General features: G+C 74.5%; 50 protein-coding genes and 2 pseudogenes (1 of these 52 only partly in view). 30 read left to right on the top strand and 22 right to left on the bottom strand.

Features of this window, described 5'->3' with window-relative positions:
- Together AB0O91_RS29670 and AB0O91_RS29665 are read right to left on the bottom strand one after the other, a co-directional pair.
- On the bottom strand, positions 1–77 hold the 5' end (the start) of the coding sequence (locus AB0O91_RS29670) for an aminoglycoside phosphotransferase family protein (RefSeq protein ID WP_363439362.1). Its footprint begins 814 nt before the window's first position; 77 of the gene's 891 nt are visible here — the first part of the coding sequence; it begins with the start codon at positions 75–77; its stop codon lies off the left edge, out of view.
- 120 nt (positions 78–197) lie between these two features.
- Positions 198–1052: a helix-turn-helix transcriptional regulator gene (locus tag AB0O91_RS29665; protein WP_363439359.1), complete on the bottom strand. Its 855-nt coding sequence runs from the start codon at positions 1050–1052 to the stop codon at positions 198–200.
- A 103-nt stretch (positions 1053–1155) separates the two neighbouring features.
- Here AB0O91_RS29665 and AB0O91_RS29660 point away from each other — a divergent pair, with 103 nt between their 5' ends.
- The gene (locus AB0O91_RS29660) at positions 1156–1896 is read left to right on the top strand and encodes an SDR family NAD(P)-dependent oxidoreductase (protein WP_363439357.1); all 741 of its coding nucleotides are present in this window, start codon (positions 1156–1158) and stop codon (positions 1894–1896) included.
- Here AB0O91_RS29660 and AB0O91_RS29655 read toward each other — a convergent pair.
- From AB0O91_RS29655 to AB0O91_RS29640, 4 genes and pseudogenes are all read right to left on the bottom strand, one after another.
- A complete protein-coding gene (locus AB0O91_RS29655) occupies positions 1884–2549 on the bottom strand; it encodes an HAD family hydrolase (RefSeq protein ID WP_363439354.1) in 666 nt (221 codons plus the stop codon). The two genes, AB0O91_RS29660 and AB0O91_RS29655, sit on opposite strands and share 13 nt — an antisense overlap.
- A 111-nt stretch (positions 2550–2660) precedes the next feature.
- Positions 2661–3389: pseudogene (locus AB0O91_RS29650) on the bottom strand (putative Ig domain-containing protein); the annotation flags it as partial.
- 201 nt (positions 3390–3590) lie between these two features.
- Positions 3591–4031, bottom strand: a pseudogene (locus tag AB0O91_RS29645) (trypsin-like peptidase domain-containing protein); the annotation flags it as partial.
- Positions 4032–4394: 363 nt separating this feature from the next.
- Positions 4395–5309, bottom strand: a complete 915-nt coding sequence (locus AB0O91_RS29640; RefSeq protein WP_363439351.1) for a hypothetical protein — start codon at positions 5307–5309, stop codon at positions 4395–4397.
- A 146-nt stretch (positions 5310–5455) separates the two neighbouring features.
- Here AB0O91_RS29640 and AB0O91_RS29635 point away from each other — a divergent pair, with 146 nt between their 5' ends.
- Entirely contained in the window at positions 5456–6577 is a 1122-nt protein-coding gene (locus tag AB0O91_RS29635; RefSeq protein ID WP_363439348.1) for an alpha/beta hydrolase-fold protein, read from the top strand.
- Positions 6578–6793: 216 nt separating this feature from the next.
- The gene (locus AB0O91_RS29630; protein ID WP_363439345.1) at positions 6794–9286 is read left to right on the top strand and encodes a glycosyltransferase family 39 protein; all 2493 of its coding nucleotides are present in this window, start codon (positions 6794–6796) and stop codon (positions 9284–9286) included.
- A 191-nt stretch (positions 9287–9477) separates the two neighbouring features.
- Here AB0O91_RS29630 and AB0O91_RS29625 read toward each other — a convergent pair whose 3' ends face one another.
- The 3 genes from AB0O91_RS29625 to moaA form a co-directional block, all read right to left on the bottom strand.
- The gene (locus AB0O91_RS29625) at positions 9478–11049 is read right to left on the bottom strand and encodes an alpha/beta hydrolase (RefSeq protein WP_363439342.1); all 1572 of its coding nucleotides are present in this window, start codon (positions 11047–11049) and stop codon (positions 9478–9480) included.
- A gap of 164 nt (positions 11050–11213) precedes the next feature.
- A complete protein-coding gene (locus AB0O91_RS29620) occupies positions 11214–11900 on the bottom strand; it encodes an HNH endonuclease family protein (protein ID WP_363439441.1) in 687 nt (228 codons plus the stop codon).
- Positions 11901–12172: 272 nt separating this feature from the next.
- Positions 12173–13168 (bottom strand): GTP 3',8-cyclase MoaA, encoded by a 996-nt coding sequence (gene moaA / locus AB0O91_RS29615; protein ID WP_363439340.1) that lies wholly within the window; start codon positions 13166–13168, stop codon positions 12173–12175.
- A 141-nt stretch (positions 13169–13309) separates the two neighbouring features.
- Here moaA and AB0O91_RS29610 point away from each other — a divergent pair, with 141 nt between their 5' ends.
- The 5 genes from AB0O91_RS29610 to AB0O91_RS29590 all read left to right on the top strand — a co-directional run bounded on the left by AB0O91_RS29610 (position 13310) and on the right by AB0O91_RS29590 (position 18589).
- Positions 13310–13957 carry a nucleotidyltransferase family protein gene (locus AB0O91_RS29610; RefSeq protein ID WP_363439337.1) on the top strand — a complete coding sequence of 216 codons (648 nt, stop codon included), beginning with the start codon at positions 13310–13312 and terminating at the stop codon, positions 13955–13957.
- 173 nt (positions 13958–14130) lie between these two features.
- Positions 14131–14991: a hypothetical protein gene (locus AB0O91_RS29605; RefSeq protein WP_363439334.1), complete on the top strand. Its 861-nt coding sequence runs from the start codon at positions 14131–14133 to the stop codon at positions 14989–14991.
- 389 nt (positions 14992–15380) lie between these two features.
- Positions 15381–16142, top strand: a complete 762-nt coding sequence (locus tag AB0O91_RS29600) for a hypothetical protein (protein WP_363439438.1) — start codon at positions 15381–15383, stop codon at positions 16140–16142.
- Between the two features lie 161 nt (positions 16143–16303).
- A complete protein-coding gene (locus AB0O91_RS29595) occupies positions 16304–17239 on the top strand; it encodes a (2Fe-2S)-binding protein (RefSeq protein WP_363439331.1) in 936 nt (311 codons plus the stop codon).
- 213 nt (positions 17240–17452) lie between these two features.
- The gene (locus AB0O91_RS29590) at positions 17453–18589 is read left to right on the top strand and encodes a DUF2637 domain-containing protein (RefSeq protein ID WP_363439328.1); all 1137 of its coding nucleotides are present in this window, start codon (positions 17453–17455) and stop codon (positions 18587–18589) included.
- A gap of 49 nt (positions 18590–18638) precedes the next feature.
- Here the strand turns inward: AB0O91_RS29590 and AB0O91_RS29585 are convergent, their stop codons facing one another.
- The gene (locus AB0O91_RS29585) at positions 18639–20933 is read right to left on the bottom strand and encodes a SpoIIE family protein phosphatase (protein WP_363439325.1); all 2295 of its coding nucleotides are present in this window, start codon (positions 20931–20933) and stop codon (positions 18639–18641) included.
- Positions 20934–21287: 354 nt separating this feature from the next.
- Positions 21288–21803 carry an ATP-binding protein gene (locus AB0O91_RS29580; protein ID WP_363439322.1) on the bottom strand — a complete coding sequence of 172 codons (516 nt, stop codon included), beginning with the start codon at positions 21801–21803 and terminating at the stop codon, positions 21288–21290.
- Positions 21804–22270: 467 nt separating this feature from the next.
- Between AB0O91_RS29580 and AB0O91_RS29575 the strand changes: the two genes are divergently transcribed.
- Positions 22271–23326, top strand: a complete 1056-nt coding sequence (locus tag AB0O91_RS29575) for an agmatine deiminase family protein (RefSeq protein ID WP_363439320.1) — start codon at positions 22271–22273, stop codon at positions 23324–23326.
- Between the two features lie 96 nt (positions 23327–23422).
- Positions 23423–24025: a TetR family transcriptional regulator C-terminal domain-containing protein gene (locus tag AB0O91_RS29570; RefSeq protein WP_363439317.1), complete on the top strand. Its 603-nt coding sequence runs from the start codon at positions 23423–23425 to the stop codon at positions 24023–24025.
- Positions 24026–24082: 57 nt separating this feature from the next.
- Here the strand turns inward: AB0O91_RS29570 and AB0O91_RS29565 are convergent, their stop codons facing one another.
- Positions 24083–25093, bottom strand: coding sequence for an Lrp/AsnC family transcriptional regulator (locus AB0O91_RS29565; protein ID WP_363439314.1), 1011 nt, complete (start codon positions 25091–25093; stop codon positions 24083–24085).
- A 91-nt stretch (positions 25094–25184) separates the two neighbouring features.
- Between AB0O91_RS29565 and AB0O91_RS29560 the strand changes: the two genes are divergently transcribed.
- Positions 25185–26219, top strand: a complete 1035-nt coding sequence (locus AB0O91_RS29560; protein ID WP_363439311.1) for an NADP-dependent oxidoreductase — start codon at positions 25185–25187, stop codon at positions 26217–26219.
- Between the two features lie 24 nt (positions 26220–26243).
- Here the strand turns inward: AB0O91_RS29560 and AB0O91_RS29555 are convergent, their stop codons facing one another.
- Positions 26244–27902 carry a hypothetical protein gene (locus tag AB0O91_RS29555; RefSeq protein ID WP_363439309.1) on the bottom strand — a complete coding sequence of 553 codons (1659 nt, stop codon included), beginning with the start codon at positions 27900–27902 and terminating at the stop codon, positions 26244–26246.
- Between the two features lie 326 nt (positions 27903–28228).
- Here AB0O91_RS29555 and AB0O91_RS29550 point away from each other — a divergent pair, with 326 nt between their 5' ends.
- From AB0O91_RS29550 to pth, 5 genes are all read left to right on the top strand, one after another.
- Entirely contained in the window at positions 28229–28747 is a 519-nt protein-coding gene (locus AB0O91_RS29550; RefSeq protein WP_363439307.1) for a hypothetical protein, read from the top strand.
- Between the two features lie 100 nt (positions 28748–28847).
- A complete protein-coding gene (locus AB0O91_RS29545) occupies positions 28848–29522 on the top strand; it encodes a DUF3105 domain-containing protein (RefSeq protein ID WP_363439304.1) in 675 nt (224 codons plus the stop codon).
- Positions 29519–30280 carry a DUF305 domain-containing protein gene (locus AB0O91_RS29540; protein WP_363439301.1) on the top strand — a complete coding sequence of 254 codons (762 nt, stop codon included), beginning with the start codon at positions 29519–29521 and terminating at the stop codon, positions 30278–30280. The genes AB0O91_RS29545 and AB0O91_RS29540 overlap by 4 nt, the downstream gene beginning before the upstream one ends.
- A 27-nt stretch (positions 30281–30307) precedes the next feature.
- A complete protein-coding gene (locus AB0O91_RS29535) occupies positions 30308–30460 on the top strand; it encodes a hypothetical protein (protein WP_363439298.1) in 153 nt (50 codons plus the stop codon).
- On the top strand, positions 30457–31041 hold the full coding sequence (gene pth / locus AB0O91_RS29530) for an aminoacyl-tRNA hydrolase (protein WP_363439296.1): 585 nt from the start codon (positions 30457–30459) through the stop codon (positions 31039–31041). The genes AB0O91_RS29535 and pth overlap by 4 nt, the downstream gene beginning before the upstream one ends.
- A 51-nt stretch (positions 31042–31092) precedes the next feature.
- Here the strand turns inward: pth and AB0O91_RS29525 are convergent, their stop codons facing one another.
- On the bottom strand, positions 31093–32655 hold the full coding sequence (locus AB0O91_RS29525) for an MFS transporter (protein ID WP_363439295.1): 1563 nt from the start codon (positions 32653–32655) through the stop codon (positions 31093–31095).
- Between the two features lie 144 nt (positions 32656–32799).
- Here AB0O91_RS29525 and AB0O91_RS29520 point away from each other — a divergent pair, with 144 nt between their 5' ends.
- Together AB0O91_RS29520 and AB0O91_RS29515 are read left to right on the top strand one after the other, a co-directional pair.
- Positions 32800–33411 carry a MarR family transcriptional regulator gene (locus AB0O91_RS29520; RefSeq protein ID WP_363439292.1) on the top strand — a complete coding sequence of 204 codons (612 nt, stop codon included), beginning with the start codon at positions 32800–32802 and terminating at the stop codon, positions 33409–33411.
- A gap of 42 nt (positions 33412–33453) precedes the next feature.
- A complete protein-coding gene (locus AB0O91_RS29515) occupies positions 33454–33963 on the top strand; it encodes a GNAT family N-acetyltransferase (protein WP_363439289.1) in 510 nt (169 codons plus the stop codon).
- 45 nt (positions 33964–34008) lie between these two features.
- On the opposite strand, the gene AB0O91_RS29510 is transcribed toward AB0O91_RS29515, so the two are convergent.
- The 4 genes from AB0O91_RS29510 to AB0O91_RS29495 form a co-directional block, all read right to left on the bottom strand.
- Positions 34009–34518: a methylated-DNA--[protein]-cysteine S-methyltransferase gene (locus tag AB0O91_RS29510; RefSeq protein ID WP_363439286.1), complete on the bottom strand. Its 510-nt coding sequence runs from the start codon at positions 34516–34518 to the stop codon at positions 34009–34011.
- Positions 34515–36191, bottom strand: coding sequence for an AlkA N-terminal domain-containing protein (locus tag AB0O91_RS29505; RefSeq protein WP_363439283.1), 1677 nt, complete (start codon positions 36189–36191; stop codon positions 34515–34517). The genes AB0O91_RS29510 and AB0O91_RS29505 overlap by 4 nt, the downstream gene beginning before the upstream one ends.
- Before the next feature lie 398 nt (positions 36192–36589).
- Complete coding sequence (gene rsgA / locus AB0O91_RS29500) at positions 36590–37741, bottom strand: ribosome small subunit-dependent GTPase A (RefSeq protein WP_363439280.1); 1152 nt, start codon at positions 37739–37741, stop codon at positions 36590–36592.
- A gap of 432 nt (positions 37742–38173) precedes the next feature.
- Entirely contained in the window at positions 38174–39220 is a 1047-nt protein-coding gene (locus AB0O91_RS29495) for a cytochrome c oxidase assembly protein (RefSeq protein ID WP_363439278.1), read from the bottom strand.
- A gap of 257 nt (positions 39221–39477) precedes the next feature.
- Between AB0O91_RS29495 and AB0O91_RS29490 the strand changes: the two genes are divergently transcribed.
- Positions 39478–41286, top strand: a complete 1809-nt coding sequence (locus AB0O91_RS29490; protein ID WP_363439275.1) for an FtsW/RodA/SpoVE family cell cycle protein — start codon at positions 39478–39480, stop codon at positions 41284–41286.
- 151 nt (positions 41287–41437) lie between these two features.
- On the opposite strand, the gene AB0O91_RS29485 is transcribed toward AB0O91_RS29490, so the two are convergent.
- The gene (locus tag AB0O91_RS29485) at positions 41438–42664 is read right to left on the bottom strand and encodes a YihY/virulence factor BrkB family protein (RefSeq protein WP_363439272.1); all 1227 of its coding nucleotides are present in this window, start codon (positions 42662–42664) and stop codon (positions 41438–41440) included.
- A gap of 361 nt (positions 42665–43025) precedes the next feature.
- Here AB0O91_RS29485 and AB0O91_RS29480 point away from each other — a divergent pair, with 361 nt between their 5' ends.
- The 11 genes from AB0O91_RS29480 (at position 43026) to AB0O91_RS29430 (ending at position 52965) form a co-directional block, all read left to right on the top strand.
- Positions 43026–43109, top strand: coding sequence for a putative leader peptide (locus AB0O91_RS29480; protein WP_318264789.1), 84 nt, complete (start codon positions 43026–43028; stop codon positions 43107–43109).
- A gap of 219 nt (positions 43110–43328) precedes the next feature.
- Positions 43329–45062: a nitrite/sulfite reductase gene (locus AB0O91_RS29475; RefSeq protein WP_363439270.1), complete on the top strand. Its 1734-nt coding sequence runs from the start codon at positions 43329–43331 to the stop codon at positions 45060–45062.
- Positions 45063–45110: 48 nt separating this feature from the next.
- The gene (locus AB0O91_RS29470) at positions 45111–45290 is read left to right on the top strand and encodes a hypothetical protein (protein ID WP_363439268.1); all 180 of its coding nucleotides are present in this window, start codon (positions 45111–45113) and stop codon (positions 45288–45290) included.
- Positions 45271–46044, top strand: a complete 774-nt coding sequence (locus AB0O91_RS29465; protein ID WP_363439266.1) for a phosphoadenylyl-sulfate reductase — start codon at positions 45271–45273, stop codon at positions 46042–46044. The genes AB0O91_RS29470 and AB0O91_RS29465 overlap by 20 nt, the downstream gene beginning before the upstream one ends.
- A gap of 76 nt (positions 46045–46120) precedes the next feature.
- Complete coding sequence (gene cysC, locus AB0O91_RS29460; RefSeq protein WP_363439435.1) at positions 46121–46702, top strand: adenylyl-sulfate kinase; 582 nt, start codon at positions 46121–46123, stop codon at positions 46700–46702.
- Positions 46699–47655, top strand: coding sequence for a sulfate adenylyltransferase subunit CysD (gene cysD, locus AB0O91_RS29455; protein WP_363439264.1), 957 nt, complete (start codon positions 46699–46701; stop codon positions 47653–47655). The genes cysC and cysD overlap by 4 nt, the downstream gene beginning before the upstream one ends.
- 2 nt (positions 47656–47657) lie before the next feature.
- Complete coding sequence (locus tag AB0O91_RS29450; RefSeq protein ID WP_363439261.1) at positions 47658–48965, top strand: GTP-binding protein; 1308 nt, start codon at positions 47658–47660, stop codon at positions 48963–48965.
- A gap of 242 nt (positions 48966–49207) precedes the next feature.
- Positions 49208–50365, top strand: coding sequence for an aliphatic sulfonate ABC transporter substrate-binding protein (locus AB0O91_RS29445; protein WP_363439258.1), 1158 nt, complete (start codon positions 49208–49210; stop codon positions 50363–50365).
- Positions 50366–50508: 143 nt separating this feature from the next.
- Positions 50509–51312, top strand: coding sequence for an ABC transporter ATP-binding protein (locus tag AB0O91_RS29440; protein WP_363439255.1), 804 nt, complete (start codon positions 50509–50511; stop codon positions 51310–51312).
- Positions 51299–52216, top strand: coding sequence for an ABC transporter permease (locus tag AB0O91_RS29435; protein WP_363439252.1), 918 nt, complete (start codon positions 51299–51301; stop codon positions 52214–52216). The genes AB0O91_RS29440 and AB0O91_RS29435 overlap by 14 nt, the downstream gene beginning before the upstream one ends.
- A gap of 11 nt (positions 52217–52227) precedes the next feature.
- Positions 52228–52965 (top strand): CbiX/SirB N-terminal domain-containing protein, encoded by a 738-nt coding sequence (locus tag AB0O91_RS29430; RefSeq protein WP_363439249.1) that lies wholly within the window; start codon positions 52228–52230, stop codon positions 52963–52965.
- Between the two features lie 148 nt (positions 52966–53113).
- Here the strand turns inward: AB0O91_RS29430 and AB0O91_RS29425 are convergent, their stop codons facing one another.
- The 3 genes from AB0O91_RS29425 to AB0O91_RS29415 all read right to left on the bottom strand — a co-directional run bounded on the left by AB0O91_RS29425 (position 53114) and on the right by AB0O91_RS29415 (position 56237).
- Positions 53114–53827, bottom strand: a complete 714-nt coding sequence (locus tag AB0O91_RS29425; protein ID WP_363439246.1) for a ricin-type beta-trefoil lectin domain protein — start codon at positions 53825–53827, stop codon at positions 53114–53116.
- A 315-nt stretch (positions 53828–54142) separates the two neighbouring features.
- Positions 54143–55858, bottom strand: coding sequence for a DEAD/DEAH box helicase (locus AB0O91_RS29420; protein ID WP_363439243.1), 1716 nt, complete (start codon positions 55856–55858; stop codon positions 54143–54145).
- 172 nt (positions 55859–56030) lie between these two features.
- The gene (locus tag AB0O91_RS29415; protein WP_207816199.1) at positions 56031–56237 is read right to left on the bottom strand and encodes a cold-shock protein; all 207 of its coding nucleotides are present in this window, start codon (positions 56235–56237) and stop codon (positions 56031–56033) included.
- Positions 56238–56631 lie beyond the last annotated feature (394 nt).

The following is a 56631-nucleotide window of genomic DNA, read 5'->3' as shown; positions in this document are numbered from 1 at the left end:
GGGAACTGCCCGGCGACCATCCGCCGCACCAGCGCCTCGTCGATGTCCAGTTCGTCCGCGTGCATTTTCGGGGGCATGGCGCCCGACCCTGCCAGCAGCCGCCCCGCCCCGGCAAACGGTTTAGCCCGCCCTGCGCGCCGGGCGCGCCCCACCCGCCCGGCACGTCCCGCTCACCCCGCCCGCCCGGCGCGCCCCGCTCACCCCCGCACCGCGAGGTCCTGGTTCCCCACCACCTTGAGCAGCTTCAGCGCCGAGTGCGAGGGCGTGCCGGGCGCGGCCGTGTAGAAGACCGTCCACTGGTCCCGGTACGGGTCGTGCAGCGCCTCGCAGTCCAGCTCCAGCGGGCCGACGACCGGGTGCACCAGCCGCTTGGTGGTCGAACGCCGCATCTCCACGTCCTGCCGCGCCCACAGCTCGCGGAACTCCGCGCTGACGGCGAGCAGCCGGTCGACCAGCCGGCGCACCCCGCTGTCGGCGGGGTAGCGGGCGGCGGCGGAGCGCAGGTCGGCGACCGACCCGCGGGCGAACAGGTCGTGGTCGGCCGCGTGGTGGAGGGCGCGGGCGGCCGGGTCGGTGAAGAACCGCCAGACGAAGTTGCGCTCGCCGGGCGGCAGGGCGGAGAAGTCGCCGAGCAGCGCGGCCGCCATGCCGTTCCAGGCGAGGATGTCCCGGGCGGCGCTGCACACCATGGCCGGGGTGTCGTCCAGCCGGTCGAGCAGGTGCAGGATGCCGGGCCGGACGCCGCGGGGCAGCGTGCTCGGCGGCAGCGGCGGTTCGCCGACCAGGTGGTGCAGGTGGGCGGTCTCGTCCTCGGAGAGCCGCAGGGCCCGGCTGATCGCGCCGATCATCTGCCGGGACGGGCGCGGCCCCCGGCCCTGTTCGAGCCGGATGTAGTACTCCACCGACATGCCGGCCAGCTGCGCCACCTCCTGGCGGCGCAGGCCCGGGGTACGGCGCCGCCCGCCGGCCGGCAGGCCGACGTCGGCGGGCTGGATCCGGGCGCGCCAGCGCCGCAGGAAGGCGGCCAGCTCCGCCCGGTCCACGTGTTCCACGCCCCCAGTCTCGCCCGGCCGCCGCAGCGTGACCATGGCATCGCCGGTACCACCCTCGACAGTGCCCTCCCGGGCCCGGCGCCGCCCGGCCAGAGTGGTCCGCATGAACAACGACAGCCACCGCATCGTCCTGATCACCGGCGCCAACAAGGGCATCGGCCTCGCCACCGCCCGTGAACTCGCCCGCGCCGGACAGACCGTGCTGATCGGCGCCCGCGACCCCGGCCGCGGCACCGAAGCCGCCGCCGGGCTCACCGCGCAGGGCCTGTCCGCCCGGTTCGTCCACCTGGACGTCACCGACCCGGCCACCGTCACCGCCGCGGCCGCCCTGGTCGCCGCCGAGTACGGCCGGCTGGACACCCTGGTCAACAACGCGGGCATCACCCGCGACCTCGACCGCACCCCGGAGACGCTGCCGCTGGACGACCTGCGTGCGACCTACGAGACCAACGTGTTCGGCGCCGTCACCGTCATCAACGCCCTGCTGCCGCTGCTGCGCAAGTCCCCGGCCGGGCTGATCGGCAACGTCTCCAGCGGCCTGGGCAGTTCCTCCGTGCTCGCCGACCCGGACACCCCGGCCGGCCGGTACGCGGCCCTGCTCGGCTACAACACCTCCAAGGCCGCGCTCAACGCCGTCACCCTGGTCTACGCCCGCACCCTGCGCGCCGACGGCATCAGGGTCGACTCCCTCGAACCCGGCCACTGCGCCACCGACCTCAACGACCACTCCGGCCCCGCCGACGTCGAGGAGGGCGGCCGCCGGATCGCCCGCCAGCTCGACGAGGCGCTGACCGTGCCGACCGGCCAGTTCTTCCACGCGGAGGGCGGCCGCTACCCCTGGTAGGCGGCGATGAGGCCGGGCAGCTCCCGCATGTCGTCGAAGACGACCGTGCCCGGCCCGGCCAGCCGCTCCGCCGCCGTCACCCCGCCCGCGTAACCGAGCGCCCGCATCCCGGCCGCCCGGGCCGCGGCCACGCCGGGCGCGCTGTCCTCCACGACCAGGCAGCGGGCCGGGTCGACGCCCATGGACCGCGCGGCGTGCAGGAACAGGTCGGGCGCGGGTTTGCCGCGTCCGACCTCGGTGGCGCTGAAGATCCGCCCCTCGAACCGCCCGTACAGTCCGGTCCGGCCCAGGGTGTGCCGCATCTTCGGGTGGCCGCCGCTGGAGGCCACGCAGGTCGGCAGCGCGAGCGCCGCCAGCGCGTCCAGCGCCTCCGGCACGCCGTCCACCGGCGTCAGCCCGGCGTCCACGGCCTCGGCGTGCAGCTCGCGGAACCGCTTGTCGAACAGCGTCGCGGTCTCCTCCCCCAGCCGCTCGGCGACCATCGCGTGGTTGGCCGCCTCCGACCGCCCGACGAACCGCTCGACCACCTCGGCCGCGGTGAGCGGCCAGCCGTACTCCGCGCCCAGTCGCACCAGGACGCGGACGGCGATGGTCTCGCTGTCCACCAGGACGCCGTCGCAGTCGAATATCACCAGGTCTATCGGGGTGGTCATCCGCCCAGCATAGGACCGTCCCCGGACCGCCCCCGGACCACCTCCGGACCGCTCCCGGGCGTGACAAGGGCCCGGCGGCCGAAGCCGCCGGGCCCGCTGGTCGACTCAGCGTCAGCTGGTCTGGATGGAGGTGTCGTCGATCACGAAGCTCGTCTGCAGCGAGGCGTCCTCGGTGCCGGTGAACTTCAGGGTGACCGTCTGACCCGCGTACGCCGACAGGTCGAAGGTCCGCTGCTGGTAGCCGGCCGCGGCGTCCACGTTGGAGTACGTCTTCAGCGTGGTGCCGTTCACCGCCACCGTCAGCTTGTCGTACGCCGTCGAACCCGACTCCGCGGTGTCGATGTGCAGCCAGAAGCTCAGCGTCGCCTTGCAACCCGCCGGGATGCTCACCGTCTGCGACAGCGTGTCCGTGTGGGCGCTGCCGTAGCCGTCCAGGTAGGCCTTCCAGCTACCGCCGTGCGCCGGCTGCGAGGAGCTGTTGTCGATCACCCCGGACGTCGCCGTCCACGGCGCCGCCGAACCCGTCTCGAAGCCCGGGTTGCCCAGCAGCTGCGCCGGGGTGCAGGAACCCCCGCCACCACCGGTGACCGTCCAGGTGAAGCTCGCCGTCCCCGACTTGCCCGCCGAGTCCTTCACCGTCACCGTCACGCTGGAACTGCCCGCCGCCGTCGGCGAACCCGTGATCACACCGGTGCTCGCGTTGATCGCCAACCCGGCCGGCAGCCCACTCGCCGAGTACGACAGCGGAGCCGTCCCACCCGAGGCGTTGACCTGGAGGTTCACCGCGCCGCCGACGGCGGTGGACTGGTTGCCGGGGTTGGCGACCGTGACGGCGGAGCCGGCCGGCTTGGTGAGCAGGCAGCCGGGCACGGAGAGGTCGACGGCCCGGGCGGAGTTGAGGCAGGTGGTGAACCAGTAGGTCTCCTCGCCGTAGCTCTGGCCCTTGAAGGCCTTGGTGGAGCCGTCGGCGGCGACCTCGCAGGGGTTGTTGAGGGTGCACATCTGGCCGTCGTCGTTACCGGTGTTGTTGATGCCGACGATCCGCCCGCTCGCGGAGTCGATGATCGGCGAACCGGAGGTGCCGTGGGTGGTGTTGCAGCCGGAGCTGTAGCGCAGCGAGTCGTGCCAGGTCCACTCGTCCTCGCGCAGGGTGGGCACGAACCCGTTGACGGAGCAGTTCCAGACCTGCTTCCAGTACGAGGACGGGATGTACATCGAGGAGCCGTCGACCGGGTGGGTGTCGCTGACGGTCAGCGCGGTGACGCCGTACTTGGAGCTGATCGACGCGAAGGTGTCGGTGAGGCGGTAGAGCGTGACGTCGGTGCCGGTCATCGTCGCGTAGATCACCTGGTCGGCCTGGACGGTGCCGAGGGAGTTGCCGGCGCCGTCCAGCAGGGTGCCGCTGCGGCTGGCGCTGACGTTCTGGATGACCTGGCCGTAGGGGGGCATGGTCGGCAGGCAGTGCCCGTTGGTGAGCATCATGGCCCGGTCCCCGGCCACCGAGGCGGGGAACCGGACCAGCGAGGCCGAGCAGTCGTCCAGCGCGATGGTCGCCGTCAGGTCGGCGGCCTGGACGGCGTGCGCGGGGGCACCGGCGAGGACCAGCCCGCTCGCGACGACGGCGCTCGTGCCGAGCATCGCGACAACTCTCTTGAACATGGCTCTCCTTGTGGGGGATCGCGGGTTGCCCGGCTGGTCGCCGAGGCCCGCGCCCGCACGAAAGTGCCATGGTCACCTCAAGGGGTCAACACTTCCTGCGCAACTCGCCACCCTCAGGCCCTTGTTGTGCCATGAAATGGCAATGACCCGTCCTGGTATGCCCGTTAAGGGTGCACTCGCCGAACGCTACGGCTGCGGTGCGGAGTTCGCGTCCTGCCGCTGGACCTTGGAATTGCCCCGGCCGTCTTGCGCACGGATCTTGATCTTCCAGATGGTCCAGCCGCCCTTGGACGTGAACTCGTGCTTGTCCTGGAACTTGACGAAGTCGCAGTCCTGGGTGAACTGCCGCGCCTCCGGGTCCCAGTCCGTCCCGGTCGTGTAGGAGATGTCGTACGAGCCCGCTGCGATCCCCTCGATGCTGGCCTGCTGTCCCTTGGCAACGAAGACCGAGGCCAGCGCGGTGCCGTCGCGGCCGATCGTGAAGACCGCGTCCTGGCCGGCGTTGTCGTCGATCTCCAGCGTGCCCCCGCCGCCCTGGGCGCCCTCACGGATCATGGTGCCGTTCTCCAGGGTCCGCGGCTGCGCGACCGGCTCGGGCAGCTCGGGGACGGTGAAGGCGCTCCGGTAGCCCGCCTCCGTCAGCTTGGCGACAGCGGCCGAGACGCCCGACAGCGCCTGGCCGGCACCGAGGCGCGCCTTGCCGGCGTCCAGACCGCAGACCTTGTTGCCCCTGAGGTCGGCACGGAGGGCCCCCGTCTCGTCGGACAGCGAGCCCAGGGCCTTCACCAGGTCGGCGTGCGCAGTCTCGCCCCCGGGTGTGCCGGGCCCCTTCAGGTGTCGCGAGGCGTGGTAGGAGTCCGCCTCGACGGCGGCGAGTGCGATGTTGAGATCGGCCGTGGTCCTGGCCCCGGCGGCCTTCCCGAGCCCGCCGCCGATCGTCTTGAGGGCCTGGTCGAGTTCGGTGCCGTAGGGCGTACCGGTGGCGCTCGGGGTCGCGCTCGGCGCGGCCGCACCACCTCCGCCCCCGGCCGAACACGCCGCGAGCAACAGCGTCGCACCGACGGCCAGTACGGCCCTGCCCCTGGATCCCGAGAACGTCACAACCCACCCCGATCACATCGCGCGCACGCTTCGTGTACGCCGCGCGACATGGTGCCGAGCACGAACCACCCGGGTCAACAGGTTTGGAACGATCACCTCCGGGCCCCGTCCGGGCCCGCCCACCCGGGTCAACTACGATCGGGCCCGTGCTCAGTCTCACCGGACTCCCCCTCCAGATCATCACCACGGTCATCGCGATCGCCGTCTTCGCCGCCACCATGTGGTTCTGGCCGAAGTTCGGCGGGAAGGGCTGGAAGTCCTGGCTGGGCCGGATCGGGGCCTTCCTGGCCACCCAGCTGTCGGTGCTGGCCGCCATGGGCCTGATCGCCAACAGCTACTTCGGCTTCTACAGCTCCTGGACCGACCTGCTCGGCACCAGCGGCGGGCTCGGCACCGTCGTCGACCACCAGCCCAACGCGTCCGGCGTGACCGTCACCGGCGAGCAGAAGTTCTACTCGTCCCAGGGCTCGGAGCCGGACCGCTCCGGGCAGATCCAGAAGGTCGACGTCAAAGGGGCCGGCACCGGTCTGAGCACCGAGGCGTACGTCTACCTGCCGCCGCAGTACTTCCAGCCGGGCTTCGCCAAGCAGCGCTTCCCGATGGCCGTCGTCCTCACCGGCTACCCGGGCACCCCGGAGAAGCTGATCTCGCTGATGCAGTACCCGGCCTCCACCCTGGACGCCATCGAGCAGAAGAAACTGCCGCCGACCATCCTGGTGATGACCCGCCCGACCCTGGTCGACAACCGGGACACCGAGTGCGTCGACGTGCCGAACGGCCCCCAGGTCGAGACCTTCTTCACCACCGACCTGCCCAAGGCGCTCGCCACCACCTACCGGATCGGCACCGACCCGGCCAACCGGGCCGTGATCGGCAACTCCACCGGCGGCTACTGCGCGCTCAAGTTCGCCCTGCGCAAGCCCGACTCCTACCCGGCGGCAGTCGCCCTCTCCGGCTACTACAGCGCGGCCCACGACGCGACCACCGGCGACCTGTTCGGCGGCGACGACAAGCTCAAGCAGGAGAACGACCTGCTCTGGCGGCTCAAGAACCAGCCCGCCGCCCCGGTCTCGCTGCTGCTGACCACCGCGTACGACGAGAACAACTACGGCGAGACCAAGGCCATGGTCGCCGCCTTCAAGGCCCCCACCAAGATGTCGACCATCACCCTGGACACCGCCGGCCACAACTTCCACACCTGGACCCGGGAGATCCCCCCGGCCCTGGAGTGGCTGGGCAAGCACATCACCATGCCGGCCGCCGCCTGAGCCCCTCCGGCGGTCCCTGCGGTCCCGACGGTCCCCGGCGCCGTCCGGGGGCGCGTCCCCGGGGCCGCCGTCCGACCGCGCGTCCGGGGCCGCCGGACGCCCGTCCGACCGGAACCGCCCGCCGGCCGTCGCCGTACGGGTGAATGCGGGCAGATCACACCCGTCTCACAGCCGTATCTCACGGTTCTCTCAGTCACGCCACGCACGGTATGGCGCATGACCACGAGCAGCTACTCCCCTCCGGCCGGCGAACCGTGGCCCGAGGCCGCGAACTACCCGCCGCCGGAGGCGCCGCAGCCGGGCGCCGACCGGCCGGACCCGGCACCGCTCTTCCCCGAGCAGCCCCTGCCGCCCGCCGGCCCGAAGGGCCCGGCCTCCTGGTCCGGACGACTGCGCACCCTGCCCGCCCGCACCTGGCGCGGCCGGGCCGACGACCCGCGCTGGGTGCGCCCGGCCCTGCTGGGGCTGCTGGCCGCCACCGTCGTGCTCTACCTGTGGGGCCTGGGCGCCTCCGGCTGGGCCAACGCCTTCTACTCCGCCGCCGTCCAGGCCGGCAGCCAGAGCTGGAAGGCCTTCTTCTTCGGCTCCTCCGACGCCGGCAACTTCATCACGGTCGACAAGCCCCCGGCCTCGCTCTGGCCGATGGCACTGTCGGTGCGGCTGTTCGGCCTCTCCTCCTGGTCGATCCTGGCCCCGCAGGCGCTGATGGGCGCCGCCACCGTCGGCGTGCTGTACGCGACGGTGCGCCGCCGCTTCTCGCCGCTCGGCGGCCTGCTGGCCGGCGCCGCGCTGGCGCTCACCCCGGTCGCCGCGCTGATGTTCCGCTTCAACAACCCGGACGCGCTGCTGGTGCTGCTGCTCACCCTGTCGGCGTACGGGATGGTGCGGGCGATCGAGACGGCGAGCACCCGGTGGCTGCTGTTCACCGGGGCGATGTTCGGCTTCGCCTTCCTCACCAAGACGCTGGCGGCGTTCCTGATCCTGCCCGCCTTCGCGGTGATCTACCTGGTCGTGGCGCCCACCGGCTTCTGGCGGCGGGTGCGGCAGATGCTGCTCGCGGGCGTGGCCCTGGCCGTCTCCGGCGGCTGGTGGGTGGCGGTCGTGGAGCTGCTGCCCGCCTCCGCCCGCCCGTACGTCGGCGGCTCGCAGGACAACGACTTCCTGTCGCTGACCTTCGGCTACAACGGCCTCGGCCGGGTCGACGGCAACGAGCGCGGCAGCGTGGGCGGCGGCGGCCGGATGCCGGCCGGGCTCGACCTGCCGGGCGGCGCCGGGCACAACCGGGGCTGGGGCCAGACCGGCATCACCCGGCTGTTCGGCAGCGACATCGGCGGGCAGATCGCCTGGCTGCTGCCGGCCGCGCTGATCCTGCTGGTGGTCGGCCTGTGGGCGACCCGCCGCTACGCCCGGCCGGACACCGCCCGGGCCGCCTTCCTGGTCTGGGGCGGCTGGCTGGTCTCCACCGCGCTGATCTTCAGCTTCATGTCCGGGATCTTCCACCAGTACTACACGGTGGCGCTGGCCCCGGCGGTCGCGGCACTGGTCGGCATGGGCGTGGACGGCCTGTGGCGGGCGCGGCACCGGCTGCCGTACGCGCTGCTGCTGGCGGGCGTGCTCGCGGTGACGGCCGGGTGGGCGTTCGTCCTGCTCGGGCGCAGCTCCGACTTCCTGCCGTGGCTGCGCTGGGTGGTGCTGGTCGGCGGGCTGGCGGCGGCGGCCGCGCTGGTCGCCGGACAGTTCGCGGGCCGGACCTCCGGGCGGGTCGGCGCGCGGATCGCCTCGGTGGCGGGCCTGGTGGGCCTGGCGGCGGCGTTCGGCGGTCCGGCCGCGTACGCGGTGGACACCGTGGGCACCGCGCACAACGGTTCGATCATCACCGCCGGGCCGTCCGTGAAGGGTGCGGGCTTCGGGCCGGGCGCCTTCGGCAAGGGCGGTAAGGGCGGCCGGGCCGGCGCGGGCAACGGCCGGGGCTTCGGCCAGGGCTTCCCGGGCGGTCAGGGCGGCTTCAACGGCCAGGGTGGTGCCAACGGTCAGGGCGGTCAGGGCTTCCCCGGTGGTCAGGGCGGCTCCAACGGCCAGGGCGGTCAGGGCACCCACGACCGGAACGGCTTCCCGGGCGGCTCCGGCCGGGGCTCCGGCGACACCGCCCCCGGCGGCCACCACGAGCGCGGATCGGCCGGCGCGGGCGGTTCCGGCGGCGCCACCGGGTTCCCCGGCTTCCCCGGCTTCCCCGGCGGCCAGGACCCGGAGGGCGCGGGCGGCTTCGGCGGCGGCGCGGGCGGCGGCATGGGCGGCGCCATGGGCGGCCTGCTCGGCGGCACCAAGGTGAGCTCCGAGGCGGCCGCGCTGCTCTCGGAGGACGCCGGCCAGTACACCTGGGCGGCGGCCACCACCGGTTCGCAGAACGCCGCGAGCTACCAACTCGCCACCGGCAAGCCGGTGATGGCCCTCGGCGGCTTCAACGGCACGGACCCCTCGCTCAGCCTGGCGGGCTTCCAGAAGTACGTCGAGCAGGGCAAGGTGCACTGGTTCATCGCCGGCGGCTCGCACCGCGGCTTCGGCGGCGGCGCGGGCGCCGAGGGCAGCGCGAACGGCGAGGGCGGAGAGCAGAACGAGGCGGCCCAGATCGAGGCCTGGGTGACCACCCACTTCACCGCCAAGACGGTCGGCGGGGCCACCTTCTACGACCTGACGGCCCCGACGTCCTGATCCCCACGGCCCGCTCGGGCCGGGCCGGGCCCCAGCGGCCCGGCCCACCAGGCCAGGACTCCCGGAACCCCGATCGCTGATCCGGGAGTCCCGCACCGGGAGGCCGGCTCCGGGAATCCCTGGCCCCGGAGCCCGAACTCCCCCGGGGGCGTGCCGCGTTCGCGCGGCACGCCCCCTTCGCGTGGCCGGGGTCAGTCCGAGCCGCAGTGCGCCCCGGCGGCCGGCAGCACGCCGTCCACCAGGAACGCCGCGGCGGCGTCGCGCACGCAGGCGCTGCGGTCCCAGGAGATGTGCCCGTCGCCGTCGCGGGTGAGCAGCACGCCGTGCTGGAACCCGGCCGCCATCCGCTGCGCCCACGGGTAGGGGGTGACCGGGTCCTCCGTCCCGCCGATCACCAGGATCGGGGCGCTGCCCGGCGCCGTCACGGTGTGCGGCCGCTCGGTGGAGCGGTAGGGCCAGGGGCGGCAGTCCGGGTCGAGCAGGGTGACCCGGGTGTCGTGCCGGCTGGTGAGCGGGGCCCGGGCGTCGAGGTCGGCGAGGGCGGCGCGCAGGTCGGCGTCGGTGGGGGCGAGCGGGGCGTCGGCGCAGTGGATGGCCGCGTAGGCGTCCGCGGAGGTGTCGTAGTGGCCGTCCTCGTCGCGGCCGGTGGTGCCGTCGGCGAGCTTGAGCAGTTCGTCGGCCTCGCCGCGGGCGAGGGCCGGGTCGAGGGCGGCGCGCAGCCGGGGCCAGTTGCGGCGGCCGTCGGAGAGCGCGTCGATGACGCCGGTCCAGCCGAGGGCGGCGGTGACGGTCCGGCCGTCGGGGGCGGTCAGCGGGTGGTCCTTGAGGCCGTCGAGGAAGTCGGCGAGCCGCCCGGGGGCGGCCGCCGGGTCGCTGCCCAGCGGGCAGGAGTCGCCGTCGGCGGCGCAGCCGGCGGCGTAGGCGCGGAAGGCGGCCTCGGTGGCGACGGCCTGTTCGCCGTTGAGGTGCATCAGGTCGGTGCTGCGTTCGACGGCGCCGTCGAGGACGAGCCGGCCGGTGCGGTCGGGGAACTCCTCGGCGTAGAGGGCGCCGAGGTAGGTGCCGTAGGACATGCCGTAGAAGTCGAGCCTGCGTTCGCCGAGGGCGCCGCGCAGCACGTCCATGTCGCGGGCGGTGTCGCGGGTGCCGACGTGCGGGAGCACGTCGGCGTACTTGGCCTCGCAGGCGTCGGCGAGGACCCGGCCGTGGTCGTAGGCCGGGTCGTCGGTGCCGGTCCACTGTTCGCGGGTGCGGTCGTCCAGGCAGGTGACCGGGACGGTGCCGCCGGAGCCGCGCGGGTCGAAGCCGACCAGGTCGAAGCGGTCGCGCAGCGGGCCCTGGTTGCCCTGCCAGCGCCGGGCCAGCCGGACGCCCGAGATGCCGGGCCCGCCGGGGTTGAGCAGCAGGGCGCCGATCCGGTGCGCCGGGTCGGCGGCGGGCACCCGGAGGACCGGGACGTCGATGTCGCGGCCGGCGGGGGCGGCGTAGTCGAGCGGGACCTTGAGGGTGGCACACTGCACGACCGGTTCGTCCGGGTCGGCGCCCGGGTCCGGTTCGCCGTCGCAGGGGGCCCAGCCGAGCTGTTGGTCGTAGAAGGCGCGCAGGGCCGGGGAGGTGTCGGCGGAGACCCGTTCGCTGAGCGGCGGGCGGTCGGCCGGGCCGCCCGCGGGGTGCGCGTCGCCGGGGCCGGAGCAGCCGACGGGCAGGGCGAGCAGGAGGGCGGCGAGGGCGGGCAGCGCACGTCGCGTCAGGCGGGGGGTCATCGGGGACACCGCCCACGAATACCATCCGGCGCCGTCCCGGGGCACCTCCGGCCGCCCTCCTTGGCGCGCTCTTGTCGCCGGCGCGGTCCGGACCCCGGCACCGGTGCCGGGGTCCGGACCGGACGCTACCGGGTGCTACCGGCGCTATCGGGTGAACCGTTTCCTCAGCCGCCGCACTGCTGCAGCATCGCCTTCTTGTCGGCCTCGGTGACCGGCAGCTGGTACTTCAGCGACACCTGGGCGAAGCGCACCGCGTAGGAGCAGCGGATCTCGGTGTTGGCGGGCAGCCAGGAGGCCGGGCCGGAGTCGCCCTTGGAGGCGTTCTGCGAGCCGTCGGCGGGGATCAGGTTGAGCGGGTCGTTGGCGATCTGGACCCGCTTGAGCTTGTCCCACTTGGCGGCGCCCATCTGCCAGTCGTAGGACAGCGGCATCACGTGGTCGATCTGGATCTTCGACGCCTGCTGCTTGGTCCACTGGACGGTCTTGCCGGTGTACGGGTCGTGGATGGTCATCGCGGTGACCACGCAGTCCGAGCCGTCCTTGCGCTCGACGCCGCTGCCGTCCCGGGCGAGCAGGTCGTTGCGGGTGTCGCACTTGTTGCCGCCGAACGGGACGCCCTCGACGCTGTCCGTCCAGGCGGGGCCGAACTCGTTGCGGTCGTAGCCGTCCTTGGTACCGGTCGGGGCGGTGGCGACCTTGGCGATGAGGTCGCGGCCGGCCTTCTGCTCCTCGGGGGTGGTCAGCGGCGCCAGGCCGGGCTTGGTGCCGTCCGGGTTCTGCAGCGGGCTGGTGCCGGCGCCCGCGGAGGGGGTCGACGTGTGGTCGCGGCCTTCGACCAGCCAGCCGACCAGCGCGAGCACGCATATCAGGAACACGGTGGCGGCGGAGAGCCAGGTACGGCGGGCGGGCACGGAGAACTCCCGGGATCAGGGGCGGGTTGACGGCGCACCAGCAGACCAGTCGCGCCAAGAGGAGGTCAAGCCGGCGCCACGGGGAGCCCAAGGAGCATGTCGAAGCTCACACTCCGCCAGGACCCGTCCGCGCGCCCCGTCCAACCACCCGGCAGCCCCCGATCCGCCCCCGCCCCCGCCCCACCGTCGCTCAGCCCCCGCTCAGCCCCCGTTCAGCCGCCGATCGCCGACATCGGCCGGTCCGGCCGGACGAACTCCGCGCTGCCGATGGCGTGTCCGGGCCCCTTGCCGTGGACGGCGGCCCGCCAGGCCGCCTCGATCCGGGCGTCATCCGCGCCACCGCGCAGCAGGGCGCGCAGGTCCGACTCCTCGGTGGCGAACAGGCAGTTGCGCAACTGCCCGTCGGCGGTCAGCCGGACCCGGTCGCAGCCGCCGCAGAACGGGCGGGTGACGGAGGCGATCACGCCGATCACGGTGTCCGTCCCGGCGATCCGCCACTCCTCCGCCGGGGCGTTGCCGCTGCGCCCGACCGGCACCAGGTCGAAGCGCCCGCCCAGCCGCGCCAGCACCTCCTCGGCCGTCACCATCGCGGCGCGGTCCCAACTCCCCTGCGCGTCCAGCGGCATGGACTCGATGAAGCGCATCCGGTAGCCGTGCTCGACCGCGAAGGACGCCAACTCCGGTATCTCGTCCTCGTTCACGCCGCGCACCGGCACCGCGTTGACCTTCACCGGGTCGAGCCCGGCCGCCTTGGCCGCGGCCAGCCCGGCGAACACGTCGGCGATCCGGTCCCGCCGGGTGAGCGCGGTGAAGCGGTCCGCGCGCAGGGTGTCCAGGCTGACGTTCACCCGGCTCAGCCCGGCCTCCCGCAGGGCGCCCGCGGTGCGCGCCAGGCCGATCCCGTTGGTGGTGAGCGACAGCTCCGCGCCGGTCGCCGCCAACCGCCCGACCAGGCCCGGCAGCCCCCGGCGCAACAGCGGCTCACCACCGGTCAGCCGCACCGAGCGCACCCCCAGCCGCTCGACCGCGATCCGCACCAGCCGCACCACCTCGTCGTCGTCGAGGGTGTCCGCGCGGGGCAGCCAGTCCAGCCCCTCGGCCGGCATGCAGTAGGTGCAGCGCAGGTTGCAGCGGTCGGTCAGGGAGACCCGCAGATCGGTGTGGACCCGTCCGAAGCGGTCCACCAGCGGGCGCGGTGCGGTGTTCATCGCCCCAGTACAGGGGCAAGCGCGCCGCGGGACCAGCGGCCGAACCGCCGGGGAGCGCCCGCGACCTGCGGCTCCGTCTTGTGGATTCGTACAACCGCGGACCCGCTGCGCGACCGGGCCCGGAGCGGGCAGGCTGGGCCCATGCAGAACGCGCACCACCCGGCCGCGGCGGACCGCCGCCCGGCCCCGCCGCAGCCCCGGCCCGCCGTCCCGGCCCTGGTCCTCGCCGCCGGCGGCGGACGCCGACTGGGCGGACGGCCCAAGGCGCTGCTCCGCTACGCGGGCCGGCCGCTGGTGGAGCACGCGGTGGCGACGGTACGGGCCGGCGGCTGCGCCGACGTCACGGTGGTGCTGGGCGCGGAGCGCGAGCGGGTCCGCTCCACCGCGCACCTGCCGGGCTGCCGGCTGATCGCCAACCCGGACTGGACGGAGGGCATGGGCTCCTCGCTGCGGGCCGGGCTGGCCGCCCTGCCGCCGCGGGCCCCGGCGGTGCTGGTGATGCTGGTGGACACCCCGGGCGTCACCCCGGCCGCGGTGGCCCGGCTGCTGGCCGCCCACCGGGCCGGCGCCGACCTGGCCGCGGCGGCCTACCACGGGCGGCGCGGACACCCGGTGCTGATCGGCGCACGGCACTTCGCCGAGGCCGCCGAGGGAGCCGCCGGCGACGCCGGGGCCCGCGCCCTGCTGGCGGCGCACGCCGGGGAACTCGTCCTGGTGGAGTGCGCGGACGTCGCCGTCCCGGACGACCTGGACACCCCCGCCGACCTGGCCCGCTGGTCGGCGGGCTGACCCTCCCCCAGGTGTCGGCCGCGCATCCTCCCCGCGGAGGGTCGGGCCTCGCCCCACCCGGCGAGCGACCCCTGATCCGTCCCTGAGGATTGCCCCATTCCGCGCCCGGAGCCGGACGTTTCGGGGAGCATGGGAACCAACCACCCACCCGACACCGACGGACGGAGCCCGCGATGGCAGGACTGCCCGACGACTTCACCGGACACGACCCCGCGCGGCCGGGGCCGGGGGCGGGCGGTGCCGCCCGGGCGATCCGCTGCCCCGCCTGCCGCCGCGAGCACCTGTACGAGCCGCCGTCGCTGCCCTGTCCGTGCGGCGCCTCGCTGAAGGTGCCGCTGCTGCGCGGCGGGGTCCCGGTGCAGGTGCGGTTCCGCTCCTGGGAGGACTCCTGGCTGAGCATGCGCTGCCCGCACTGCGGCCGCTCCGACCAGTGGCCGCAGCCCGAGTTCACCTGCAACTGCGGCGCCACCGTCCGGCTCCCGGTGGACCGCACCACCCGGCTGAGCACCGGCACCGCCGGCCCGCTCGCCGCTCCCGGCCCGCAGGCCACCCGCCCCTACCCGGCCCACCCGGTGAACGCCCCGGTGCCCGCCCCGCCCGCGCCGCCCGGCGCCCCGGCCGGCCGGTCCCGCCCGTTCCGGCACCGCGCGCCGTTCCGCCCCCACCCGGTGCGCACCTCGCAGGACGCGGTGTTCACGGCCGCCCGCTACCTGGAGTGGCTCGGCTTCGACGACCTGGAGCTGACCGAGGCCCAGGAGCGCGACGGGGTGACCCTGCTGGGCAGCCGGATGGTCGCCCAGGTGGACACCTGGACCGAGCCCGCCGACGTGAAGTCGGTCGAGTGCCTGTGGCTGCAGACCCTGCACGCCGAGGAGATGGCCGCCGCCATGTTCACCCTGGCCGGGTACTCCCACCAGGCCACGGTGCGCGGGGAGCAGTTGCTGGTCGCGCTGTTCAGCCTGGACCTGGCCGGCGTGCCGCAGCCCGCCAACGGCGCCGCCGAGGCCCTGATGGAGACCGGCTGGACCTCCTGAGCGCGGCCCGGACTCCACTGGATCGTTTCCTTCGGCTCCACTGGATCATTTCCCCCGGCCCCCTAGATCATTTCCTCCGACCCCTCTAGATCATTTCCTCCGGCCCCCTAGATCATTTCCTCCGGAAAAGCAACAACCTCCGCTCGTGATCTGGTGCACAAGCTCACCCCCGTGTTGAATTGCCGCCACAGCGCGGGCCTTTCGCCCTGCCGTCGCCGCGCCGTTGCGCTGCCGTCGTGCCGCGAACGGGCCGTGCCGGCCGGGCTCCAGGGCAGGCCCGTGCCCTGCTGGATGGCGCACACAAGGAGGTGGCGTTGTCAGAGCACGGATGGAGCCCGAGCGGCCCGGACGGGCGGGGGCGGGCGGCAGCGGAGGAACCGGGCGACACCGTGTGGCGACTGCGGTCCCGGGGGTGCTGGCAGGAGGCCGCCGAACTGCTGCGTCCGGCCGCCGAGCACGACCCGGCCGTGGCCCTCGCACGGGCCGAACTCCTCATCGAACAGTGCCTGTTCACCGCCTCCCAGTGGACCCAGGCGGAACAGGCGCTCCGACTGGCCGAGGCCCTCGCGGAGGGCACCGAGCAGCGCGCGGCCGCCGCCTGCGCCCGCGGCTTCCTCGCCTACCTGGCCAGCGTGCTCGGCTCGCGCGACCGCCTCGACGAGGCACAGGCCGCGCTCGGCCGCACCTCGGCCCTGCTGCCGCCGGACGCACCGGGCCGCCCGCTGCTGGACTTCCGGCGCGGACTGGTCGCCGAGAACCTGCTGCGCGACCGCAGTGCCGCCTGGATCGCCTACCGCCGGGCGCACGAGGGCGCCGCGGAGCGCGGCGACGAACTGCTGCGCTCGTACACCTGGCGGCACCTGGCCGCGCTGGCGCTGGCCCGCGGCGACCGGGGGAACGCCAGGGAGGGCTTCGACGCCTCGCTGCGGCTGCGCGAGCAACTCGGCTTCACGGTGGGGGTGGCGCCGGCGCTCGCGGCGCTCGCCGAGGTGTCCGAACCGGCCGAGGCCGCGCGGTTGCGCGCCGAGGCGTCCCGGCTGGTCCAGGCGCTCGGCGGGGTACCGGTCTGGCTCGCGCGCCAGCTGGGGCGCGCGCCGGGGCCTCCCCCGGACGGACGCATCGCCCGCGAACCCCGGGGCACCATCAGCTAAGGTGAGGCTTACCTGTCCGGGGTGAGCAGTGCCCCGGACGGGTCCGCCTTGCTGTTTCCCGGGCACCGCCGTGCCCCGGTCCGGCCGGGACCGGCGCGGTCGCGGCCGGGGCCCGCCGGGCGGTCCGCCGGCGGCCCCGGTCGACCCGATGGGGCCCGCCCATGACCGCGAGCAGCACCCGGCCCGGCCCCGCGCCGTGCGCCCCCCGCAGCACCGAGGCGCACACCCCCGGCCACCCGCCGGACCCCACCGCCCCCGGCGCGCCCTCGTACCACCGGCTGTCCGTACTGGCCCCGATGATGAGCGTGCACTGCGGCCCGCCCCGGCGGGGCGACGGCTGGCTGCCGGTCGCCGAGCTCACCGCCGACCCGGCGGCCGTGCGCGACCTGGTCGCCCTCGACGCCCGGCAGGGCCTGGCCCGCTACGGGCAGCCGCTGCGCCCGGACGTGGCGGCGGGCTTCGGGCTGCACCGCCTGGTCTGGCCGCTCTCGCTGCTGTTCACCCTGCCGTGGCTGCTGGAGCGGCGCGTCCCGCTGCTCGGCCCCGCCGACGTGTCGCTGCGCCGGGGCCCCGCCGCGGTGGAGCTGGGGGTGCGCCCGGAGGCGTTCGTCTGCCTCCCGGACGACCCGGCGGCCGGCTCGCCGGCGGCCCGCTGCGTCCCGGACGGCACGGCGCTGGCCGCCGAACTGCGGTGCGCGCTGGCCGAGTTCTTCACGCCGGTGCTGGCCGCCTTCGGCCCCGTGGTGCGCCGCGGGCCCCGGGTGCTGTGGGCGATGGCCACCGACGCGGTGGTGGAGGGGCTCTGCTACGCGGGCGGGCTGGTCGGGGAGCAGGACCGGGCGCGCGCCGAACTGTCCGCGCTGCTGGCGCCCGCGGGGCCCGGGAACCCGGGCCCCGGACCGGCGCGCACGCCGGGCGCGGGAGCGGCCCTCGCCCCCGCCCCGGCCCCCTTCACCCCGGGCGCCGGTTTCGCACCCCCGGCGCCCGGCCGCACCGGTGCTTCGGACACGGACCGGGCCCGGGCCAGCTGTTGCCTCGTCTACACCGTGGAACCCGCGGACATGTGCGGCGGCTGCCCCCGCGTCACGCGACGTTGACGGAAATCCGTACGATTCGGGATTCGAAAAGCCCGTGATTCCGGGAACATTTCACGTCGGATTCATATGACCATGCGATTGGCGACGGGTCAGAAATCCCTCTCCTCAGCGCATTGACGGTGAATCCGCCATTCGCCCGCCGAGCATCCGCCATGATGGTCCCCGCCATCACGGCGCAGGAACGCGACGCAGAAAGCGAGGCTGGTTCCGGCGATGAAATTGTCCGACATACCGCTCGGCTGGGCCGTCACCGGAGTTGCGGGGCTGCTGGTCACCGCGCTCCTGGTGGCCCTGGCCCGGAGCCGGGGATCCGCCGGCGGCGCGGATTCCTGGGAGCGTTCCGAGGAACGGCGCCGCAACAAGGAATCCCTGTACGGCGCCGCCTCCTACACGCTGCTGTTCTGCTGCGCCGGGGTCGCCGCCGCGCTCTCCTTCCACGGGCTGGTCGGCTTCGGGGTGCAGAACCTCGGCCTCTCCGGCGGCTGGGAGTACCTCGTCCCGTTCGGGCTCGACGGCGCCGCGATGTTCTGCTCGGTGCTCGCCGTCCGCGAGGCCAGTCACGGTGACGCGGCGCTCGGCTCCCGGCTGCTGGTCTGGCTCTTCGCCGGCGCCTCGGCCTGGTTCAACTGGGTGCACGCCCCGCGCGGCTTCGGCCACGCCGGCGCCCCGCAGTTCTTCTCCGGCATGTCGCTGTCCGCCGCGATCCTGTTCGACCGCGCGCTCAAGCAGACCCGCCGGGCCGCGCTGCGCGAACAGGGCCTGGTGCCGCGCCCGCTGCCGCAGATCCGCATCGTCCGCTGGCTGCGCGCCCCGCGCGAGACCTACGCGGCCTGGTCGCTGATGCTCCTGGAGGGCGTGCGCAGCCTGGACGAGGCGGTGGACGAGGTCCGCGACGACAAGCGGGAGCGGGCCATGGAGAAGGAGCGCCGCAAACTGGCCGGCCGCCGCGAGCGGGCCGAGATCCGGGCGATCAACCGCAGCAGCAGCCACTGGCGCGGACGCGGCGGCGCCGCACGGCAGTTGGAGTCGGCCGGCCCGGAGTCCGCGATAGCCGACGGTGCCGGGGCGGAGCGGCCGCCGGCCGGCGGCCGGGAGGTGTCCGGGGCGCCCGGGGCCGGGCCGCGCGAGGTCGGGGCGGGCGAGGCCGGACCCCGGGAGGTCGGGGCACGGGAGGTCGGGGCCGAGGCACGCGAGGTCGGGGCCGCCGAGGGCACCGTCGTCCAGCCGGGCCTGCCGGCCCGTCCGGAGCGGCGCACCATCGACCTGACCGTCGACGAGGACACCGTCACGCTGCCCCGGCTGGACTCGCTGGAGCGCAAACTGAAGGACCTGGAGCAGCAGTTCGGCTGAGCCCGTCCCCAGGGCGCGGGCCCGGCCAGGGCACCGGCCCCGGGGATGATCAGGCCGCGCCGGCTCCGCTGAGCTCGAACCACATCCGCTTGCCGGACCCGCGCGGTTCCACGCCCCAGGCGTCCGCCAGCGCCTCGACCAGCATCAACCCGCGCCCGGAGGAGGCCTGCTCCCCGGGGGTCCGGCGGGTCGGCCAGAGGTCCGACTCGTCCTCCACCTCGACCCGCAGCCGGGCCCGGCCGCCGTCCGAGGCCGACTCCCGGTAGAGCCGGGCGGTGAACATGGCGTCCCGGTCGGTGTGCCGGATCGCGTTGGTGACCAGCTCGGAGGAGAGCAGCTCGGCGGTGTCGATGAACTCGGCGACGCCCCAGCGCCGCAGCGCGTCGCGCAGTTCGGCGCGCACCTCGGCGACCCGGGCGAGGTCGGCCTGACCGATCCGGCGGCGCAGCTGCTGGGCCGCGAGCCCGCCCTCCGGGCCCTCCCAGCGCAGCAGGAGCAGCGCTATGTCGTCCTCGCGCTCGCTGGAGTCGGCGGCCTGGGAGGCGATCCGGTCGGCCAGCTCCTCCAGCGGGTCCCGGGCCGCCCGGCCGACCGCCGGCAGCGGGCCGGCCAGCGTGCGGGTCAGCCGGGCGATGCCCTCGTCCAGGTCCATGCCGCGCGCCTCGACCAGGCCGTCGGTGCACAGCAGCACCGTCTCGCCCGGGTCCAGGCTGAACCGGGTGACCCGGTACTCCTGGTCCGGGTCGATGCCCAGCGGCAGCCCGCCGGCCACCGGCAGCACGGCGGCGGTGCCGTCCGCGCGGCGCACCACCGGGTCGAGGTGGCCGGCCCGGACGGCGTACACCACGCCGTAGTCCACGTTGACCTCGGCGTAGGTGCAGGTCGCGAAGTGGTCGGTGTCCAGGTCGGCGAGGAAGCGGGAGGCGCGGGCCATCACCGCGGCGGGCGGGTGGCCCTCGGCCGCGTAGGCGCGCAGCGCGATCCGCAGCTGGCCCATGATCCCGGCGGCGTGCACGTCGTGGCCCTGGACGTCCCCGATCACCAGGCCGACGTGGCCGCCGGGCAGCGGCACCACGTCGTACCAGTCGCCGCCGATCTGCAGCCCGGAGCCGGCCGCCAGGTAGCGCACCGCGGTGGTCACCCCGGGGACGGAGGGGACGGTGCGCGGCAGCATCACCCGTTGCAGGCCGGCCGCGAGCTCGTGCTCGGCGTCGTGCAGCCGGGCCCGGGCCAGCGACTGGGCGACCAGCCCGCCCAGGGTGGACAGCAGGGTGCGCTCGTCCGCGTCCAGCTCGCGCTCGTCGTCGAAGCTGACCACGCAGACGCCGATCGCCCGGCCGCTGGCGACCAGCGGCAGGTACGCCCAGGAGCCGCGCCCGGTGCGGCTGGTCTGCTCCCACACGTCCGGGTGGCGGTCGCGGAAGTCCTCGCGGCTGGAGATGAACACCGGGGCGCGGTACCTGAGCGCCTCGGCGGCGGGGTGGCCGGCCGGCAGCACGGCGCGGTCCCAGACGGCGAGCGCCTGGGAGCGGTAGCCGGAGGCGCCGAGGATCCGGGCCCGGCCGGCCTCGAAGGAGGCGAGCACCAGGCCGTCCGGCGGCAGCCCGGGCAGCGGCAGCTCGGTGAACACCCGGGCCACGTCACGGACGGTGACCGCCTCGGAGAGGGCGCGCGCGGCCTCCTTGATGAACCGGGAGCGCTCCTCGCGCAGCAGGGCCATCCGGTCGGCGCGGTCGCGCTTGTGCAGCTCGACGGTGGCGTCCCAGACGAAGCCCACCATCCGGGAGGCCCGGCCGAAGGCGTCCGCGAGCACCCGGCCGCGGAAGCGCACCGCGCGCATCGTCCCGTTCGGCCCGACGGTGCGGTAGTAGGCGCCGCACTGCCCCAGCTCGGCCACCGCGCGCTCGACCCGGCGGCGCACCACCGGAGCGTCCTCGGGGTGCAGCAGGGACAGGAAGGAGGACGCGGTGCGGTCGAAGCGGCCCAGCTCGACGGCGTCCAGGCCGATGATCGCGCAGGCCCGCTGGTCGCCCTCCAGCACGTCGCGGCGGATGTCCCAGTCGAAGGAGCCGATGCCGTTGGCGGCCATCGCCGGCTCCAGCCAGTCCGGCATGGTGTCGGCGGAGGCGGGCGGCAGTCCGCCGGACAGCACGGGCGCCAGTCGGCCGGAGGCCAGCACGGGGGGCGTGCGCACGGAGTTGCGGCGGGTGGCCTGCGCGGGCGGGCGGGTGACCGACCCGGGCGTCCGGGGGGCCGGCGGCTGCGGCGGGGTCGGGGGCTGCGGCTCCACGGCGGACGCGCCGGGGGGAAGCGCCGGCCCCGACGACTCGGGCTCAGTGGGCATGCTGCTCCTGCCGCTGCCGTGGCGGACCGCGCCGACCGTCCGGACGGGCCGCGTGGCGGTGTGATGGGTCGTGCTGGATCGGACGGTGCCGACGGACGGTGGTCAGTCGAGGTTCGGTCTCCCCGCTGCTTCCCGCACGTGGACACACAGTCCCACCATCCTGTCCAATGTCGGGCCGAGCGGCAATGGCAACGGGCCGGGAATCTTGCCCCGCGCCTTGCGTTCAGGGCTTGCTTCGGGGACGGACCAATCGACGGCGAACCATCGTGCGAGCGGATTCGAGCGGTGCGGACGGGTGGCGGCCGGCGACGGGTGACGGGCGAGGGGTGACGGGTGACGGGCCGGGGCGAGGGGCTACGGGAGGGCGAGCTCGAACCAGGTGACCTTGCCGTCACCCCGCAGCTGCACGCCCCAGGAGTCCGCGAGCGCCTCCACCAGCATCAGGCCGCGGCCCGAGGTCGCGTACTCGGCGTCCGGATCGCGCCGCCGCCCGGGCAGCCGGCTCGCGCCGTCCTGCACCTCGATCCGCAACCGGCTGTCCGAGCCGAGCACCGCGTCGAAGACCGCGCCCTTGCCGGTGTGCAGCAGCGCGTTGGTGACCAGCTCGGAGGAGAGCAGTTCGGCGGTGTCGGACAGCTCCGACACCCCCCAGTGGTCCAGCGCCGTACGCAGCCGCTGCCGCACCGAGCCGACCGCGACCAGGTCGGCCGGGTCGACCGTCAGGTGCAGGCGGCGGTGCAGCGCGCACCCCGGGGCCGACGCACCCGGCAGGGTCGTCCCCGTGCCGGCGGCCTGGCCCTGGGCCGGCCCGGACCGGTAGGCGTCGCCCGAACTCGTCCGCTGCCGCGGGAATCGCGACTGACCGTCCATCAACACATGCCCCCGCCCTCAAATCCGGGCCCCCGCCTCCGGATCCCCCGCCGGCCGGGTGGCCCCCTCGTTCTGACCACCCATCCTCATGCCCAGTTGACGGCGTTTGCAACAGTGTGCGTCCGATCACGTGGGGTGAAAGGGGCACGGGGAGGTTCACGTGATCCAACTGCTCGCGCCGGACAGGTTTGCGAAGCGCAGAGGCTGTTTTCGAGACCGCCCCCACCCGATCCCGCGCACGCCCGGCGCCCGTACGGACCGTGCGCGGGCCCGCGCGCCCCCGGTCCCGCCCCCACCGCGCGCCCGCCCCCGCGGCGCCCGACGCCGGGCACGAAGCCGGACACGGGACCGGGCACGACGCTGGACACGACGCCCCGGTGCGGGTTCAATGACCGGAGATGTTTGAACGGCGTTCTAACATCTCCCTCGGAAGCCCCTCCCCCGAGCCGACCCCCTAGGACCTGACGATGACCACCCCCACGGCCGCCCCCACGCCCGCCTCGCTCGGCTACCGGATGCCCGCCGAATGGCACCCCCACGACCGCACCTGGATGGCCTTCCCCACCGCCAACCCCACCTTCGACACCGCCGAGAACCTGCACGCCGGCCGCGAGGCCTGGGCCGCCGTCGCCAACACGATCGTCCGGTACGAGCCGGTCACCCTGATCGTCAACACCGGCGAGAGCGCCGACGCCCGCAGGTACGTCGACGAGGCCGTCGAGATCGTCGAACGCCCGCTGGACGACGCCTGGATGCGCGACATCGGCCCGTCCTTCCTGATCGACGGCAAGGGCTCGCTCGCCGCCGCCGACTGGATCTTCAACGGCTGGGGCGCCCAGTCCTGGGCCCGCTGGGACAAGGACCAGCACATCGCCGAGCACATCAGCGAGCTGACGGACGTCCGGCGCTTCGCCTCCCGGCTGATCAACGAGGGCGGCGGCATCCACGTCGACGGCGAGGGCACCGTGCTCGTCACCGAGACCGTCCAGCTCGGCGAGGGCCGCAACGCCGACTGGACCAAGGAGGACGTCGAAGCCGAACTCCACGCCCACCTCGGCACCACCAAGGCCGTCTGGCTGCCCCGCGGACTCACCCGCGACTACGACGAGTTCGGCACCCGCGGCCACATCGACATCGTCGCCTCCTTCGTCCGCCCCGGCGTCGTGGTCGCCCACGTCCAGCCCGACCCCGCCCACCCGGACCACGCCGTCTGCCAGGAGCTCGTCGCCGTCCTGCGCGCCGCCACCGACGCCCGCGGCCGGCAGCTGGAGGTCATCGAACTGCCCGCCCCCACCGTCCTGTTCGACGAGGACGGCGAGCCGGTCGACTACTCCTACATCAACCACTACGTGGCCAACGGCGCCGTCATCCTGTGCGCCTTCGACGACCCGCGCGACCAGCAGGCCGCCGACCTCCTCGCCGAGGCCTACCCCGGCCGCACCGTCGAACTCGTCGACGCCCGCGGGATCTTCGCCAACGGCGGCGGCATCCACTGCATCACCCAGCAGCAGCCCTCCGCCTGACCGTCCCGCACCGCCGGAGCGGGGGCCCGCCCCCGCTCCGGCGGCCCCGGCCCCCGGTTCCCGCCCTCCCCCGCAGCAGAAAGCAGGCCCGCCGCCATGGCCGACCCCCGCCCGCGCCGACCGGCGCGCCCCCGCGAGGAGGTCTACGCCACCGCCCGGGCCGCGATCGCCGAACACGGCCTCGCCAAGCTCACCATGGCCGGGCTCGGCCAACAGCTCCGGATGAGCGCAGGACACCTGCTCTACTACTTCGGCAGCAAGGACCAGCTGCTGCTGGAGACCCTGCGCTGGAGCGAGGACCAACTCGGCACCCGGCGCCGCGAAGCCCTCACCGACCCCGCCCTCGACCCCTGGCAGCGCCTCGACGCCTACCTGCGCCTCTACCTGCCCGAAGGGCCGGGCGACCCGCGCTGGATCCTCTGGGTCGAGGTCTGGGGCCGCTCCCCCGCCAGCGCCGAGATCCGCCAGGGCCAGCAGGAGATCGAAGCCCCCTGGCAGGCCGACCTGGTCACCCTCATCGAACAGGGCACCGCCACCGGCCACTTCACCCCGGGCCCCGCCCCCGCCCGCGCCACCCGGCTGCGCGCCCTCCTCGACGGCCTCGCCGTCCCCCTCGCCATCGGCCTGCCCGACGCCCACCCCCCGACCGCCCTCGCCCACGCCACCGAGGTCGCCGCCGTCCTGCTCCGCTCGCCCTGAGCGGCCCCGGGGGCCGCCGGGCCGCCGCGCCTCCGGGAACCCTGCCGGGAACCCCCGTCAGGAGCGGCCGGCGGCCCGGCGCGGGACGACGCCCTTGACCGTCTCCAGCACCGGCGCCGTCTCCAGGCTCTGGATCCCGCCGAGCGCACTCAGGCGCCCCGTCAGGTAGCGGTGCAGCTCCGCCGGGCTGTCGCACAGCGCCTTGGCCATCAGGTTCGTCCTGCCGGTGGTCGCGAACACCGCGGCCAGCTCCGGATGGCCGGCCATCGCCCGGGCCACCGCGTCGAGGCGGTCCGGCGCCACCGCGAGCCACAGCAGCGCCTGCGCCGACGCCCCGAACGCCGCCGCGGGCAGGTCCACGTCGAAGAACAGCACGCCGCCGGTGCGCAGTTCCGCCACCCGGCGCGCCACCGTGGCCTGCGAGAGACCGGTCGACGAGGCCAGCTCCGCGTACGAGGCCCGGCCGTCCTGCCCGAGCGCGGCGACCAGCGCCCGCTCGGCCCCGGCCAGCGGGCGCGGCCCGGCCTGGGACTGCGGCCCGGGCCCGGAGCACGGCTGCGCGCCGCCGCCCGCGGGCCGGATCAGTTCGCACTGCCGCTCGTCGAGTCCGCGCAGCCGGCCCGGCCAGGCCGTCGGGCCGCCGAGGTACGTGTGCAGCAGGCAGTACGCGCTCACCGCGGTGATCCCCGCCTTGCGCGGGATGTCGTGCAGCAGCAGCGACGGGGTCGACCCGCCCGCACCGGCGGTCGTCAGCACCGCACTCACCTCCGTGCCGCCGGAGATCAGCTTGACCCAGGACGTGTCGGGCCGCCGCGCCAGCGCCTCGGCCAGGTTCCGGGTCGCCGCCGGGGCGGTCGTCAGCCGGACCATCCACTGGCTCCCGCCCACCCGCTCCGGCACCGGCAGGCCGACGACCCGCAGCCCCGCCTCGGCGCGCAGCCGACGGTACCTGCGGGCGATCGTCTGCTCCGAGCTGTCGAGGGCCTCCGCGACGCGACTGAACGGGACCCGTCCGTCCAGGTGCAGGGCGTGGACCAGCCCGCGGTCGATGGCGTCGAGTGTGATCAATTTCCCCGCTCCGTAGCGTCCGGATGGAGGATTCCCCCCATCTGCGCCCGTGCAGCGGAACTCTCCGCCGCCTCGGGCGCAGGGTATCCGCATGACCGAGACACCGCACGACACCTCCCGCGAGATCCGCCTGGCCGCCCGCCCCGCAGGCCTGCCCGGCCCCGAGCACTTCACCCTCGTCACCGTGCCGCGGCCGGTGCCCGCCGCCGGGGACGTCCTCGTCCGCAACCGCTTCTTCCTGATCGCGAGCTCACTGCGGATGATGATCAGCGAAGGCGCCGCGGACGTGCCCGGGGTGCCCTTCCCGGCGCTGCGCCCGGGCGACCCGCTCGGCGCGGCCGCGCTCGGCGAGGTCGTCCTCGCCCCCGCCGGCAGCGGGACGGCCCCCGGCGACCTGGTGGTCCACCACCAGGGCTGGCGCGAGTACGCGGCCGTCCCGGTGGCGGACTGCGAGCGCCTCGGAGCCGGGCACACCGACCCGGTCGAAGCACTGGGCCACGGCTGGACCGCCTATGCCGCGCTGACCCGCGCCCTCGAGGTCGGGCCCGGCGACACCGTCTTCATCAGCGGCTCCTCCGGGGCCATCGGCTCGATGGCCGGCCAGATCGCGCGCCGCCTCGGCGCCGGACGCGTCGTCGGCAGCGCCGGCTCCGCGGCCAAGGCCGAACGGCTGGTCGAGGAGTACGGGTACGACGCGGTGGTGGTGCGCGGCGCCGCCCCCTTCGCCGACCAGCTGGCCGCGGCCGCGCCGGACGGGCTCGACAAGTGCCTCGACCTGGTCGGCGGCGAGCAGTTGAGCGCGGCCGTGACGGTCGCCAACCACGGCGCGCGGATCGCCGTGATGGGTTCGCTCTCCGGACAGCTCGCGGCCACCGGCACCGGGCGCACCGCCCCGGTGACGCTGGACTCGGTCCAACTGCTGCTCAAGCGGATCACCGTGCGGGGCTACAGCGCGGACGACGACCCGCAGGCCCGGGCGGAGTGGGCCCGGGCCTACGCCGAGTGGCACCGGGCGGGCCTGATCTCCTTCCCGTACGAGCGGATCAGCGGGCTGGAGAACGCCGTACGGGCGCAGCTGGACACCGCCGCCGGGCGGTACCTGGGAGCGGTGGTCGTGGCGCTCTGAGCCCGGACGGCGCCGCGGCCGGTGTCACTCGGTCCAGATGGCGGCGGCGGTGCGGTCGTCGGCGTAGCCCTTGGCGCGGACCTGGACCTGGCGGAGGAAGTCGACGGTGCCCGGCGGGTGGGGGTGGGCCCAGTGGGCGGAGAGGAAGTGGGCGACGGCGGGCTCGTCGGCGATCGGGCGGGACAGGCCCGGGGTGCAGAGCAGCAGGATGTCGCCCTGGGTGGCGGGGACGAGCCGGAAGCGGAACGGACGCGGGTCCGGTACCGGCGCCTCCGGGACGGGCGGTTGGCCGTCCGGGTGGTGGAGCAGCCGGGCCGCGTAGGCGTCGATCCAGTGGCCGGAGCGCAGCAGGTAGAGCCCGCCCGGGCCGACGCCGAAGGCGGCGCGGTAGCCCGCCGCAGGGTCCAGCGACACCAGCAGGCAGTGCAGGGAGGCCGGGGACGGTGCGTCGTCCCCCGCACCCCGGGGGGCCAGCGCGCGCAGCGGGGCGGCGGCGCCGGTGGCCAGACGCTGGAGGCCGTAGCGCAGCCGGTCCCGGGCGCCGTCGCGCAGGTCGGCGGCCAGGCCGGCGCGGCTGCGCCCGATCGCGGCGGCGAGCTGGCGGCAGGCCTCAGCGGTGCTGGTGGCGACCGCCTGGGGCGCCGGCGACCCGTCCTCGGCGCCGCCGGTGCGCTCGTACCCGGCGAGGACGGCGAGCAGCAGTCCGTCGGGGCCGTCGCCGAACCTGGTGACCAGCAGGCTGTCCCGGCGCGGTTCGCCCCGGTAGCGGGCGGAGTCGCCGCGGACGGACACGGCCCGCAGCACGGTCGTCCCGTACTGGGCGCCGTCCAGCGCGGTGTCCGGGACGACCCCGCCGAGGGCGCCCGGGTCCGCCTCCGGTACGGCCGTCGGCTCGGGCCCGTAGGTCGGCGGGCGCTCGCCGACGTGGGGGACGGGGGTGCCCTGGTCGGCGAGCGGGGTGCGGATGGCGAGGCGGGGGTCGGGGACGGCGGCGGCGGGTTCCGGGTCGGGCTGGGGGGCGTGGTCGGGTTCGGGTTCGGGGGTCGGTTGCCTGGCCGCCGGGGGTGCGGGTTCGGGGGCCGGCTCCGGGGCGGGCTCGGGTTCCGGTTCCGGTGCGGGCTCGGGCTCGGGCTCCGGTTCTGGCGCGGGCTCCGGTTCCGGGGCCGCCGGGGGTTCGGGGGCCGGGGCGGGTTTCTCCAGGGAGACCGGGGTGGCGGGCAGCTCCGACTCGTGTGCCGGTGCCGGAACCGGCTCGGGCTCGGGCTCCGGCTCGGGCTCCGGTGCCCGGGGTGGGTCGGAGGGGGCGGGGGCCGGGTGGGGCCCGGTCGGGGTGCGCTGGCGGCCGATGCCGCCGGTCCCCTCGATCACGCCGAGCGCGTCGTCGAACCAGTCGTCGATGCTGTCCCGCTCCAGCAGCGACACCGGCACCGCGACACCGTCCGCGGCCGGCTCCGGGGCGGGTCCCGGCTCCGGGTCCAGCTCGGGCTCCGGCTCCCACTCCGGCTCCGCCGTGCGCTGCTGCCCGATCAGCCCCGCCGCCGTGTCGAACCAGTCGTCGACGCTGCCGTCGCCCGCATCGGCGAGCGGGGTGTCGGGGAGGGTGCCCGCCGGACCGTCGTAGACGGTGTCCCACCAGCCGTCGTCGGGCCGGGGCGGCTGTGCGGGTGCACCCTGCTTGCTCATCTGGCGGCTCCTGGTCGGTCCGTGGTCGCGCGCCCCCGGCGGGGCCGGACTGGCGTCATTGTCTCCAAGTGCAACGACGCTGTCCGGGTTTCGGCGACAACCGGTCACCGACCGGGTCATCCCGGCCACGGCGCTCACCTGCCGGTTCACCGGCGCCGGGGCGGGCGGGTGGCGGGGGCGTCGCCGGGGCGTCGGTTCCCGTTCCGTCCGTGCTTGCCGGATGTGCCCCGAGCAGGGCGTTTCCTGGACATTGCGGGGCGTTGGGGGTCGAAAATGAGGGCCGAGGAGGGGCATCGCTTCACCCATTCGGCTGATTAAATGTGCGCATGACCGCGTCGGCCCCGAGCTCGCCCCGACCGGGGAGGGCCGCACCGGCGGGCCGCCCGGCGGGTGCGCTGTTGGTGCTGCTGCTGGTCGCCCTGCTGACCGCGCTGCCGTGCACCGGCCTGGCGAAGGCCGAGGCTCCCGCCCGCCAGTCCGCGGGCGTGCCGGCCGCCGTCACGGTGGTCACCGCCGCGGAGGCGGTCGCGCCGACCGCACGCGCCCGTGACGACGCCCGGAACGCCGTACGGGCGTCCGACCACCACCAGCGCTTCGGGGAGCACGAGGACCACTGGATCCTGTGCACCGCCGACGGCCGGCCGCCGCGCAACAACGGCTGCTCCAGCCACCCGTTCTGCGCGCAGGACGCCCAGCTGCCGAATCCGCCGCCGCACCCGCAGCCCGCCGTGTCACCGCTCACCGCGCCCGCGCCCGAAGCGCTGCCCAGGGTGGTGCCCGCGGGCCTGCTGGACGGTCCGCGCCCCGCGCCCGATCTGCACGAGCTCCAGGTCCACCGGTCCTAGCGGAACCCACCGCCGACGCTGCCGTCGGCGGGTCCGCCCCTCCCCCCACCTCAGCCGACCGCCGCCACAGCCGTGCGCGGCGGGGACAAGGACAACCATCATGGGTTCCGCCTCGAAGCAGTCCAACAAGCCCGGCAAGCCCGGCGGCAAGGGCGACGTCGCCGACCGCCGCACCCGGATCGCCGAGCTGCGCGCCGCCGAGGAGCGCCGCGACCGCCGTAACAAGATCATCGCCTCGGTCGCCGCCGGCGTGCTGGTGGTCGGCGCGATCGCCACCGGCACCTGGCTGGTCATGGACCAGAACCAGAAGAAGAAGGACCGCGTGGCCGCCGCCAACGCGGACATCCCGGGCGTGAAGACCTTCGGCGACCTGAGCCGCAACCACGTCACCACCAAGGTCAACTACCCGATGACGCCGCCGGTCGGCGGCGACCACAACGCGGTCTGGCTGGACTGCATGGGCCACGTCTACGACCAGCCGGTCGAGAACGAGCGCGCCGTCCACTCGCTGGAGCACGGCGCGGTCTGGGTGACGTACAACGGCAAGGCCACGCCGGAGGACATCAAGACCCTCTCCGACAAGGTCAAGACCACCCCGTACTCGCTGATGAGCCCGTACCCGGACGAGCAGGGCACCATCACCCTCAACGCCTGGAGCACCCAGCTGATCGTGGACAGCGCCAGCGACCCGCGGGTCAACCAGTTCTTCACCAAGTACGTCCAGGGCAAGCAGACCCAGGAGCCGGGCGCCTCCTGCACGATGGGGCAGATGTGACCGCCGACGCGGCCCGTTCCGAGGGTCTCGCGCCGGCCGGTGCCGCAGCGGAGCCGACGGCCGGCCCGGAGCAGGACCCCGGGCCGGAGCAGGAGGCGGCGCCCGTCCGGGCCGGCCGCCGCCGGATGTGGTGGCCGGCCGTGCTGGCCGCCGTGGTGGCGCTGGCGCTCGGGGTGCCGGCCCTGGTGGCCGGCGGGACGTCGGCCTCCGGCTCGTCCTCGCTGACCGTCCCGGCCGACGACTCCCCCGAGGCCGGGTTCGCCCGCGACATGGCGACCCACCACCAGCAGGCGGTGGACCTGTCGTTCATCGTCCGGGACCGCACCACCGACGAGCCGACCCGCACCCTCGCCTTCGACATCATCAACACCCAGGCCAACCAGCGCGGGATGATGATGGGCTGGCTCGACCAGTGGGGGCTGTCGCAGCACTCGGGCGCCACGCCGATGGCGTGGATGAAGATGGGCCACGAGTACCAGGCCCACGACGGTTCGCTGATGCCCGGCATGGCGACCAACACCCAGATGGCGAAGCTGCGCACGCTCAGCGGGCGGGACGCCGAGGTGTACTTCCTGCAGCTGATGATCGAGCACCACAAGGGCGGCGTCGAGATGGCCCAGGGGTACGTCGACATGGCGAAGAACGACGTCGAGAAGCGGCTCGCCCAGTCGATGGTGGTCGCCCAGACCTCCGAACTGGGGCTGATGACCGACATGCTCAAGGAGCGCGGCGCCGCCCCCGGCGTGCCCGCGTCCTGACCGCGGCGCGCCCGGCGGTCCCCGCCGGTGCCGCTGCACCTGCTGTACCCGCTGTGCCTGCTGTACCTGCTGCTGTACCTGCTGTTCCCCGGGCGGCCGGGGCGCGGCGGGCGGTCCCGCACCGTCCGTACCGCGCCCCGGCCGTCCGCCGTCCGCACGACCCCCGGAGCACCCGCATGACCACTGACACGCCCTGGCTGATCGCCGGACTGGGCAACCCCGGCCCCTGGTTCCGGCTGACCCGGCACAACGCGGGCTTCCTGGCCGTCGACCGGCTGGCCGAACGGCACGGCGCCCGGTTCCGTCGGCGCGGGCTCGCGGGTGTCGTCGCGGAGATCGAGGTGGACGGCCGACCGGTGCTGCTGGCCAAGCCGCAGTGGTTCAGCATCAACCTGTCCGGCCGCCCGGTGGCCGCCCTGCTGCGCCGCTACGGGGTGCCGGTGGAGCGGCTGGTGGTCGTCCAGGACGACCTGGACTTCGCCTACGGCGTCGGCAAGTTGAAGCGCGGCGGCGGCCCGGGCGGACACAACGGGGTGCGCTCGGTGGGCGAGGTGCTCGGCACCCGCGACTTCGTCCGGCTGCGCTTCGGCGTCGGGCGCCCGCCGAAGGGGCAGAGCGTCGGCGACTTCGTGCTGAAGAAGTTCTCGGACGAGGAACTCGCCGCGATGCCCGGGGTGTTGGACCGCTGCGCGGACGCCCTGGAGACGCTGGTGCGGCTCGGGCTGAACCGGGCCCAGGACGCACTGAACGTCAACGCCTGAGCGGGGCCCGACCGTTCGAGCCGACGGCCGTCGCCCTGACCCGCCGGGCCGTCAGTCGGGGCGCCTGACCCGTCCGGTGGCCGGGCGGGTCAGGGCGACGGCCGCCACCGCGACCACGGCGAGGGCTGCCAGCACCGTCCGCCCACCGGACGGCGCGCCCGCCAGGTGGACACCGAGGACGGACAGCGCCATGCCGAGCGCGGTCCCGAGGCTGCGCGCCATGTTCACCATGCCGCCGCCGACGGCCGAGCACTCCGCCGGGATCGCCCGCATCACCAGCGCGTTGTTGGCGGGCAGCAGCAGACCCAACCCGTACCCGGCGACCAGCAGCGGGGCCGCCACCGCCGGGCCCGAGACCGGCAGCACGGCGAACAGCGGCAGCCCGACGGCGGCCAGCCCGGCACCGAAGCGGCACCTGGTGACATCCGACCAGCCCCGGGGCAGCAGCCCGCCGCCGACCGTCGCGGCGACCGCGAACGCGGCGGGCAGCAGCGTGACCAGCAGACCGGAGGCCGCCGTCGACACGCCCGCGCCGGTGAGCAGCACCGGGGTCAGCACCAGCGGGCAGAACAGCAGCAGGTAGCCGATCAGCGCCACCACCAGCCCGGAGCGCACCCCCGGGGTGTTGACCAGCCCGGGGGCCAGGATCGGCCGGGGCGCCCGCCGTTCCTGGTGCACCAGCGCCAGCGCGAGGACGGCGGCGGCCGCCAGCAGGACGGCGACGGCCCAGCCGGGCAGCGGCAGGCCGGAGGCGGTGGACAGGGCGAGCAGCAGCGCGGTGGTCGCACCGGTGAGCAGCAGCAGGCCGGGCAGGTCGAACCGCGGCTCGCTCGGGCCGCGCCGGCGGGACCGCGGCTGCGACCGCGGCTGCGACCGCGGCCCGGACGCCGGGCCGGACGTGCCCGGCTTCGACTCGCGTTCCGGCTCGCGTTTCAGCTCGCGTTTCGGCTCACGCGCACGCGGCCCGGGGACGACGGCCTGGCGCCCGGTGCGGGTGCGGGGCAGCAGGTACCAGCCGGCCACGATGCCGAACACCGCGATCGGCACGTTGACCCAGAACACCCACTGCCAGGAGGCGTGCTCCACCAGCAGCCCGCCCAGGCTCGGCCCGAGCGCCAGCCCGAGCCCCTGGGCGGCGGCCTGGATGCCGAGCGCCCGCCGCATCGCGTGCTCGGGGACGCCGCGGGCGACCAGGGCGACACTGTTGGCCTGCATCATCGCGGCGCCGACGGCCTGCACGGCCCGGCAGCCGACCAGGATCCACAGCGCACCCGCGCAGCCGGCGCCGAGCGAGGAGAGGCCGAAGACGGCGAAGCCGCCGATGTACATGGTCTTGCGGCCGACCAGGTCGGAGAGCCGGCCGATCGGGGCCAGCAGGGCGACCAGGACGAGGAGGTAGGCGAGGGCGACCCACTCGACGGCGGCGAAGCCCGCGTCGAAGTGGCGGCCGAGGGCGGGGAAGACCAGGGCGATGACGCTGGCGTCGAGCTGGCCCAGGAAGGCGCCGAGGCACACCGTGCCGACGGCCAGCCAGTGGGCGTGGCGCCAGCCGGCTATGCCGCGGGGCCGGGGCCGCTCGGCGAGCAGGCGGACGGCAAGGGCGGTGGCGTTCATGCCACAAATATATCGGATGCAGATATGTTCTCTCTACGAGTTGCTCGCTCTGCGATACGACGAATCCCGCCCTGCGTGCACCCCGCGTCCGAGGAGCGGACAGCACCCCGGGAACGCCCCGTACCAGGCGATACGCTGTCCGCCATGCCGTCGTCACCACACGTTCCCGACCCCGCCACCGAAAGCCCCGACCCGGCGGTCGAGCACGCCCGGCGGCTGACCGACACCGTCACCCGGCTGCGCCGCGCGCTGCGCAGCAGCATCCGCACCGACTACCCGTGGGAATCCCTGCCGATGGCGCAGGTCGAACTCCTCCAGACGCTCGCCGCCGCCCCCTTGCGGGTCGGCGAACTCGCCGCCCGCCAGCGGCTCGCCCCCAACACCGTCAGCGGGCTGGTCGGCAAGCTCCTGGAAGCCGGGTTCGTCGACCGCCAGGCCGACCCCGGCGACCGGCGCACCGCCCGGATCGCGCTCACCCCGGCCGGACGGCGCCAGCTGGACGACTGGCAGCACGCCCACGAGCGCCGGATCGCCGCCGCCCTCGGCACCCTCGCCCCGGCCGACCGGAACGCCGTCGTGCACGCACTGCCCGCGCTGGAACAGCTCGCCCGCGCCCTGGCCCAGCCGGGCACCGAGGGGGCCGCGACCGAGGGTGCAGTGGCCGAGAGCGCCGTGGCCGAGAGCGCCGTGACCGAGAGCGCCGTGACCGAGGCAGCTGCCGGAGGGGCCGCCGCCGAAGGACCCGCGGCCCGCTGAAATCGCTGGTCACCGGGGCGGGCCGGGCACTACCGTCCCGGCATGACCAGCATCGAGGTGCAGATCGAGCCCTGGACGGACGCCGACCTCGCGCTGCTGCGCCGGGTGAACACGCCGGAGATGAAGCAGCACGTCGGCGGGCCCGAGACGGAGGAGCAACTGCTCGTACGGCACGGGCGCTACCTGGACTTCGTCCCGTCCGGCCTCGGCTGCATGTACCGCATCGTGCTGCGCCCGGGCGGCGAGGCGGTCGGCACCGTCGGCTACGGCACCCGCACCTGGGGCGGCGCGACCGTGCACGAGATGGGGTGGAACGTGCTGCCCGGGCACCAGGGCCGGGGCATCGCGGCGGCCGCCGCCCGGGCCGCCGTCGCGGCCGCCCGGCGCGAGGCGGCGCACCGGTTCCTGCACGCCTTCCCCTCGGTCGACAACCCCGCCTCCAACGCGGTCTGCGCCAAGGCCGGGTTCACCCTGCTCGGCGAGACGGAGTTCGAGTTCCCGCCCGGGCGGTTCATGCGCAGCAACGACTGGCGGGTGGACCTGCGGGGCTGAGCGCCCCGGCCGGCGCGGCGCCCGCCGGGGCCGGGACGGCGGCGCTCAGAAGAGGGTCCCGCTCTCCAGCTCCAGCAGCCAGCGCTTGCGGTCCACCCCTGCGGCGAAGCCGGTGAGCGAGCCGTTGGCGCCGAGCACCCGGTGGCAGGGGCGCACGATGAGCAGCGGGTTGGCGCCCACGGCGCCGCCCACCGCCCGGACCATCCGCGGCTCCTGGCCGGCCAGCGCGGCGAGTTCGCCGTAGGTGACGGTCGTCCCGTACGGGACCTCGTCCAGCGCGGCCCAGATCCGCCGGCGGAACTCGGTGCCCTCGGGGGCGAGCGGGAGGTCGAAGTCGGTGCGCCGGCCGGCGAAGTAGGCGGTCAGCTGGGCGACCGGCTCCGCGAGGGCCTCGGGGTCGAACTCCCACCCGTCCGCGGGCTCGGCCAGCGCGTACTTCTGCCCGGGCGCGGTGACGGTGGCGAGGGCCGCGGGGCCGCCCTCGTCGGGGCGCACGCCGCTGAGCAGCAGACGGCCGAAGGGGCTCTCCATGGTGGTGTAGACGGTGGTGCTCATGCCGGGTCGTTCTCCGTTCCGGTGCCGGTGCCCGCGTAGGGGCCGGTGTCCGTGAGGGGGCTGGTGGTCGCGACGGGACCGGTGGTCGCGAGGCGGGCGGCGCCCGCGACGGCGCCGTTGGTCGGGGTGCCGTCGGCGCCCGCCGGGCCGGCCCACAGCCGGTGGACGGCGTAGGACCGCCACGGGGCCCAGGCCTCGGCGGCACGGGCGGCGGCCTTCGGGTCCCCCGGGGCGCCGAGCCGGAGCAGGCCGTGCTTGACGCCGACGTCACTCGGGAGGAAGACATCCGGATCGGCGAGGGCGCGCATCCGCAGGTAGCCGACCGTCCAGGGGCCGATGCCCGGCAGGGCCAGCAGCCGGGCGGCGGCCTCCTCCCGGTCGACACCGCCGTCCAGCCGCACCACGCCCTCGGCCAGTGCGGCGCACAGTCCGGTGAGCGCCCGGCGGCGGGCGGCGGGCATCGCGAAGTCCTCCGGGTCCGCGGTGGCCAGGGCCGCCGCGGACGGGAACAGCAACCGCAGGCCGCCGTTCGGCTCGGGCAGCGCGGTGCCGTACTTCCCGGCGAGCCGGCCCGCCAGGGTGCGGGCGGCGCCGACGGAGATCTGCTGGCCGAGCACCGCACGGACGGCCAGCTCGTGCGGCTCCACGTGGCCGGGCGAGCGCAGGCCCGGGCGCTCGCGGACCAGCGGGCCGAGCACCGGGTCGGCGCCGAGCTGTGCGTCCACCGCGTCCGGGTCGGCGTCCAAGTCGAAGAGGACGCGCAGGCGCTGGACGGCGGTCGGCAGGTCGCGCAGGTCGGCGAGGAACAGGCGGCAGTCGAGCCAGCCCCGGGTGCGCGGGTCCGTCGGCGCGAGGCCGTCGACCTCGGCGATGCCGTGGCCGTACGGGAGCGCGAGGGTGCGCCGGTAGGTCCGCACGCCGGGACGCGCACCGGGTACCACCTCCTCCACGCCGGGAACGGCGCGCAGCTCCAGGAAGTCGATCAGGTGGTCGCTGTCGAGAGCGCCGCGGTAGGCCAGCCGCAGGGTGAGGCCGCCGGCCGGGGTCGCGCTGCGGCGGCCGGCCACCACCTCGGCGCGCAGGCCGCTGGGGGTGCGGTCGTAGACCTCGCGGACGGTGTCGTTGAACTGGCGGACGGAGGCGAAGCCAGCCGCGAACGCGATCTCGGTGACGGGCAGTTCGGTGGTCTGGAGGAGCAGCCGGGCGGTCTGGGCACGGCGGGCGCGGGCCAGCGCGATCGGGCCGGCGCCGAGCTCGGCGGTGAGCTGGCGCTGCAACTGCCGGGCGCTGTAGCCGAGCCGGTCGGCCAGGCCGGCGACGCCCTCGCGGTCCACCACTCCGTCGCCGATCAGGCGCATCGCGCGGCCGACCAGGTCGGCCCGGTGGTTCCACTCCGGGGAACCCGGCACCGAATCGGGGCGGCAGCGGCGGCAGGCCCGGAAGCCGGCGCCCTGGGCGGCCGCGGCGCTGGGGTAGAAGCGGCAGTTGACGCGCTTGGGGGTCACGGCGGGGCAGCTCGGCCGGCAGTAGATGCCGGTGGAGGTGACGGCCGTGAAGAAGACGCCGTCGAAGCGGGCGTCGCGGCTGTCCACGGCTCGGTACCGGATGTCGTCGTCGATCACGTTGTCCAGTCTGCGGCACGGGGAGAGGGGTGACTGGCGGGAATCGGACATCGCCGTTGGGGGGCTTCCCCCTCCCCCTCCCCCCGCCCACCCTCCCGCCGCCACCACCTCCGCACCCGGCCCACCCACCACCCGCCTGCCACCCACCACCCACCCGGCCGGCCGACCGGCCGACCGATCACCCATCCGCGCACTCGCGTACCTGCGCACCCCAGGTAGTCGCCCACTCGCGCGCCCTGGTCGTCACACCACCCGCGCACCACTCACGCATCTCGCGCGCACCCTCGCGCTCGCGCGCCCATCACCCGCCTCCCACCGGCGGGCCGCAGGCCTGCGGCCCGCCGGTGGTCACGCCCGGCCGGTGCCGGGTGACCGGGGTGCCCGGCCGCACCGGTCCGACCCCGTCCACACCGGGTGGACGTTCCGTCGCCGGTCCGCGGCGAACCCGGTCAGCGCTTCACCGGGCCTCCCGCAGCACGCATCGACTTGTTGATCGCCTTCCACTTGTTCAGCCGGGCCTTGGCCACCCGGGCGTCGGAGCGCGAGGCGATCCACTCGTTCTCGCGCTGGAGCTTGAGATAGCTGTCCATCCGGCGCTGCGGCAGACTGCCGTCCTCCAGCGCCGCCCGGACCGCGCAGCCGGGCTCGGTGTCGTGGTTGCAGTCGTGGAAGCGGCACCGTTCGGCCAGCTCGGCTATGTCGGCGAAGGCCAGGTCCACCCCCTCGCCACCGTAGAGGCCGACCTCGCGCAGCCCGGGGGTGTCGATGAGCACGCCCCCGCCGGGCAGCGGTATCAGCTCGCGGGTGGTCGTGGTGTGGCGCCCCTTCTGGTCGGCCGCGCGGGCCTCCTGGACGGTCATCACCTCGGTGCCGGTCAGCGCGTTGGTGAGGGTGGACTTGCCCACGCCGGACTGGCCGATCAGCACCGTGGTGCCGGGAGCGCAGGCGCGGAGCACGTCGATGCCCTCGCCGGTCTCGGCGCTGACCACCAGCACCGTGACGCCCGGCGCGACCGCTTCGACGTCGGCCCGGATGAACTCGGCGTCGTCGACCAGGTCGGCCTTGGTGAGCACGACCAGCGGTTCGGCGCCGGACTCCCAGGCCAGGGCGAGGAAGCGCTCGATCCGCCCGAGGTCGGGATCGGCCGCGAGCGAGGCGGCGATCAGGACGGTGTCGACGTTGGCCGCCAGCACCTGGCCGTCGGAACGCTTGCCCGCCACCTTGCGGATGATCGCGGTGGAGCGCGGCAGCAGCGCCGTGACGGCGGCCATCGGCTGGGCGTCCAGGTCGACGGCGGCCCAGTCGCCCGTGCACGGACAGTTGATCATGTCGGCGTCGCCCACCGGCCGGGTGTCGAGCCGGACGGTGCGCAGCTCGCCCGTGTCCGGGTCGGCCAGGACGGCGTCGCACTGGCCGCGGTCGATCCGGACGATCCGGGCCGGGAGCAGCCCGGCCTCGGCGAACGGGGCGAAGAGTTCGTCCAGCTCGGGCGTCCAGCCGTGGCCGGCCAGCGGGGAGCCGGCGCCGGGCGTGGCGGACGAGGAGAAGGACGAGAGGGAGGAAAGGGAGGAGAACGACGGAACGGAGGCAGCGTTGGACAACGCAGTGGCCCTTCGGGAGGAGATGGTCCCGGCGGGCTACGGCTAGCGCGGAAGGCTCAGCCGGCGGCCGGGAAGAGGAGGTGAACGCGCATGCTGCCCAGGGCAGCTATCGGGGCGACAACGACCACGGGGTTCACCTCCTGCTCTCTACTCCTCGGGCGGCCTGACGGCCCCCGAACCTGATGGGTCACACGCTAGCGGGGCGGGCGCCGGGGGCCAAGTGATTTTTGACCTGCGGAAATGCGATCGGGAGGGGGAACGACGGGTTCCCGGGGGGCCAATATTGGACCGGCGAAACGGGGCGCCCGAGCGGAGCCCGCCCGGAGCCGGACCAGAGCCCGCCCAGAGCCCGACCGGAGCCCGGCGAGCGCCGGTCCGAAGCCCGACGGAGCCCCCGACAGAACCCCGCCGGAGCCCTGCCGGAGCCCCCCGCTACCCCCCGTACCGGTGCTTGAGGTTGGGATCGTCCAGCCACCACGGCCGCATGCCGGATTCCTCCTCCTCCGGCAGCCCGGCCGCCCGCGCCTCGGCGGCCTGGGCCTCGAACCGGGCGTCCAGCTCGGCGTCGACGGCCTTGATCTCCTCGCGCCCCTGCACCACCATCCGCCGCACCAGCGCCGCCAGGAACGGCAGCCCGACGAGGTCCCCCAGCACCCAGAAGGCGTTGCCGCCCCAGGTCTGGTCCTGCGCCAGGCTCGGCCCCCAGGGCCGCCCGAGCGCCACGTAGTAGTGCTCGGCGACGAGGTGGCCGCCGTAGATCAGCACGATCCCCAGCCCCGCGTCGAAGATCACCTCGGCGAAGGTGATGAACAGCCCGACCAGGTGCGGGTACTCGTGCCCGACCGGGTCGATCTGCAGCCGCGGCCAGAAGTAGGCGAGGCCCAGCAGCACCAGCGCCAGGTGCAGCACGACGTTCCCGACCCCGCTGGAGACCGACCACTCGTACCAGGGCGTGAAGTAGAGCAGCCACGGCGGCGCCATCAGCAGCGCGGTGGAGACCGCCGGGAACATCAGCACCTTGGAGGGCCGGCTGCGCAGCACCCGCAGGATCCGCTCCCGCCGGCGCTCCGGCGAGGACTCGACCAGCAGCGAGACGGGGGCGCCGAGCGCCAGCAGCAGCGGGACGACCATGAGCAGCAGCACGACCTGCACGGCCCGGTCGGTGAACAGGATGCGCTCGTACACGCCGAGGCCGGAGCAGGTGCACCAGATCCAGAGCAGCAGCCCGCCGAGGAAGGCCGCGGTGCGGGTGGGCTGCCAGCGTCCGCCGTCGCCGCGGTTGACGGTGCGCACCGCGGCCAGGTACCAGCCGCCGAGCAGCGCCGACAGGGCGAGCACCAGCGGTTCGAGGGTCCAGGACGTCGCCAGGTCGGACCACTGCCACGCGGGCGGCCCGCCGTAGGCGAGCGCCCGGGCCGCGCCACCGTGGGAGAGGAGCTCCACCGCGCCGTTCATCCGTCCGCCCGTCCCGTCCGCCACCGCCGGCCACCGCCGCCGCACAGGGCCTGCGGCGCCCGGCCATGATGGCGTTGCCGACCCGGCCGCCCGCAGCCGGGGCCCACCTCTATACCTGGACCTGGACAAAGCTTTACCAAAGCCCAACCAAGCTTTGCCCAGGCAAAGTTCTGCCCTTGCCGAGCCCGCGGCCGCAACCGGGCGCGGGGTCACGTTCGTCTGGCAGGATGCACCGTCGGCGATACCGGCCACGTGGGTGAACAGCAAGGGGACGACAAGAGGTGCAAAGCACTGCACGCGGCGACGGCCGCCGGCTGGCCGCGCGCCACCGCAACATCGAGCTGGGCCTGCTGGCGCTCGCGGTGGCCGTCTGTCTGGCCGGACACATCGACGCCTCGCTGGCGCTGACCGACAAGCTGCCGCCCGGGCTGCTCGTCCACGGGCTGTCCCTCGGGGCGCTGGTCGTGGCGGCCCACCTGGCGGTGCGCCGGTTCGCGCCGTACGCGGACCCGCTGATCCTGCCGCTGGGCGTGTTCCTGAGCGGGTTCGGTCTGGTGCTGCTGGACCGGCTGGACTTCAGCTACAAGGCCGCACACGCCGCCAAGGGCGACTACCAGAAGCTCCCGGCCGCGCCGTCCCAGCTGATGTGGACGTTCATCGCGGTGGCCGCGGCGCTCGCGCTGATCGTCTTCGTCAAGCACCACCGCTTCTTCCAGCGCTACGTCTACGTGCTGATGGCGGGCGCGCTGGTGCTGCTCGCGGCGCCGGTCTTCTCGCCGACCGACAGCTTCGGCGCCAAGCGCTGGATCAAGCTCCCCGGGCTGCCCTCCTTCGAGCCGGACGAGTTCGTGAAGGTCGCGATCACGATCTTCTTCGCGGGCTACCTGATGGCCTCCCGGGACGCCCTGGCGCTGGCCGGGCGGAAGGTCTGGGGGATGACCCTGCCGCGCGGCCGGCACGCCGGCCCGGTGCTGGCGATCTGGGTGGTCAGCCTGCTGGTGCTGATCTTCGAACGCGACCTGGGCACCTCGCTGATCTTCTTCGGCGTCTTCATCGTGATGCTCTACGTGGCGACCGAGCGCACCAGCTGGGTGGTGCTCGGCCTGTTGATGGCGGTCGGCGGCGCGGCCGTGGTCGGCACCGTGGAACCGCACGTGCACGGGCGCGTCGAGGCCTGGCTGCACCCGCTCAACTACTTCCCGCCGGTCAACGACCAGGCGATCTCCGCACAGCCCGCCGAGGCCCTGTTCAGCCTCGGCACCGGGCACATGACCGGCACCGGCCTGGGCTCCGGCCGGCCCTGGCTGATCGGCTTCGCCGGGCGCAGCGACTTCATCTTCACCACCATCGGCGAGGAGCTGGGCCTGGCCGGGGTGACCGCGATCCTGCTGGTGTACGTGCTGCTGATCCAGCGCGGCCTGCGCACCGCGGTCGGCCTGACCGACCCGTTCGGCAAGCTGCTGGCCACCGGGCTGTCGGCGGCCCTGGCGCTGCAGGTCTTCGTGGTGGTCGGCGGCGTCAGCGGGCTGGTCCCGCTGACCGGCAAGGCGCTGCCGTTCCTGGCGGCGGGCGGTTCCTCACTGCTGGCGAACTGGCTGATGATCGCCCTGCTGATCAAGCTGAGCGACTCCTCCGGGCGCACCGCCCTGGACCCGGTCCAGCCCACCCCCGAGCCGCTCCCGGTGCAGGCCACCCCGGCCCAGCGGCCGGCCGCCGAGCAGCCGGGGTCCGCGTCCGGCCCGGACGGGAGCACCGACCCGACGGCGGCACTCGGCACCGGCACCGGCACCGGCACCGGCAGCGGCAGCGGCACCATCGGAACGGGCCCGGGCGCCGCCGACCCGGGAGCCCCGACCGAACTGCGCCCGGCCTACGGCCACACGCCCGCCGCGGGCGTCCCCGCCGACCCCGGTGCCCCCACCGAGCTGCGCTCCCCCTACGGCGGGCCGCACACCGACCCGCAGGCCCCCTACCGCGGGCCGCACACCGAGCCGCAGGCCTCGTACGGGTACCCCCCGGTCCCCGACCAGCCCACCCACGGCTACGGTCTGCCGCCGCAGTCCCCGTTCCCGCCCGACCCGGCGCGCTGACGGCCGCCGCAGGGACAACACCGAGGGCCTCCCCCGCACCCGCGGAGGAGGCCCTGCCCGTACGCCCCACGCTCCGCGCCCCGTGCGCCCCACGCCCCGTGCCGTACGCCACGGGCCCAGGACACGGCGCACGACACGGCCCACGACGGCTCTAGCGCTGCTCCCACGGCGGCCGCGGCGGCCTGGGCGGGTAGCCCGGCGCCTGCGGCCCGGCCCCCGAGGCACCCGGGCCCCCGACCCCGCCCGACGCCCCCGACGGCCCCGACGGCCTGTCGCTGTCCGGCGGCGGCGGAGCGGCCCGGTGGTGCGGCCCGGGGCGGGCCGTGAGGCGCCCGCGCACGTTGTCGGCGGCCAGTACGTCGGCCCACCGCTCGGGGTACTCGGCGGGCACGTCGCCGTCGTCGGTCTCCTCCTCGCCCCACTCCTCCTCGACGCCCTCGGCCAGGCCCAGCTCGCGGGCGCGCCGGGCCCGCTCGACGGCCCGCCGGGCGGCGACCTCGCGGACCACCGCGGCGGCCGCCTCCTCGTGGGCGCGCTCGTTCTCGGCGCGGGCGTCAGCGGTCTCCAGGGTGGGCCAGCGGCGGTCTATGGCGGCGTTCATGGCGGCGCCGATGAGCACCGCGAGGGCCACCACGAAGATCCACAGCAGCACGGCCACCGGCGCGGCCAGCGAGCCGTACACCGAGGGGCCCTCGACCGAGCTGACCAGGTAGACCCGCAGGCCGACGCTGCAGAAGACCAGCACCACCAGGGCGACCAGGGCGCCGGGGATGTCCTCGCGCCAGGGCGTGGAGACGGGCACGGCCAGGTGGTAGAGGGTGGTCAGCGAGACGATCAGCAGCAGGATCGCGACCGGCCAGTAGGCGGCGCCGACCAGCCCGGCGGCGCCGGGGACGGCGTTCTCGACCAGCCCGGGCCCGGCCATCAGCAGGGGCAGCACCAGGGAGCCGATCACCAGCGCGCCGAGGTAGAGGCCGAGCGACAGCAGCCGGGTCTTGACGATGCCGCGCTTGCCGTCGAGCCCGTACATGACGGTGATGGTGTCGATGAAGATGTAGAGCGCCCTGGAGCCGGACCACAGCGACAGCAGGAAGCCGATCGAGATCAGGTCGGGCCGGGTGTGGTCGAAGACCTGGCTGAGCAGCGGTTTGACGACCTCGTTGACCGAGGAGTCGGACAGGACCGTCCCGGCGGCCGAGACGATGTCGTGCTTGAGCCGCTCGATGGCGTCCGCGCCGACGAACTCGTCGAGGTAGCCGAGGGTGGCGGCCAGGCCGAGCAGCAGCGGCGGGATGGACAGCAGGGTGAAGAAGGCCGCTTCGGCGGCGAGCCCGGTGACCCGGTACTCGACGCAGGTGTTGGTGGTGTCCCTGACCAAGTCCCATGCCGTGCGGCGCCAGGTGGCCTGTTTGGCCGCACGCCGGGAGCCCTTGCCCCGGCGCCGGGAGGGCCGTTCGGGGTTCGGTCTGCTCGTATCGCCTGCTGCTTGCACAGGGCTAACGGTATCGGGCCGGGGCGACGCTGTTGATCTCCCCGGGGGTACGGGCGCGTGTACGGCGGGGGCGCGGACCCGCCGTCAGGCGTCGGCCCGGGGGGCGGCCCACCCCCCGGGCGGACCTCCGGAGCGGTGACCGGCCGGGAGCGGCGGGAACGACCCGCCGTCCCGCATGCCGAAACTCCAGCGTCCACTATTCGGATGTTAGTGGACCGCGAGTCCCGCGCCGTGCGAATCTCTTGCCATGTCTAGCGCCGGAACCACCTTGGTAGGTCGACTCCACGTCGACCTCCTCCGCGTGTCCAGCGCCATCTGTCCGGTGACCTGAGCCCACCCCGCCGCACCACCGCACCCGGCGCCGCTCCCACCGCCGTCCCCGCATCGGCGGACGCGCAGACGCCCGCCCGGCCCGGTCACCGCTCCTCCGGCCCCCGAGCCGTCGGCCCTGAGAAACCTGAGAAATCCGCAGGTCACAGCAGCACCGCACGGCCGAGCACGCCCCGCGACCCACCCGGCGCCAGCGCCACCTGCCCAGAAGGACTCCACCATGGCCACCTCTCCCGAGACTGCCGAGCCCCCGGCCGACCGCGCCGCCGCGAGCCGCCCCGCCGCAGCCGCCGCGGCTCGCAAGGTGACCCGCCACCGCGGCGAGGGCCAGTGGGGCATGGGCCACTTCACCCCGCTGAACGCCAACGAGCAGTTCAAGAAGGACGACGACGGTCTCAATGTGCGGACACGCATTGAGACGATCTACGCGCACCGGGGCTTCGACTCGATCGACCCCGCCGACCTGCGCGGCCGGATGCGCTGGTGGGGCCTCTACACCCAGCGCAAGGAGGGCATCGACGGCGGCAAGACCGCGATCCTGGACCCGCACGAGCTGGACGCCGAGTACTTCATGCTCCGGGTGCGGATCGACGGCGGCCGGCTGACCGTCCCCCAGCTGCGGGCGATCGCCGAGGTCTCCGAGCAGTACGCCCGGGGCACCGCCGACCTGACCGACCGGCAGAACATCCAGTACCACTGGATCCGGATCGAGGACGTCCCGGCGATCTGGCAGAAGCTGGAGGCCGTCGGCCTGTCCACCACCGAGGCCTGCGGCGACACCCCGCGCGTCATCCTCGGCTCCCCGGTGGCCGGCGTCGCCCAGGACGAGATCATCGACGGCACCCCGGCCATCGAGGAGATCAACCGCCGCTTCATCGGCAACCCGGAGTTCTCCAACCTGCCGCGCAAGTTCAAGTCCGCGATCTCCGGCTCCCCGCTGCTGGACGTGGCGCACGAGATCAACGACATCGCCTTCGTCGGCGTGGTCCACCCCGAGCACGGGCCCGGCTTCGACCTGTGGGTCGGCGGCGGCCTGTCCACCAACCCCAAGCTGGGCGTGCGGCTCGGCGCCTGGGTCCCGCTGGAGCAGGTGCCCGACGTCTTCGGCGGCGTGATCGGCATCTTCCGCGACTACGGCTACCGGCGGCTGCGCAACCGCGCCCGGCTGAAGTTCCTGGTCGCCGACTGGGGCGCGGAGAAGTTCCGCCGGGTGCTGGAGGACGAGTACCTCAAGGACAAGCTCCTCGACGGCCCCGCGCCCGCCGAGCCCGCCGGCCGCTGGCGCGACCACGTCGGCGTCCACCGGCAGCAGGACGGCCGCTTCTACATCGGCTTCGCCCCGCGCGTCGGCCGGGTCGACGGCAAGCTGCTCGGCCGGATCGCCGACCTCGCCGCCGCCCACGGCAGCGACCGGGTCCGCACCACCGCCGAACAGAAGATGCTGATCCTCGACATCGCCGAGGAGCACGTCGCGTCGGTGGTGGCCGGGCTGGAGGAGCTCGACCTGCGGGTCACCCCCTCGCCGTTCCGCCGCGGCACCATGGCCTGCACCGGCATCGAGTACTGCAAGCTCGCCATCGTCGAGACCAAGGAGCGCGGCCGCTCGCTGATCGACGAGCTGGAGCAGCGCCTGCCGGACTTCGCCGAGCCGCTGACCATCAACATCAACGGCTGCCCGAACGCCTGCGCCCGGATCCAGGTCGCCGACATCGGCCTCAAGGGCCAGCTGGTCACCGACGAGCACGGCGAGCAGGTCGAGGGCTACCAGGTCCACCTGGGCGGCGCGCTCGGCCTGGAGGCCGGCTTCGGCCGCAAGGTCCGCGGCCTCAAGGTCACCAGCGCCGGCCTGCCCGACTACGTCGAGCGGCTGCTGACCCGCTACCAGGCCGACCGCGCCGAGGGCGAGCGCTTCGCCCAGTGGACGGCCCGGGCCACCGAGGAGCAGCTGTCGTGAGCGGGCGGACCGGCCACGGCGCGGACGCCGGGCACCGCGGGGTGGGCGATGAGTGAGCGGGCCGCCCCCTTCTTCTGCCCGTACTGCGGGGACGAGGACCTGCGCCCGTCCGAGGCCGGGCACGGCGCCTGGGAATGCCACGGATGCCGCCGCGCCTTCCAGTTGAAGTTCCTCGGCCTGCTGTCACCGACCAACGGGGGTACGTCACATGAGCAGCACCACGACTGACCGCACCGGACCGGCGGACCTGGCCGGGCCGACCGACCGCGCCGAACCGGCAGGGCCCGCCGCACCGGCGGACCTGGCCGCGCTGGCGGAGCGGGCCGGCCGGGAGCTGGAGGAGGCCACGCCGCAGGAGGTGCTGCGCTGGGCCGCCGACACCTTCGGCCGGCGGTTCTGCGTCACCTCCTCGATGGAAGACGCGGTGGTCGCCCACCTCGCGGCCTCGGTGTCCCCCGGCGTGGACGTGGTGTTCCTGGACACCGGCTACCACTTCGCGGAGACCATCGGCACCCGGGACGCGGTGGCCGCGACCATGCCGGTCAACGTCATCACGCTCACCCCGCTGAGGACCGTCGCCGAGCAGGACGCCGAGCACGGGCCGCGGCTGCACGACCGCGACCCGGACCTGTGCTGCGCGCTGCGCAAGGTGGAGCCGCTGAACCGCGGCCTCGGCGGCTACGACGCCTGGGCCACCGGACTGCGCCGCGACGAGTCGCCGACCCGGGCGAACACCCCGGTGGTCTCCTGGGACCCGAAGCGCCGCAAGGTCAAGATCGCCCCGATCGCCCGGTGGACGCAGCAGGACGTGGACGCCTACGTCGCCGCGAACGGCGTGCTGCTCAACCCGCTGCTCTGGGAGGGCTACACCTCCATCGGCTGCTCGCCGCTGTCCTGCACCCGCAAGCCGGGCGAGGGCGAGGACGCCCGGGCCGGCCGCTGGTCCGGCTCCGGCAAGACCGAGTGCGGCATCCACCTCTGACCGGCCCCACTCCGGTCGGACCACCCTGACGGACCGTCAACTACTGTGTGAGGAAAGAACCGTGACAGCGAACACCCTGGCCGCCGGCGGAGCCGCAGAGGCGGCCCCCACGGCCGCCCCGTGCGAGCGCGGCGCCACCGTGTGGCTGACCGGGCTGCCGAGCGCGGGCAAGACCACGCTGGCCTTCGCCCTGGCCGAGCGGCTGCGCGCCGAGGGCCACAAGGTCGAGGTGCTGGACGGCGACGAGATCCGCGAGTTCCTCTCCAAGGGCCTCGGCTTCTCCCGCGAGGACCGGCACACCAACGTCACCCGGATCGGCTTCGTCGCCGAGAAGCTCGCCGCCAACGGCGTGAAGGTCCTCGCCCCGGTGATCGCCCCGTTCGCCGACTCCCGGGCGGCGGTGCGCGAGCGGCACGCCGCGGCCGGCACCGAGTTCCTGGAGATCCACGTCGCCACCCCGGTCGAACTGTGTGCCGAGCGGGACGTCAAGGGCCTGTACGCCAAGCAGGCGGCCGGCGAGATCTCCGGCCTGACCGGCGTCGACGACCCGTACGAGGCCCCGGCCGCGCCGGAGTTGCGCCTCCAGACGCAGGGCCGCGCGGTCGCCGAGTCCGCGGCCGAGCTGCACGCCTTCCTGACCGAGAGGGGACTCGCATGACCGCCGCGACCGACAGCCCGGTCCGCACCGACGCCCAGAACGAACATTCAAGGGGCCCCTTCGCGCTGTCCCACCTGGACGCGCTGGAGGCCGAGTCGGTGCACATCTTCCGCGAGGTCGCGGGGGAGTTCGAGCGCCCGGTGATCCTGTTCTCCGGCGGCAAGGACTCCATCCTGATGCTGCACCTGGCGCTCAAGGCCTTCGCCCCCGCCGCGGTCCCGTTCTCGCTGCTGCACGTCGACACCGGGCACAACTTCCCCGAGGTGATCGCCTACCGCGACCGCGTCGTGGCCGAGCACTCCCTGCGCCTGCACGTCGCCCACGTCCAGGACTTCATCGACGACGGCCGGCTGCGCGAGCGCCCGGACGGCACCCGCAACCCGCTGCAGACCGTCCCGCTGCTCGACGCCATCGAGTCGAACCGCTTCGACGCCGTCTTCGGCGGCGGCCGCCGGGACGAGGAGAAGGCCCGCGCCAAGGAGCGCGTCTTCTCGCTGCGCGACGAGTTCGGCGCCTGGGACCCGCGCCGCCAGCGCCCCGAGCTCTGGTCGCTCTACAACGGCCGGCACGCCGTCGGCGAGCACGTCCGGGTCTTCCCGCTGTCCAACTGGACCGAGCTGGACGTCTGGCAGTACATCGAGCGCGAGGGCATCGACCTGCCGGAGATCTACTACGCGCACGAGCGCGACGTCTTCTCCCGCAGCGGCATGTGGCTGACCGCCGGCGACTGGGGCGGCCCCAAGGAGGGCGAGCCCGTCCAGCGCCGGCTGGTCCGCTACCGCACCGTCGGCGACATGTCCTGCACCGGCGCCGTCGACTCCGACGCCACCACCATCGAGGCCGTGATCGCCGAGATCGCCGCCAGCCGCCTCACCGAGCGCGGCGCCACCCGCGCCGACGACAAGCTCTCCGAGGCCGCGATGGAAGACCGCAAGCGCGAGGGGTACTTCTAACCATGAGCACTGCCACCGCCACCTCCCTGCTGCGCTTCGCCACCGCCGGCTCCGTCGACGACGGCAAGTCCACCCTGGTCGGCCGCCTCCTGCACGACTCCAAGTCCGTCCTCGCCGACCAGTTGGAGGCCGTCGAGCGCGTCTCCCTGGGCCGCGGCCAGGAGGCACCCGACCTCGCACTGCTCACCGACGGCCTGCGCGCCGAGCGCGAGCAGGGCATCACCATCGACGTCGCCTACCGCTACTTCGCCACCCCCCGGCGCCGGTTCATCCTCGCCGACACCCCCGGCCACGTGCAGTACACCCGCAACATGGTCACCGGCGCCTCCACCGCCGAACTCGCCGTCGTCCTGGTCGACGCCCGCAACGGCGTCGTCGAGCAGACCCGCCGCCACGCCGCCGTGGCCGCCCTGCTGCGCGTGCCGCACGTCGTCCTCGCCGTCAACAAGATGGACCTGGTCGACTACGCCGAACCCGTCTTCGCCGCCATCGCCGCCGAGTTCACCGCCTACGCCGCCTCGCTCGGCGTGCGCGACGTCCTCGCCGTGCCGATCTCCGCCCTCGCCGGGGACAACGTCGTCGAACCCTCCGCCCACATGGACTGGTACGGCGGCCCGACCCTGCTGGAACACCTGGAGACCGTCCCGGTCGGCACCGACCCGAGCGCCGAACCGGCCCGCTTCCCGGTCCAGTACGTGATCCGCCCGCAGACCGGGGAACACCCCGACTACCGCGGCTACGCCGGCCAACTGGCCTCCGGCGTGCTGCGCGTCGGCGACCCGGTCACCGTGCTGCCCTCCGGCCACACCACCACCGTCGCCGGCATCGACGCGCTGGGCCGCGAGAGCGACCTCGCCTGGGCCCCCCAGTCCGTCACCGTCCGCCTCGCCGACGACCTCGACGTCTCCCGCGGCGACCTCATCGCCGCCGGGACGGCCCCCGCCCCCAGCAAGGACGTCGAGGCCACCGTCAGCCACCTCAACGAGCGGCCGCTGCGCGCCGGCGACAAGGTACTGCTCAAGCACACCACCCGCACCGTGCGCGCGCTCGTCAAGGAGATCTCCTACCGGATCGACATCGACACCCTCGAACAGCGTTCCGGCGCCGAGGGGTTGAACGTCAACGACATCGGCCACGTGAAGCTGCGCACCGCCGAGCCGCTGGCCCTCGACGCCTACACCGACAACCGCCGCACCGGCTCGTTCCTGCTGATCGACCCGGCCGACGGCACCACCCTCACCGCCGGCATGGCGGGCGAGGCCTTCGCGACCGCGCACGGCGCGGAACCCACCGAGGAGGACTGGGTCTGATGCCCCGCGAGGCGTTCTCGGGCATGGACAAGGAAGGCGGCCGCATCGGCAGCGGCGTCCTCGGCAGCGGCCAGGGCGGCCTGACCCGATGTGCGGGCCGACGGGGCTGAGCTCCCCGTCACCGGGCTGCTCCCCCTCGGCCGCCCGGCTTGCCCCGGCAGCACACTGCCGCGCGCACCACCTTCCGAACTCCGCTTCCGAGACCGTCTCCTGACGGTCCGTCCGCGAACAGGACTGACACCATGGCACCGAACCCCGCCCTCACCCATACCCCGCCCCGCCCCGGCGCCGGCCGGATCAGACGCACCGCTGCCGCCGCCGCGGCCGGCCTGACCGCCGTCGCCCTGCTGTCGGCGTGCAGCTACGGTTCCAAGGCGGACAAGTCCGACGACAAGGCCAACGCCGCTGCGACCACCGGGACTTCGGGCAGCAAGCTGTCCGCCGACACGGTGAGGATCGGCTACTTCGCCAACCTGACCCACGGCACCCCGCTGGTCGGCCTCCAGGAGGGCATCTTCCAGAAGGAGCTGGGCTCCACCCAGATCAAGACCCAGGTCTTCAACGCGGGCCCGGCCGAGATCGAGGCGCTCAACGCCGGCTCGATCGACATCGGCTGGATCGGCCCCTCCCCCGCGATCAACGGCTACACCAAGTCGAACGGCCAGTCGCTGAAGATCATCGGCGGCTCGGCCTCCGGCGGCGTCAAGCTGGTGGTCAACCCGGACAAGATCTCCTCCCTGGACGACCTCAAGGGCAAGAAGATCGCCACCCCGCAGCTGGGCAACACCCAGGACGTGGCGCTGCTCAACTACCTGGCGGGCAAGGGCCACAAGGTCGACGCGGCCTCCGGAGCGGGCGACGTCTCGGTGGTGCGCACCGACAACAAGGTCACCCCCGACGCCTACAAGTCCGGCTCCATCGACGGCGCCTGGGTGCCCGAGCCGACCGCCTCCAAGCTGGTCACGCTCGGTGCGAAGGTCCTGCTCAACGAGAAGGACGTCTGGCCGGACAAGAAGTTCGTGATCACCAACATCATCGTCTCGCAGAAGTTCCTCAAGGAGCACCCGGACGTGGTGGAGGCCGTGCTGCGCGGCTCGGTGAAGACCAACGCCTTCATCAAGTCCGACTCCGACAAGGCCAAGGCCGACGCCAACGAGGCGATCAAGAAGGAGGCCGGGAACTCCCTGGAGCCCGCCATCCTCGACCCGGCCTGGGCCGACATCGACTTCCTGGACGACCCGCTGGCGAACACCCTGCAGGCCGAGGCCGACCACGCCGTCACCGCCGGGCTCCTCAAGAAGCCCAACCTGAACGGCATCTACGACCTCACCCTGCTGAACAAGGTCCTCGCCGCCCAGGGCCGGCCGGCCGTGTCGGACGCCGGCCTCGGCGCCAAGTAGCGCCCGGGCCCTCCCGGTTCCGCGGTCCGGCCGCCCCGCCCGCCCGGTCGATCCCCGATCGATGCCCACCGGCGCGGGCGGGGCCCGGCCCCCGGCCCCCGACCCGCCCCGCCAGCCCCCGACCACACGCAGGAGGTGCCCGGATGACCCCGGCACTGACCACCTCGGCGGACGCGCCCGGCGCCGACGCCCCCGGCGGTGCGCCCGCCGTCCGGATCTCGCACGTGCACAAGTCCTTCGGCCGCGCGGGCGCCCAGACCCACGTGCTGGACGACATCACCCTCGACGTCGCCCCCGGGGAGTTCGTCACCCTGCTCGGCGCCTCCGGCTGCGGCAAGTCCACCCTGCTCAACCTGGTCGCCGGCCTCGACGAGCCCACCCGCGGCACCATCGAGGTGCCCGGCGGCCGCCCCGCCCTGATGTTCCAGGAACACGCCCTGTTCCCCTGGCTCACCGCCGGCCGCAACATCGAACTCGCCCTCAAGCTGGCCGGCGTCCCGCGCCCCGAGCGGCGCGCCGAGGCCGAGCGCCTGCTCGAACTCGTCCGGCTGAACGGCGCGTACGGCAAGCGGGTGCACGAGCTGTCCGGCGGCATGCGCCAGCGCGTCGCGATGGCCCGGGCGCTCGCCCAAGGCAGCAAGGTGCTGCTGATGGACGAGCCGTTCGCCGCGCTCGACGCCATCACCCGCGACGTGCTGCACGACGAGATCACCCGGATCTGGGCCGAACGGCAGCTGTCCGTCCTGTTCGTCACCCACAACGTGCGCGAGGCCGTGCGGCTGGCCCAGCGCGTCGTCCTGCTCTCCTCCCGCCCCGGCCGGGTCGCCCGCGAGTGGCGGATCGACCTGCCCCAGCCGCGCCGCATCGAGTCCTCCGGCGTGGCCGACCTGTCCATCGAGATCACCGAAGAACTGCGTGGGGAGATCCGCCGCCATGGCCAGCACTGACACCGCCCTCCCCCGCCCGGACAGCGGCACCGCCCCCGGCGGCGCCTCCGACAGCGCCGACGTCGGCGCCGGCCTGGACGCCCTCGACTCCGTCGCCGCGCAGCGCAGTTCGCTCGGCGAGGTGCTGCGCGGAAAGGCGCTGCCGCCGCTGATCGGCGTGCTGGTGGTGCTGGCCCTGTGGCAGGGCGCGTACAGCCTGCACCTGACCTCCTCGTACAAGCTGCCCAGCCCCGCCGACGTCTGGCGCTCCCTCCAGGACCTCTGGTACCAGGGCACGCTGTTCTCGATCATCTGGACCAGCGTCTGGCGCGGCCTGTCCGGCTTCCTGCTCGCCGTCGTCATCGGCACCCCGATCGGGCTGGTCGTCGCCCGCGTCAAGCCGGTGCGCACCGCGATCGGCCCGGTCCTCCAGGGCCTCCAGTCGCTGCCCTCGGTGGCCTGGGTGCCGGCCGCCGTCATCTGGCTCGGCATCAACGACTCGATGATGTACGCCGTCATCCTGCTCGGCGCCGTCCCCTCCATCGCCAACGGCCTGGTGGCGGGCATCGACCAGGTGCCGCCGCTGTTCCTGCGCGCCGGACGCACCATCGGCGCCACCGGCCTCACCGGCGCCCGGCACGTGCTCATCCCCGCCGCGCTGCCCGGCTACCTGGCCGGGCTCAAGCAGGGCTGGGCCTTCTCCTGGCGCTCCCTGATGGCCGCCGAACTGGTCGCCTCCTCCCCCGACCTGGGCCGCGGCCTGGGCCGGTTCCTGGAGGACCAGCGGGAGTTCTCCGACATGTCCGGCGTCCTGCTCGGCATCATCCTGATCCTGTTCGTCGGCATCGCCATCGAACTGCTCGTCTTCACCCCGGTCGAACGCCGGGTGCTGCGCAACCGGGGCCTGCTGGCCTCCGGCAAGTGAGGCGACCGCCGGTGCCCGCCCTCCTGCTGATCGCCCACGGCAGCCGCGACCCGCGGCACGCCGCGACCGTGGCCGCGCTGGTCCGGGAGGTGCGGGCGCAGCGGCCCGGGCTGGAGGTCGCCACCGCCTACCTCGACCACTGCGCGCCGCGGATCCCGCAGGTCGCCGCCCGGCTGACGGACGCGGTGGCCGTCCCGCTGCTGCTCAACCGGGCCTTCCACGCCAAGCACGACATCCCCGCCGCGCTGCGCGCCACCGGCGCCGCGCTGCCGGTCGCCGACGTGCTCGGCCCCTCCCCGCTGCTGCTCGCCGCCCTGGACCGCCGCCTGGCCGAGGCCGGGCTCGACGTGCGCGCGGCGGCCGTCCGGTCCCGCACCGGCGTGGTGCTGGCCGCCGCGGGCTCCTCCGACCCGGCCGCCGACGCCGCCACCCGCGCCGTCGCCGCCGAGTGGCGCCGCAGCCGCGGCTGGGCGGCCGTCGAGGTCGCGTACGCCTCCGCGGCCGGCCCGCGCGTCCCGGACGCCCTCGCCGCCCTGCGTGCGGCCGGCGCCGACCGCACGGCCGTCGCCCCGTACCTGCTGGCTCCCGGCCTGCTGCCGGACCGCATCGCGGCCGCCGCCACCGGCGCCGACCTGTGTGCCGACGTCCTGGGCGCCGCCCCGGAGTTGGCCGCCCTGCTGCTGGAGCGCTACGACCGGGCCCGCCTGACGGCTCGGGCCCTCACCGCCCTCCCGGCCCTGACCGCCTGAGCCCCGGGAGGCCGTGCGGTGCCGGTCCCCGGTCACCGCAGCGGTGACCGCACCGGGCGGCACCGGCCCGTCCGCGTCGGCGACGGCGGCCGCCGGGCAGCGCGCGGGGCCGGGTCCGCGGGTGGCGGACCCGGCCCCGGGCGGTGCGTCAGGCCGGGAGGTTCCACTTCTGATTGGCGGCGCCGTTGCAGTCCCAGATGCCGAGCTGGTTGCCGTTGGCGGTGGAGAAGCCGAGGTCGTCCAGGCAGCGGCCGGACTGCGGGTTGAGCAGCGAGCCGTCGCCGCGGGCCTGCCACTGCTGGGAGCCGGTGCCGTTGCAGTCGTAGAGCTGGACCAGGGTGTGGTTGACGGTGCCGCCGCCGGAGACGTCCATGCACTTGCCGAGGGCGCGGATGGTGCCGTCGGAGCCGATCCGCCACTTCTGCGCCAGGCTGCCGTTGCAGTCGTAGATCTGGACGGGGGTGCCGTTGCCGTAGTTGGCGCCCTTGACGTCGACGCACTTGCTGGCGTAGCCGGTGATCTGACCGGTGGGGCCGGCCGGCGGGGCGGCGCCGACGATGACGCGCGGGAACATGACGGTGTCGCCGATGCCGCAGGCCGCGGAGGCGCTGCCGTCGCCCATCGCCACGCCGCTGAGCGCGGGGCGCGAGAACTGCGCGGTGTGGTTGGCGTTCCAGTAGTAACAGGTGGCGGTCACGGCCCAGGTCTGCATCGGGTCGAGGCCGCTGCAGGTGCCGATCGCGTTCCAGCCCGCGACGTAGGCGCCGCAGGAGGGGGCGGCCTGGGCGGAGGTGGCCGGGGCGGCGAGGGCGGCGGCCCCGGCCAGCAGGGCGGTGGTCAGCAGAGCGGAGGTTCGGCGCATCGGGGGATGGTCCTTCCGGGTCGGCGGATCACGTCGACTCGACTCACGTCAACTCGACTTCTGTGGCCACGTGATGACTGTGCGACAGGTGTGTGGGCCGTGTAGAAGAATCGATCCTCGACCGTCCCCCGTCAAGCGTTAGTTCAAAGTGATCTTCGATGGATTCATCTGAGCTGACGGTTTCGGCCACGCCGGGGCGGCCCGGGTCCGCCCGCGCCCCGGAAACGCCGAACGGGCCCCGCGTCCCCCCGTCTGCGGGAGGATCGCGGGGCCCGTTCGGTGGGGTCCCCGGTCGGCGGCGCGGGCCGCCGGCCGTCAGTCGAACGAGCGGCGCTGGCGCCCCGTGCCGTAGTTGGAACCGGACTTGGCGCCGCTGCCCGGCCGGGCCCGGCCGGAGGAGCGTCCGATGAACCCGGCGGCCTGGGGCCGCTCGCCCTGCTGGCCGGCCGCGCCGAGGCGCTGCTTGGGGCGCGGGCGGCGCGGGTTGCCGTTCATGTCGACGTCGGTGGGCAGCCCGGAGCGCTTGCCGGAGCGGCGGCGCCCGTTGCCCGACTTGCCGTCGGCGCCCTTGCCCTCGCCGGCCGGGGCCGCGGGCTGGGCGGCGACCGGGACGGCCAGCGCGACCGCGACCCCGCTGGGGGTGCGGGCGCCGGTGATCCGGGCCAGGTCGGCGTCGCCCGGGCGGATCTTGGTCACGGTGGGACGGATCCCGGCGACCGTCATCAGCCGGTTGACCTCGCGGCGCTGCTCGGGCAGCACCAGGGTGACGACCGTGCCGGACTCGCCGGCCCGGGCGGTGCGGCCGCCGCGGTGCAGGTAGTCCTTGTGGTCGATCGGCGGGTCGACGTTGACGACCAGGTCGAGGCCGTCGATGTGGATGCCGCGGGCGGCCACGTTGGTGGCGATCAGCGCGGTGACCTCGCCCTCGCGGAACTGGTCGAGGACCCGGTTGCGCTGCGGCTGGGACTTGCCGCCGTGCAGCGCCGCGGCCATCACGCCGGTGGCGCGCAGCTGCTTGGCGAGCCGGTCCGCGCCGTGCTTGGTGTGCACGAACATGATCACGCGCCCGTCGCGGGAGGCGATGTGGGCGGTCGCGGAGGCCTTGTCGGTGGGCTCCAGCTGCAGGACGTGGTGGTCCATGGTGGTGACCGCGCCGGCCGAGGGGTCGACCGAGTGGGTGACCGGGTCGGTCAGGAAGCGCTTGACCAGCCGGTCCACGTTGCGGTCCAGGGTCGCGGAGAACAGCATCCGCTGCCCGCCCTCGGCGACCTGCTCCAGCAGCCTGCTGACCTGGGGCAGGAAGCCCATGTCGGCCATCTGGTCGGCCTCGTCGAGGACGGTGATGGCCACGTCGGACAGGTTGACGTCGCCGCGGCCGATCAGGTCGTCCAGTCGGCCGGGGGTGGCGACCAGGACCTCGGTGCCGCGGCGCACCGCGTTGGCCTGCCGGCTGATGCCCATGCCGCCGACGACGGTGGTGATCCGCAGGTTGACGGCGGTGGCGTACGGGGTGAGCGCATCGGTGACCTGCTGGGCGAGCTCGCGGGTGGGCACCAGGACGAGCGCCAGCGGGTGCCGGGAGTCCGCGCGGCGCCCGGCGGTACGGGCCAGCAGCGGCAGGCCGAAGGCCAGGGTCTTGCCGGAGCCGGTGCGGCCGCGGCCGAGCACGTCGCGCCCGGCGATCGAGTCGGGCAGCGTGGCGCCCTGGATCGGGAACGGCTCGGTGACGCCCTCGCGGGTGAGCGCGGACAGGATCGCCTTGGGCAGGTCGAGCTCGGCGAAGGTCGCCGCCGGCGGCCGCGCCGGGGTGCCCTCGACGACGGTGAAGTCGGCGGGCTCGGCGGCGGGGCGGCCGTTCTTCGGGGCGCCCGTCTTGGGGGCACCGGTGCGGCCGCGCGGCTTGCGCGGGCGCTCGGCGCTCTCCGCGCCGCGGCGGGGGCGGCCGGTGCGGGCCTGGTCGGCCGAGCGCTCGCCCGAACGGGTGGTGGTGCGGTCGCCGCGGTCACGGGGCGTGCGGGCAGGGGTGGTCACGGGTTCTCCGTACGTCGGTCGGCAGCCCGCGGTCGCGGACTGGTCGGCCGTTGTCTGGGAGTGTGTGCCGCCCCGGCCGTACTGCGGCATGAACGAGGGCCCGCACCGTCGAGCGGTGCGGGCCCCCGCTTCACGAGATCACAGGGATCGCGCGTCAGCGTAGAGGCTGACGTCAGCCGATGACCTGGATGTTCTCGCCCTGCGGGCCCTTCTGGCCCTGGGTGACGTCGAACTCGACGCGCTGACCCTCGACGAGCTCACGGAAGCCCTGGGCCTGGATGTTCGAGTAGTGGGCGAAGACGTCCGGGCCGCCGCCGTCCTGCTCGATGAAGCCGAAGCCCTTTTCGCTGTTGAACCACTTCACGGTGCCGGTAGCCATAACCGTCTCCTCATATTGGGGCATCAGGGATTCACACCTCGTGAATCCCCAAGTAGCCGCGATCCCCATCCGGAGACTGAAACACCGGACAAAACAAATGCGCCTGTTGGTTGGTACCAGCAGGCGCACACACACGTTCATGGGAACCAAAACTGCAACTGCTTCGACTGTAGCACGGCCGCACCCCGATTGACCGGGGACTTTTGTGCTCGGCAGATCACGTTTGCCGGGCCTGGAAAGGGGGGACGGCGCCCCGCTCGCGCGGGGGGGCCGCGCGGGGGGGGCGCCGGGGCGGGCGGCGGGGGGGGGGGGTTTTGTTGTTTTGGGGTGTTTGGGGTTGGGTTTTTTGGGGGGGGGTTTGTTTTTTTTGGGGGGGGGTTGGGGGTGGGGGGGG

The sequence above is a fragment of the Kitasatospora sp. NPDC089797 genome (genome assembly GCF_040684795.1).
Classification (GTDB): Bacteria; Actinomycetota; Actinomycetes; order Streptomycetales; family Streptomycetaceae; genus Kitasatospora.
This window is presented reverse-complemented; position numbering and strand designations above follow the sequence as displayed.

What these genes read in the sequence shown, in the direction of transcription:
- AB0O91_RS29660 (WP_363439357.1), top strand. Translation starts at nt 1,156, where the DNA reads ATGAACAACGACAGCCACCGCATCGTCCTGATCACCGGCGCCAACAAG.
- AB0O91_RS29655 (WP_363439354.1), bottom strand. Translation starts at nt 2,549, where the DNA reads ATGACCACCCCGATAGACCTGGTGATATTCGACTGCGACGGCGTCCTG.
- AB0O91_RS29630 (WP_363439345.1), top strand. Translation starts at nt 6,794, where the DNA reads ATGACCACGAGCAGCTACTCCCCTCCGGCCGGCGAACCGTGGCCCGAG.
- AB0O91_RS29625 (WP_363439342.1), bottom strand. Translation starts at nt 11,049, where the DNA reads ATGACCCCCCGCCTGACGCGACGTGCGCTGCCCGCCCTCGCCGCCCTC.
- moaA (WP_363439340.1), bottom strand. Translation starts at nt 13,168, where the DNA reads ATGAACACCGCACCGCGCCCGCTGGTGGACCGCTTCGGACGGGTCCAC.
- AB0O91_RS29610 (WP_363439337.1), top strand. Translation starts at nt 13,310, where the DNA reads ATGCAGAACGCGCACCACCCGGCCGCGGCGGACCGCCGCCCGGCCCCG.
- AB0O91_RS29605 (WP_363439334.1), top strand. Translation starts at nt 14,131, where the DNA reads ATGGCAGGACTGCCCGACGACTTCACCGGACACGACCCCGCGCGGCCG.
- AB0O91_RS29595 (WP_363439331.1), top strand. Translation starts at nt 16,304, where the DNA reads ATGACCGCGAGCAGCACCCGGCCCGGCCCCGCGCCGTGCGCCCCCCGC.
- AB0O91_RS29590 (WP_363439328.1), top strand. Translation starts at nt 17,453, where the DNA reads ATGAAATTGTCCGACATACCGCTCGGCTGGGCCGTCACCGGAGTTGCG.
- AB0O91_RS29585 (WP_363439325.1), bottom strand. Translation starts at nt 20,933, where the DNA reads ATGCCCACTGAGCCCGAGTCGTCGGGGCCGGCGCTTCCCCCCGGCGCG.
- AB0O91_RS29580 (WP_363439322.1), bottom strand. Translation starts at nt 21,803, where the DNA reads ATGGACGGTCAGTCGCGATTCCCGCGGCAGCGGACGAGTTCGGGCGAC.
- AB0O91_RS29575 (WP_363439320.1), top strand. Translation starts at nt 22,271, where the DNA reads ATGACCACCCCCACGGCCGCCCCCACGCCCGCCTCGCTCGGCTACCGG.
- AB0O91_RS29570 (WP_363439317.1), top strand. Translation starts at nt 23,423, where the DNA reads ATGGCCGACCCCCGCCCGCGCCGACCGGCGCGCCCCCGCGAGGAGGTC.
- AB0O91_RS29560 (WP_363439311.1), top strand. Translation starts at nt 25,185, where the DNA reads ATGACCGAGACACCGCACGACACCTCCCGCGAGATCCGCCTGGCCGCC.
- AB0O91_RS29555 (WP_363439309.1), bottom strand. Translation starts at nt 27,902, where the DNA reads ATGAGCAAGCAGGGTGCACCCGCACAGCCGCCCCGGCCCGACGACGGC.
- AB0O91_RS29550 (WP_363439307.1), top strand. Translation starts at nt 28,229, where the DNA reads ATGACCGCGTCGGCCCCGAGCTCGCCCCGACCGGGGAGGGCCGCACCG.
- AB0O91_RS29545 (WP_363439304.1), top strand. Translation starts at nt 28,848, where the DNA reads ATGGGTTCCGCCTCGAAGCAGTCCAACAAGCCCGGCAAGCCCGGCGGC.
- pth (WP_363439296.1), top strand. Translation starts at nt 30,457, where the DNA reads ATGACCACTGACACGCCCTGGCTGATCGCCGGACTGGGCAACCCCGGC.
- AB0O91_RS29525 (WP_363439295.1), bottom strand. Translation starts at nt 32,655, where the DNA reads ATGAACGCCACCGCCCTTGCCGTCCGCCTGCTCGCCGAGCGGCCCCGG.
- AB0O91_RS29520 (WP_363439292.1), top strand. Translation starts at nt 32,800, where the DNA reads ATGCCGTCGTCACCACACGTTCCCGACCCCGCCACCGAAAGCCCCGAC.
- AB0O91_RS29515 (WP_363439289.1), top strand. Translation starts at nt 33,454, where the DNA reads ATGACCAGCATCGAGGTGCAGATCGAGCCCTGGACGGACGCCGACCTC.
- AB0O91_RS29510 (WP_363439286.1), bottom strand. Translation starts at nt 34,518, where the DNA reads ATGAGCACCACCGTCTACACCACCATGGAGAGCCCCTTCGGCCGTCTG.
- AB0O91_RS29505 (WP_363439283.1), bottom strand. Translation starts at nt 36,191, where the DNA reads ATGTCCGATTCCCGCCAGTCACCCCTCTCCCCGTGCCGCAGACTGGAC.
- AB0O91_RS29480 (WP_318264789.1), top strand. Translation starts at nt 43,026, where the DNA reads ATGTCTAGCGCCGGAACCACCTTGGTAGGTCGACTCCACGTCGACCTC.
- AB0O91_RS29475 (WP_363439270.1), top strand. Translation starts at nt 43,329, where the DNA reads ATGGCCACCTCTCCCGAGACTGCCGAGCCCCCGGCCGACCGCGCCGCC.
- AB0O91_RS29470 (WP_363439268.1), top strand. Translation starts at nt 45,111, where the DNA reads ATGAGTGAGCGGGCCGCCCCCTTCTTCTGCCCGTACTGCGGGGACGAG.
- AB0O91_RS29465 (WP_363439266.1), top strand. Translation starts at nt 45,271, where the DNA reads ATGAGCAGCACCACGACTGACCGCACCGGACCGGCGGACCTGGCCGGG.
- cysD (WP_363439264.1), top strand. Translation starts at nt 46,699, where the DNA reads ATGACCGCCGCGACCGACAGCCCGGTCCGCACCGACGCCCAGAACGAA.
- AB0O91_RS29450 (WP_363439261.1), top strand. Translation starts at nt 47,658, where the DNA reads ATGAGCACTGCCACCGCCACCTCCCTGCTGCGCTTCGCCACCGCCGGC.
- AB0O91_RS29445 (WP_363439258.1), top strand. Translation starts at nt 49,208, where the DNA reads ATGGCACCGAACCCCGCCCTCACCCATACCCCGCCCCGCCCCGGCGCC.
- AB0O91_RS29440 (WP_363439255.1), top strand. Translation starts at nt 50,509, where the DNA reads ATGACCCCGGCACTGACCACCTCGGCGGACGCGCCCGGCGCCGACGCC.
- AB0O91_RS29435 (WP_363439252.1), top strand. Translation starts at nt 51,299, where the DNA reads ATGGCCAGCACTGACACCGCCCTCCCCCGCCCGGACAGCGGCACCGCC.
- AB0O91_RS29425 (WP_363439246.1), bottom strand. Translation starts at nt 53,827, where the DNA reads ATGCGCCGAACCTCCGCTCTGCTGACCACCGCCCTGCTGGCCGGGGCC.
- AB0O91_RS29415 (WP_207816199.1), bottom strand. Translation starts at nt 56,237, where the DNA reads ATGGCTACCGGCACCGTGAAGTGGTTCAACAGCGAAAAGGGCTTCGGC.